Origin of the sequence: Janthinobacterium sp. FT14W (assembly GCF_009208755.1) — a bacterium.
GTDB classification, from domain to species: Bacteria; Pseudomonadota; Gammaproteobacteria; order Burkholderiales; family Burkholderiaceae_D; genus Janthinobacterium; species Janthinobacterium violaceinigrum.
The window spans coordinates 1-57,137 of the sequence record NZ_WFLL01000005.1 but is presented as its reverse complement, the minus strand read 5'-3'; the positions used below and the strand labels follow the sequence as shown (position 1 = coordinate 57,137).

Annotated in this window: 49 protein-coding genes and 1 pseudogene (1 of these 50 running past the window's edge); 33 read left to right on the top strand and 17 right to left on the bottom strand. The window is 66.1% G+C overall.

Annotation, left to right across the window (positions count from 1 at the left end; all coding sequences use genetic code 11):
- Nucleotides 1-1,279: the 5' portion of an MFS transporter gene (locus tag GCN74_RS05555; RefSeq protein ID WP_152255725.1), read on the bottom strand. Its footprint begins 239 nt before the window's first position; only the first 1,279 of its 1,518 coding nucleotides appear in the window; it begins with the start codon at nt 1,277-1,279; its stop codon lies off the left edge, out of view.
- 63 nt (nt 1,280-1,342) lie between these two features.
- On the opposite strand from GCN74_RS05555, the gene GCN74_RS05550 reads away from it, so the two are divergent.
- Nucleotides 1,343-2,239: a LysR family transcriptional regulator gene (locus GCN74_RS05550; RefSeq protein WP_226938874.1), complete on the top strand. Its 897-nt coding sequence runs from the start codon at nt 1,343-1,345 to the stop codon at nt 2,237-2,239.
- 2 nt (nt 2,240-2,241) lie between these two features.
- On the opposite strand, the gene GCN74_RS05545 is transcribed toward GCN74_RS05550, so the two are convergent.
- Complete coding sequence (locus GCN74_RS05545) at nt 2,242-2,811, bottom strand: helix-turn-helix domain-containing protein (RefSeq protein ID WP_152255724.1); 570 nt, start codon at nt 2,809-2,811, stop codon at nt 2,242-2,244.
- A 106-nt stretch (nt 2,812-2,917) separates the two neighbouring features.
- Here GCN74_RS05545 and GCN74_RS05540 point away from each other — a divergent pair, with 106 nt between their 5' ends.
- Nucleotides 2,918-3,448 carry a GNAT family N-acetyltransferase gene (locus GCN74_RS05540; protein WP_152255723.1) on the top strand — a complete coding sequence of 177 codons (531 nt, stop codon included), beginning with the start codon at nt 2,918-2,920 and terminating at the stop codon, nt 3,446-3,448.
- Nucleotides 3,449-3,461: 13 nt separating this feature from the next.
- On the opposite strand, the gene GCN74_RS05535 is transcribed toward GCN74_RS05540, so the two are convergent.
- From GCN74_RS05535 to GCN74_RS05520, 4 genes are all read right to left on the bottom strand, one after another.
- Nucleotides 3,462-4,646 carry a low temperature requirement protein A gene (locus tag GCN74_RS05535; protein WP_413541528.1) on the bottom strand — a complete coding sequence of 395 codons (1,185 nt, stop codon included), beginning with the start codon at nt 4,644-4,646 and terminating at the stop codon, nt 3,462-3,464.
- A 65-nt stretch (nt 4,647-4,711) separates the two neighbouring features.
- The gene (locus GCN74_RS05530; RefSeq protein WP_152255721.1) at nt 4,712-4,969 is read right to left on the bottom strand and encodes a hypothetical protein; all 258 of its coding nucleotides are present in this window, start codon (nt 4,967-4,969) and stop codon (nt 4,712-4,714) included.
- A gap of 127 nt (nt 4,970-5,096) precedes the next feature.
- On the bottom strand, nt 5,097-6,047 hold the full coding sequence (locus tag GCN74_RS05525; protein WP_152255720.1) for a 2-hydroxyacid dehydrogenase: 951 nt from the start codon (nt 6,045-6,047) through the stop codon (nt 5,097-5,099).
- Between the two features lie 127 nt (nt 6,048-6,174).
- Nucleotides 6,175-6,843, bottom strand: coding sequence for a hypothetical protein (locus GCN74_RS05520; RefSeq protein ID WP_152255719.1), 669 nt, complete (start codon nt 6,841-6,843; stop codon nt 6,175-6,177).
- 232 nt (nt 6,844-7,075) lie between these two features.
- Here GCN74_RS05520 and GCN74_RS05515 point away from each other — a divergent pair, with 232 nt between their 5' ends.
- From GCN74_RS05515 to GCN74_RS05475, 9 genes are all read left to right on the top strand, one after another.
- Entirely contained in the window at nt 7,076-9,295 is a 2,220-nt protein-coding gene (locus GCN74_RS05515; protein ID WP_152255718.1) for a TonB-dependent receptor, read from the top strand.
- Nucleotides 9,296-9,398: 103 nt separating this feature from the next.
- Nucleotides 9,399-10,274, top strand: coding sequence for a hypothetical protein (locus GCN74_RS05510; RefSeq protein ID WP_152255717.1), 876 nt, complete (start codon nt 9,399-9,401; stop codon nt 10,272-10,274).
- A gap of 68 nt (nt 10,275-10,342) precedes the next feature.
- A complete protein-coding gene (locus GCN74_RS05505) occupies nt 10,343-11,500 on the top strand; it encodes a sensor histidine kinase (protein ID WP_152255716.1) in 1,158 nt (385 codons plus the stop codon).
- A 128-nt stretch (nt 11,501-11,628) separates the two neighbouring features.
- Nucleotides 11,629-13,083: a circularly permuted type 2 ATP-grasp protein gene (locus tag GCN74_RS05500; RefSeq protein ID WP_152255715.1), complete on the top strand. Its 1,455-nt coding sequence runs from the start codon at nt 11,629-11,631 to the stop codon at nt 13,081-13,083.
- Nucleotides 13,077-14,021 carry an alpha-E domain-containing protein gene (locus tag GCN74_RS05495; RefSeq protein ID WP_152255714.1) on the top strand — a complete coding sequence of 315 codons (945 nt, stop codon included), beginning with the start codon at nt 13,077-13,079 and terminating at the stop codon, nt 14,019-14,021. The genes GCN74_RS05500 and GCN74_RS05495 overlap by 7 nt, the downstream gene beginning before the upstream one ends.
- Nucleotides 14,021-14,830 carry a transglutaminase family protein gene (locus tag GCN74_RS05490; RefSeq protein ID WP_152255713.1) on the top strand — a complete coding sequence of 270 codons (810 nt, stop codon included), beginning with the start codon at nt 14,021-14,023 and terminating at the stop codon, nt 14,828-14,830. Before GCN74_RS05495 ends, GCN74_RS05490 begins: the two co-directional genes overlap by 1 nt.
- A 92-nt stretch (nt 14,831-14,922) precedes the next feature.
- Nucleotides 14,923-15,801 (top strand): peptidase, encoded by an 879-nt coding sequence (locus GCN74_RS05485; protein WP_152255712.1) that lies wholly within the window; start codon nt 14,923-14,925, stop codon nt 15,799-15,801.
- A gap of 108 nt (nt 15,802-15,909) precedes the next feature.
- The gene (locus tag GCN74_RS29510) at nt 15,910-17,262 is read left to right on the top strand and encodes an alpha/beta hydrolase (RefSeq protein WP_152255711.1); all 1,353 of its coding nucleotides are present in this window, start codon (nt 15,910-15,912) and stop codon (nt 17,260-17,262) included.
- A gap of 103 nt (nt 17,263-17,365) precedes the next feature.
- Complete coding sequence (locus tag GCN74_RS05475; protein WP_034787417.1) at nt 17,366-17,791, top strand: Fur family transcriptional regulator; 426 nt, start codon at nt 17,366-17,368, stop codon at nt 17,789-17,791.
- A gap of 25 nt (nt 17,792-17,816) precedes the next feature.
- On the opposite strand, the gene GCN74_RS05470 is transcribed toward GCN74_RS05475, so the two are convergent.
- The 4 genes from GCN74_RS05470 to zigA are packed head-to-tail and all read right to left on the bottom strand — an operon-like array spanning nt 17,817 to nt 21,415.
- A complete protein-coding gene (locus tag GCN74_RS05470) occupies nt 17,817-18,335 on the bottom strand; it encodes a GNAT family N-acetyltransferase (RefSeq protein ID WP_152255710.1) in 519 nt (172 codons plus the stop codon).
- 44 nt (nt 18,336-18,379) lie between these two features.
- Nucleotides 18,380-19,168, bottom strand: a complete 789-nt coding sequence (locus GCN74_RS05465; protein ID WP_152255709.1) for a hypothetical protein — start codon at nt 19,166-19,168, stop codon at nt 18,380-18,382.
- Nucleotides 19,165-20,169: a CobW family GTP-binding protein gene (locus GCN74_RS05460; RefSeq protein WP_152255708.1), complete on the bottom strand. Its 1,005-nt coding sequence runs from the start codon at nt 20,167-20,169 to the stop codon at nt 19,165-19,167. Before GCN74_RS05460 ends, GCN74_RS05465 begins: the two co-directional genes overlap by 4 nt.
- 19 nt (nt 20,170-20,188) lie before the next feature.
- A complete protein-coding gene (gene zigA / locus GCN74_RS05455; RefSeq protein WP_152255707.1) occupies nt 20,189-21,415 on the bottom strand; it encodes a zinc metallochaperone GTPase ZigA in 1,227 nt (408 codons plus the stop codon).
- 83 nt (nt 21,416-21,498) lie between these two features.
- Between zigA and GCN74_RS05450 the strand changes: the two are divergent.
- The 8 genes and pseudogenes from GCN74_RS05450 to GCN74_RS05415 all read left to right on the top strand — a co-directional run.
- Nucleotides 21,499-22,041 (top strand): annotated as a pseudogene (locus GCN74_RS05450) (ATP-binding cassette domain-containing protein); the annotation flags it as partial.
- 220 nt (nt 22,042-22,261) lie between these two features.
- Nucleotides 22,262-23,452 (top strand): FtsX-like permease family protein, encoded by a 1,191-nt coding sequence (locus GCN74_RS05445; protein ID WP_152255706.1) that lies wholly within the window; start codon nt 22,262-22,264, stop codon nt 23,450-23,452.
- A gap of 10 nt (nt 23,453-23,462) precedes the next feature.
- The gene (locus GCN74_RS05440) at nt 23,463-23,930 is read left to right on the top strand and encodes a DUF3299 domain-containing protein (protein WP_152255705.1); all 468 of its coding nucleotides are present in this window, start codon (nt 23,463-23,465) and stop codon (nt 23,928-23,930) included.
- Entirely contained in the window at nt 23,927-24,385 is a 459-nt protein-coding gene (locus GCN74_RS05435) for a TlpA disulfide reductase family protein (protein WP_152255704.1), read from the top strand. The genes GCN74_RS05440 and GCN74_RS05435 overlap by 4 nt, the downstream gene beginning before the upstream one ends.
- A gap of 83 nt (nt 24,386-24,468) precedes the next feature.
- Entirely contained in the window at nt 24,469-26,571 is a 2,103-nt protein-coding gene (locus tag GCN74_RS05430) for a bifunctional 2',3'-cyclic-nucleotide 2'-phosphodiesterase/3'-nucleotidase (protein ID WP_152255703.1), read from the top strand.
- Between the two features lie 55 nt (nt 26,572-26,626).
- Nucleotides 26,627-27,319 carry a tetratricopeptide repeat protein gene (locus tag GCN74_RS05425; RefSeq protein ID WP_152255702.1) on the top strand — a complete coding sequence of 231 codons (693 nt, stop codon included), beginning with the start codon at nt 26,627-26,629 and terminating at the stop codon, nt 27,317-27,319.
- 128 nt (nt 27,320-27,447) lie between these two features.
- Complete coding sequence (locus GCN74_RS05420; RefSeq protein WP_152255701.1) at nt 27,448-27,711, top strand: hypothetical protein; 264 nt, start codon at nt 27,448-27,450, stop codon at nt 27,709-27,711.
- A gap of 268 nt (nt 27,712-27,979) precedes the next feature.
- A complete protein-coding gene (locus tag GCN74_RS05415; RefSeq protein WP_152255700.1) occupies nt 27,980-29,416 on the top strand; it encodes a catalase in 1,437 nt (478 codons plus the stop codon).
- 239 nt (nt 29,417-29,655) lie between these two features.
- Here GCN74_RS05415 and GCN74_RS05410 read toward each other — a convergent pair whose 3' ends face one another.
- Complete coding sequence (locus GCN74_RS05410; RefSeq protein ID WP_152255699.1) at nt 29,656-29,994, bottom strand: hypothetical protein; 339 nt, start codon at nt 29,992-29,994, stop codon at nt 29,656-29,658.
- Nucleotides 29,995-30,240: 246 nt separating this feature from the next.
- The gene (locus GCN74_RS05405; protein WP_152255832.1) at nt 30,241-31,419 is read right to left on the bottom strand and encodes a hypothetical protein; all 1,179 of its coding nucleotides are present in this window, start codon (nt 31,417-31,419) and stop codon (nt 30,241-30,243) included.
- A gap of 271 nt (nt 31,420-31,690) precedes the next feature.
- On the opposite strand from GCN74_RS05405, the gene GCN74_RS05400 reads away from it, so the two are divergent.
- From GCN74_RS05400 to GCN74_RS05390, 3 genes are read left to right on the top strand one after another with little or no spacing between them, the layout of a single operon-like run.
- A complete protein-coding gene (locus GCN74_RS05400) occupies nt 31,691-33,712 on the top strand; it encodes a serine protein kinase (RefSeq protein WP_152255698.1) in 2,022 nt (673 codons plus the stop codon).
- A 2-nt stretch (nt 33,713-33,714) separates the two neighbouring features.
- Nucleotides 33,715-34,983: a DUF444 family protein gene (locus GCN74_RS05395; protein WP_152255697.1), complete on the top strand. Its 1,269-nt coding sequence runs from the start codon at nt 33,715-33,717 to the stop codon at nt 34,981-34,983.
- Nucleotides 34,980-36,611: a SpoVR family protein gene (locus GCN74_RS05390; protein WP_226938873.1), complete on the top strand. Its 1,632-nt coding sequence runs from the start codon at nt 34,980-34,982 to the stop codon at nt 36,609-36,611. Before GCN74_RS05395 ends, GCN74_RS05390 begins: the two co-directional genes overlap by 4 nt.
- 219 nt (nt 36,612-36,830) lie before the next feature.
- Here the strand turns inward: GCN74_RS05390 and GCN74_RS05385 are convergent, their stop codons facing one another.
- The 3 genes from GCN74_RS05385 to GCN74_RS05370 are packed head-to-tail and all read right to left on the bottom strand — an operon-like array spanning nt 36,831 to nt 39,739.
- Nucleotides 36,831-37,079, bottom strand: coding sequence for a hypothetical protein (locus GCN74_RS05385; RefSeq protein WP_152255696.1), 249 nt, complete (start codon nt 37,077-37,079; stop codon nt 36,831-36,833).
- 6 nt (nt 37,080-37,085) lie between these two features.
- Nucleotides 37,086-38,435 (bottom strand): SDR family oxidoreductase, encoded by a 1,350-nt coding sequence (locus GCN74_RS29195; protein WP_226938872.1) that lies wholly within the window; start codon nt 38,433-38,435, stop codon nt 37,086-37,088.
- Nucleotides 38,435-39,739 (bottom strand): nucleotide sugar dehydrogenase, encoded by a 1,305-nt coding sequence (locus GCN74_RS05370; protein WP_152255695.1) that lies wholly within the window; start codon nt 39,737-39,739, stop codon nt 38,435-38,437. Before GCN74_RS05370 ends, GCN74_RS29195 begins: the two co-directional genes overlap by 1 nt.
- Before the next feature lie 219 nt (nt 39,740-39,958).
- Here GCN74_RS05370 and prsT point away from each other — a divergent pair, with 219 nt between their 5' ends.
- The 3 genes from prsT to GCN74_RS05355 are packed head-to-tail and all read left to right on the top strand — an operon-like array spanning nt 39,959 to nt 46,017.
- Nucleotides 39,959-42,742, top strand: a complete 2,784-nt coding sequence (prsT, locus tag GCN74_RS05365) for an XrtA/PEP-CTERM system TPR-repeat protein PrsT (protein ID WP_152255694.1) — start codon at nt 39,959-39,961, stop codon at nt 42,740-42,742.
- Between the two features lie 3 nt (nt 42,743-42,745).
- Complete coding sequence (locus GCN74_RS05360; RefSeq protein WP_152255693.1) at nt 42,746-45,250, top strand: hypothetical protein; 2,505 nt, start codon at nt 42,746-42,748, stop codon at nt 45,248-45,250.
- Nucleotides 45,247-46,017 (top strand): S1 family peptidase, encoded by a 771-nt coding sequence (locus GCN74_RS05355; RefSeq protein ID WP_152255692.1) that lies wholly within the window; start codon nt 45,247-45,249, stop codon nt 46,015-46,017. The genes GCN74_RS05360 and GCN74_RS05355 overlap by 4 nt, the downstream gene beginning before the upstream one ends.
- Before the next feature lie 4 nt (nt 46,018-46,021).
- Here the strand turns inward: GCN74_RS05355 and GCN74_RS05350 are convergent, their stop codons facing one another.
- Together GCN74_RS05350 and GCN74_RS05345 are read right to left on the bottom strand one after the other, a co-directional pair.
- Entirely contained in the window at nt 46,022-46,768 is a 747-nt protein-coding gene (locus GCN74_RS05350; RefSeq protein WP_152255691.1) for an N-acyl amino acid synthase FeeM domain-containing protein, read from the bottom strand.
- 199 nt (nt 46,769-46,967) lie between these two features.
- Nucleotides 46,968-47,591, bottom strand: a complete 624-nt coding sequence (locus GCN74_RS05345; protein WP_152255690.1) for an XrtA/PEP-CTERM system exopolysaccharide export protein — start codon at nt 47,589-47,591, stop codon at nt 46,968-46,970.
- A gap of 250 nt (nt 47,592-47,841) precedes the next feature.
- Here GCN74_RS05345 and GCN74_RS05340 point away from each other — a divergent pair, with 250 nt between their 5' ends.
- From GCN74_RS05340 to xrtA, 8 genes are all read left to right on the top strand, one after another.
- Entirely contained in the window at nt 47,842-49,371 is a 1,530-nt protein-coding gene (locus GCN74_RS05340) for an XrtA system polysaccharide chain length determinant (RefSeq protein ID WP_152255689.1), read from the top strand.
- 19 nt (nt 49,372-49,390) lie between these two features.
- Nucleotides 49,391-50,224, top strand: coding sequence for an XrtA-associated tyrosine autokinase (locus tag GCN74_RS05335; RefSeq protein WP_152255688.1), 834 nt, complete (start codon nt 49,391-49,393; stop codon nt 50,222-50,224).
- Nucleotides 50,208-51,737 carry a TIGR03016 family PEP-CTERM system-associated outer membrane protein gene (locus GCN74_RS05330; protein ID WP_152255687.1) on the top strand — a complete coding sequence of 510 codons (1,530 nt, stop codon included), beginning with the start codon at nt 50,208-50,210 and terminating at the stop codon, nt 51,735-51,737. The genes GCN74_RS05335 and GCN74_RS05330 overlap by 17 nt, the downstream gene beginning before the upstream one ends.
- A 12-nt stretch (nt 51,738-51,749) precedes the next feature.
- Nucleotides 51,750-52,901, top strand: coding sequence for a non-hydrolyzing UDP-N-acetylglucosamine 2-epimerase (wecB, locus tag GCN74_RS05325; protein WP_152255686.1), 1,152 nt, complete (start codon nt 51,750-51,752; stop codon nt 52,899-52,901).
- The gene (locus tag GCN74_RS05320; RefSeq protein WP_152255685.1) at nt 52,898-53,752 is read left to right on the top strand and encodes an XrtA system polysaccharide deacetylase; all 855 of its coding nucleotides are present in this window, start codon (nt 52,898-52,900) and stop codon (nt 53,750-53,752) included. Before wecB ends, GCN74_RS05320 begins: the two co-directional genes overlap by 4 nt.
- Entirely contained in the window at nt 53,752-54,876 is a 1,125-nt protein-coding gene (locus GCN74_RS05315; protein WP_152255830.1) for a FemAB family XrtA/PEP-CTERM system-associated protein, read from the top strand. The genes GCN74_RS05320 and GCN74_RS05315 overlap by 1 nt, the downstream gene beginning before the upstream one ends.
- 15 nt (nt 54,877-54,891) lie before the next feature.
- Nucleotides 54,892-56,181, top strand: a complete 1,290-nt coding sequence (locus GCN74_RS05310; RefSeq protein WP_152255684.1) for a TIGR03087 family PEP-CTERM/XrtA system glycosyltransferase — start codon at nt 54,892-54,894, stop codon at nt 56,179-56,181.
- The coding region (xrtA, locus tag GCN74_RS05305) for an exosortase A (RefSeq protein WP_152255683.1) at nt 56,178-57,137 on the top strand (960 nt) is incomplete at its 3' end. The genes GCN74_RS05310 and xrtA, both read left to right, overlap by 4 nt.

Below are 57,137 nucleotides of genomic sequence, written 5' to 3'. Positions count from 1 at the left end.
CGTGCAGCCACGCCAGTTTCTCGAACGAGGCGGCCGTGCGCATGGCCAGCACGGCCCCCAGCGCGCCCACGGCCAGCACGATGCCGACAAAGCGCGTGGTGGTGCTGATGCCGGACCCCATGCCCGTGCGTTCGCGGGGGATGCAGGCGAGGATGGCCTTTTGCGTGGTGCCGTTGAGTAATCCCGCCCCCGCGCCCGTGACGACCATGCCGGCCGCCACCAGGCCGTACTGCAAACTGGCGGCGGCCAGGGCCGTGGCCACGTTGCCCGCGGCGACGATCAGCAAGCCCGTCACCAGGATGCCGCGGTCGTCCAGATGGCGCATGGCGCGCGGCGCCAGGCGGGACAGCACCACCATGGCGACGGCAAACGGCAGCATGGCGCAGCCGGCCAGCACGGCGGAAAAGCCGAAGGCGTTCTGCAGGTACAGGGGCAGAAACGTCATCATCACCTGCGCGGCGGTGGCGTAGCCGAACATGCCCAGCACGGCGCCGACAAACACGCGGCGGCCGAACAGGGACAAATCGACCATGGGCGCCCGCTGGCGCCGTTCCGCCAGCACGAACACGGCCAGCAGCGCGGCGCCGGCCAGAAAGCGCAGCGTGGTGGCGCGGCTGGACCAGCCAGCCACGCTGGCGTCGATCAGGCCCCAGATGATGCAGAACAGGCCGGCCGAAAACAGCAGCGCGCCCAGCGGATCGAAACTGGCGTTCGACGCATCTTTTGATTCATCCACGTGCCTGCGCACCAGCCACATCAAGATGGCCACGACGGGCAGGTTCAGATAGAAAATCCAGCGCCAGTTGACGGCGCTCGTGATCAGGCCGCCCAGCAGGGGCGCCACCGTCATGGCCACGCCCATCGCCGCGCCCCACACGGACCAGGCGCGCGCCCTCTCCTTTTCCGCGTGAAACGTGTGGCCGATGACGGCCAAGGCGGAGGTCAGCAGCAGCGCCGCGCCCAGGCCCTTGACGGCGCGCGCCACGTTGAGCACGAACGGCGTCCACGCCAGGCCGCACAGCAGGGAGGCCAGCGCGAACACGGCCAGACCGCACAGCATGACCCTGCGCCGCCCCAGGCGGTCGGCGATGCTGCCGGCCGGCAGCAGGAACGAGGCGAACGCCAGCATGTAGGCGCTGACCACCCATTCCACGTCGACGAAGCTGGCGTTGAGCGAGCGGGCGATCGACGGCAGCGAGACGGCCACCACGTTGGTGTCGAGCATGATCAGCGCGCACACGCCCGAGCACGTATATAAGGTCCAGTCGGTATTTTTCATGCCTGTATTTTAAGCAGGCTTGTATTATTTCCTGTTATAAGGCAAGCGCCTTATAATTTACCCATGGTGAATACAGACAAAGCGATGGAATTGCGGCATTTCCGCTGCGTGCTGGCCGTCGCGCACAGCCTGCATTTCGCGCGGGCGGCCGCGGAACTGGGCATTTCGCCGCCCGCGCTGACCAAGCAGGTGCAGGAAACGGAAAGCTTGCTCGGCACGCGGCTGTTCCAGCGCAGCAAGCGCGCCGTGGCCCTGACGGCGGCCGGCGAGCTGTTCGTCATCGAAGCCGCGCGCGCGCTGGCGCAGCTGGCGCAGGCGCAGGAAGCGGCGCGGCGGGCGGGCCGGGGCGAACTGGGACGGCTGGAAATCGGCTACGTGGCTTCGGCCGCCTATGCGGGCGTGCTGCAGGACCAGTTTGCCCGCTTCCGCGCCAGCCACCCCGGCATCCATATCGGCGCGCGCGAATATGCGATGGATACCCTGCCCGGCCTGCTGGACCAGGGCCGCGTGGACCTGGCGTTCGTGCGCCCGCCCCTGCACTTGCCGGACGGACTGGACAGTGTGATCTTGCTGCGCGACCGCTTCGTGCTGGCCGTGCAGGCAGACAGCCCGCTGGCCCGCCTGGACGTGATCGGGCCCGCCGCGCTGGCGCAGCAAGCGTTCATCGTGCCGGAACAGGAATTGGGAACCCTGGAAGCGAGCCGGCGCGGCGGCTTTGCGGCGCAGGTGGTGTCGCGTCCGGGCAGCCTGCTGGCCGTGCTGACGGAAGTGTCGCTGGGCGCGGGTTGCGCCATCGTGCCCCACTCCGTGATGGCCAGCGTGCAATTGCCCGGCGTGGTATTCCGCGAACTGGAAGGCCCGCAGATCAGCTCGGAAATCGCCGTGGCCTTCCGCCGCCACGAACAGGCGCCCGCCGCGCGCGCCTTCATCGCCCAGCTGCGCGCGGCGGCGCTGGGTTAAAGTCAAGCGCTCTTCAATACCGCCACGGCGTAGGTGCAGTCGGCCGAGGTTTCATTCCTGAACACGCAGTCCGCCGGCGGCCCCAGCTCCAGGCAGTCGCCCTCGTCCAGCACGTGGCGGGTATCGCCTTCGATGAAGACGAGGCTGCCGCTGAGCGACCAGATCAGCTGGCGCCGCGCCACATAGGCGGCGGCCGGCATCGCCACCACGGCGCCCGGCGGCAAACTGATGTGCACGAGGTCGAGCAGCATGTCGGAAGCGGGCGACACGTGCCGCCGCACATAGCCGCTCTGCGGGTCCGTCCACACGGGCTGGTCCGCCTTGCGCAGCAAACGCCCTTCGCGCATCTCGGCGCGGGCGATCAGTTCGGACATGCTCAGGCCGAAGGCGCCCGACAGCCGCGCCAGCAAGGTGGCCGTGGGGCTGCAATCGCCCCGCTCCACCTTGTGCACCATCGCGCGCGACACGCCCGAACGGGCCGCCAGCTGCGTCAGCGACCAGCCCAGGCCCTCGCGCTCGAGGCGCACCCTGGCGCCGATGCGCCGATTCAGTTCGTCTGGTTTCGTGGACATATATTGTTGGATTTCATTCCCGCTTCCATTCGGATTTTATTGGACAAGGCGTGGGCGGCAATCTATGATTTGTCCATTATAGTAGACGCCTAGCAAGGAGAGCAACATGCAGATACGCGATGCCCGGACGGGCGACCTCGAAGGAATCACGGCCATCTACAACGATGCCGTCAGCCATACCCTGGCCATCTGGAATGAACGGACGGTCGACGTGGCCAACCGCGCCGCCTGGCTGGCGGACCGCGAAAAGGCCGGCTACCCCGTGCTCGTCGCCATCGACGGGGCGGGCGGCGTGGCCGGCTACGCTTCGTTCGGCGACTGGCGCGCCTTCGAGGGCTTCCGCCATACGGTCGAGCATTCCGTGTATGTGCACCCGGATTGTCGCGGCGCAGGCATCGGGCTGGCCCTGATGCAGGAATTGATCGCGCGGGCGCGCGGCATCGGCAAGCACGTGATGGTGGCCGGCATCGAGGCAGGGAATGGCGGCTCCATCGCCCTGCATAAAAAACTGGGATTCGTGGAAGTGGGCTTGCTGCCCCAGGTGGGCACCAAGTTCGGCGCCTGGCTGGACCTGGCGTTTTTGCAGCTGACGCTGGACGCGCGCAGCGATCCGGACGGCATTGCGCCGTCCAGATAAGCTTGCGCGGCAATCAGGGATCGATGTCCGGCGGCGGGCGGCGCAGCGCCATGTGTTCCCACACGGCCACGAGGACCAGCACGCAGCTGGTGATGCAGGCCAGGGTCAGCGGCGCGTACAGACGGCCGTACGCCATCGGGATCAGCGCCAGGATGATCAGGATGCCCAGCAGGTGCGACAGCGGCGGCGCGGCGCGGTCGCTGCTGACCCATTTGAACAGCGCATTGCCCAGCAGATACAGGATCGGACCGCCCAGCAAGGCGCTGATGCCGGCGAAGCTCGCCTCATCCGGATGCACGAGGGCCAGTTCGTCGGCCACGGCGCTGACGATCACCCCGCCCACGATCAGCACGTGGATGTAGGTGTAGGCCTTGCGGGCGATGCTGCCCGGGTCTTTCGAGTGGGCGATGCGGTGGTGGCCCGCCTCGGCGCCCGTGTCGAAATAAATCCACCACATGGCGATGCTGCCGACCAGCGCCGACAAAAAGCCCAGCCAGTTGCCTGGCGTCCATTCCAGTCCCGCGAACGTGGCGCCCGTCACCAGCAGCGATTCGCCCAGCGCGATGATGACGAACAGCGCGCAGCGCTCGGCCATGTGGCCGCCGTCGACATCCCAGTCGGCCGTCGACGAACTGCCCAGGCCCGGCACGCCAAAGCGCAGCCACGGGCCGGCCAGGTCGATCGCCAGGGCCAGGCCCCAGCAGAAAATGCGCTGGGATGGATCGGCCAGGCCGCCGGCAATCCAGAAGATGCCGGACAACACGGCCCACACGCTGATGCGCTGGAAATTGCGGCGGCGCGCCAGCGCTTCGTGGCGCACGGCCCACCAGGCGAACAGGGGGCGGCCCACCTGCATGGCCACGTAGGCGCCCGCGAAGCCCAGGCCCCGCGTGCCGAACGCTTCCGGTATCGAGGCGGACATGATCAGGCCGCCCAGCATCAGGACGAACAGGCTGATGCGCACGGGAATGCGCTCGGGGTCGAGCCAGTTGGTGATCCACGAAGTAAAAATCCACACCCACCAGACGGCCATCAGCAGCAGGCCCGTCTGCAGCCAGCCCAGGGCGCTCAGGTGCGCCAGCAAGCCGTGCGACAGTTGCGTCACGGCAAATACGAACACAAGGTCGAAGAACAGCTCGATCATGCCCACCTTGCCGCTGTCCTGTCCGCCGCGCTTGCGCAACAGCGATTTTGTCAATTCCATAGCTACTCTTTCATCATCAATCCTGGCCGTGCTGGCGGTGCTGCCCATGGGCTGGCGGCTCAGGCGCGTTGTAAACGCCACCACAAAAAACCGGCCAGCAAGGCTGGCACGGCAAAAATTACTGCAAAAATCGGTAGTTCCTCGGCGACGGAATAGCCGGCCGTCAGCACGCCCGCCGCCATGTTGACGCCGGCGCCCAGCAGCCACAGGGGAATGAACGCCAGGGCCGCCTGCGCCATCGCGCCCCTGCCCCGCCCCACCAGCAGGCACAGTGCCAGCAGCGCGAAGCCCGCGCCCATCACCAGTATCGTATGCATCGCCATTCCTTTCGCCAGAACATCATATAAAAATGCTATTTATAGGATGCTAACGCATTTTGCTGGCGCCAGAGGCGATTCGCTGAAGGTGGCATGCGCCTGGCCTCACATTGGCGATAAACTGGACCTAAACCACGGGGGTGGGCAAAGGCAGGCCGGCAAAGTGGGCGCGCAGATTATCCACGACCAACTGCCCCATCGCATGACGCGTTTCCACGGTCAGGCTGCCCACGTGCGGCGTCAGCACCACGTTCGGCAAGGCGCGCAAGGCGTCTGGTACGCGCGGTTCGTGCGCGAACACGTCGAGGCCGGCCGCGCCCAGATGGCCGTCCTGCAAGGCGGAAATCAGGGCGTCTTCATCGATCAGGGCGCCGCGGGCGATATTGATCAAGGTCCCCTGGGGGCCCAGCGCGTCGAGCACCGTGCGGTCGACGATCTTGCGCGTGGCGGGCGTGCCCGGCGCGCAGACGAACAGGTAATCGCTGTCCTGCGCCAGGGCCAGCAGCGATTCCGCGCGCGGCACGGCGGTGCCGGCAATGGCGCGGGGCTGGAAGTAGCGCACCTTGACGCCGAAGGCGGCCAGGCGCAGCGCGATGGCTTGCCCGATCTGGCCGAAACCGAAGATGCCGGCCGTCTTGCCGCGCAGGCTGGACGCGGGGGCGATGGCTTCGCGGCGTTCCCAGCCGCCATCGCGCACGAAACGGTCGAACGCCACGATGTGCCGGGCGCTGGCCAGCAGCAGGCCCAGCGCCACGTCGGCCACGTCGTCGGTGAGCACGTTCGGCGTGGTGGTGACGGCGATGCCGCGCGCGCGCGCTTCGTCGAGCGCCACGCCGTCGAGGCCAACGCCATTGACGGCGATGATTTCCAGCGCGGGCAGCAAGGCCATGTCGGCAGCATTCAAGCCCAGCGCGCCCGTCGTGACGACGGCGCGGATGGCCGGCGCCCGTTCGGCCAGCCAGGCATGGCGCTCGTCGGCCGGCACCTGCCACGCGTGATGGCAGGTGTAATGCCGTTCCAGCTGCGCGTTGACGGCAGCCGAGGGGCTGGGAGCGAGGATGAGGAGTTCGGGTAGCATGGGCGTCCTGGGTCGTGTCGACAAGATTTGCAGACGCAACTTAGCATATTTGGGACCCAGCCGGGGCTGGCCGCCCCATAATTGCCGTGAAAACTGTGTACTGCGCGCTGTGTACTGCGCGGAAACGTTATCCCGGGCAAGGCACACGTTTTACCTTGCCGCCCGTCCTGGACGGGTCGGCGCCCGCGCCCGGGTTCGCATCCATGCCATAGCAGGTGGCGCCGCCGGCGCTGACGATGCGCGTCACCGGCCGGCCGTCGGCCGACAGGTATTCTTCCACGCGGATGACGGGCCCGCCGCGGTAGGCGGAGGCGACCAGCTTCTGGAACGTGCTTTCGCTTTTGAGCTCGGCTGCGGCCAGCCACGGCTGTTCCTGCTTCCGTTCGCCGCGCAGGGCCTTGTCGGCGGCGCCCGCCGCCAGCCGGGCGCGCGTGCGCAAGTCCGTCGCGGCCGGCGCCGCCGATGGCGCGGGGGCTGCTTCCTCGGGAACGGTGATCGCTTGCGCCGCCACGGCAGGCAGGTCGGGAACGGCGGGCGGCGCACTGGCCCGCGCGCGGGGCATGGGGACAGGCATGGGCATCGGCAAGGGCATCGGCGGCGTCTGCGGCAGCGGCCGGGGCGGCATGAGCGTGAGGAAAGCCACTTCCGTGTATTGTTTGAGCTGCCGCGCCGGCAGCAGCAGGAAATACAGGCCCAGCGCATGCATGGCCAGGATCAGCGCGACGGCCGCGCCTTTCAGGCTCAAGCCGCGCTGCATGCGCCTGGAGGCGGACTGTAAGTGGCGATGCAACGACATGCGGTTTCCTGGAGGCGCCGGGCGCGATGGCCCATTTTAACGAAACTTGGTCATACGCATTAATAAATCCACAAGGTATCGCGTGTCGCGCCCTTTTCTGCCAGATTCCAGTACCTGGCGGGCCAGATGTTGTACAAATGGCGATATTTTTGCCACTTTCTCACGCTTTCCCACGCGCTGCGCTGCACTGGAATATAATGATAATCATTCTCATTAATATCCAAACAACACCATGCGCACCTTCCGCCTCGCCCCTACTCCTTTCGCCCTGGCCGCCTTCCTGCTGGCCAGCAGCACCGTCCACGCGCAAGCCACCTCCGCGGCGCCGGCCGGCGATGCGCAAACCATGCCCACGGTGGTCGTGAATGCATCGGCCGATGCGTCGGCGGAAGGCTTGTCGAAAGCCTATGCGGGCGGGCAAGTGGCGCGCGGCGGGCGCATGGGCATCCTCGGCTCCGTGGACATGATGGATACGCCGTTTGGCAACACCAGTTATACGCAGCAATTCATCGCCGACCAGCAGGCGCGCAGCGTGGGCGACTTGCTGCAAAGCGATGCGGCCGTGCGCATGTCTCGCGGTTATGGCAATTTCCAGGAAGTGTATGTGATCCGTGGTTTCGCGCTCGATTCCGATGACGTGGCGTACAACGGCCTGTATGGCGTGCTGCCCCGTCAATACGTGTCGCCGGAATTGCTTGAACGGGTGGAAGTCTTCCGTGGCGCCAGCACCTTCCTGAACGGCGCGGCGCCTGGCGGCAGCGGCATCGGCGGGGCCATCAACCTGATGCCCAAGCGCGCCGGCAACACGCCGCTGACGGAACTGACGGTGGGCGTGGAATCGGGCGGCCATGCCTATGCGGCCATCGACGTGGCGCGCCGTTTCGGCGAGCACCGGGAATTCGGCATGCGCGTGAATGCCGCCAAGCGCCAGGGAGAGACCAGCATCGGGCGCGAAGACCACGACGTGGGCATGTTCTCCGTTGGCCTCGACTATCGCGGCCGCAACTTCCGCCTGTCGGCCGACGCCGGCTACCAGAACTTCGACCTGACGGCGCCGCGCCCGTCCGTCAACATCGGCCGCGTGACCGCTCTGCCCGGCGCGCCGGACGCATCGAAGAATTTTGCCCAGCCATGGAGTTTCTCGAAGGAACACGATGTCTTTGGCACGGCGCGCGCCGAAGTCGACCTGGCCAGGGATGTGGTAGCGTGGGCCGCGTTTGGCAGCCGCTCGACGAAGGAATCGAACAGCCTGGCCGAACCGGCATTGACGTCAAGCAATGGCGACGCCAGCGTGTACCGTTTCGACAATGGCCGCAAGCAGGAAATCCGTACGGGCGAAGTGGGCGTTCGCGGCAAACTCGGCACGGGCGCCGTCCAGCATACCCTGGTAGCGAGCTGGTCCGGCCACTGGAATGAAGCGAAGAATGCCTACGCCATCAGCGATTACGCGGGCTTCCCGACGAATATCTACCGCCCCGTCGATGTGGCCATGCCGCCGACCCTGGCCGCCAATTCGGGCGGCGCGATGAGCGACCCAAGAGTCACGCAACGCACCATCCTCAGCAGCTTTGCCGTGGCAGACACCATGGCCTTCCTCGATGACAGCCTGCTGCTGACCGTGGGCGCGCGCCACCAGCAGATCAAGGATACGGGCTATGCCTACGGCACGGCCGTGCCGTCCGGCCCCACCTATGACAAGAGCGCCACCACGCCCGTGGCCGGCATAGTCTACAAGGCCGGCAAGCAAGTCTCGCTGTACGCCAACTATATCGAGGCGCTGGTCAAGGGCCCGGTGGCCAGCGGCACCTATTTCGACGGCACGACGGACCAGCTGGTGAGCAACCACGGCGAAGTCTTTGCACCGTACAAGTCCAGGCAAAAGGAGATCGGCATCAAGTATGACGCCGGCAAGCTGGGCATGAGCGCCGCCCTGTTCTCGACGGCCAAGCCCTTGCCGGCCATCGTCGGCACGCGCGCCACCCTGTCGGGCGAGCAGCGCAACCAGGGCCTGGAACTGTCCGTCTTCGGCACGCCGGTGGCAGGCGTGCGCCTGCTGGGCGGCCTGACCTGGCTCGATACGGAACAGCGCAAGACGGACAAGCCGCTCAATAACGGCAAGAACGCCATCGGCGCGCCAAAGATGCAGGCGAGCGTGGGCGGCGAATGGGACGTGCCGGGCACGCCTGGCTTGAGCCTGAACGCGCGCACCGTGTATACCTCGACGCAATACGCGGACCTGGCCAACACCAAGCAATTGCCATCCTGGACACGCGTGGATATCGGCGCCCGCTACCTGACGCAGCTGGCAGGCCGCGACGTGACCCTGCGCGCGCGTATCGACAACGTTGCCGACCGCAGCTACTGGGCCTCGGCCGTCTCCTCGTTCGATTCGGGCAGCTTGGTCCTGGCTGCGCCGCGCACCTTCGTCGTTTCCGGCAGCGTGGCGTTTTAAGCGCACCCGCCAGCCTGGCCGCAAAGCTGCTCCTTCCCCGGGGCAGCTTTTTTTTTCGCGTGCGCGCCTGTGCCAGCACGCGGGCTTGGGCGACAATGCCAACATGAAACTGTTCCCAGCCCTGCTAGTATTGCTCTGTACTTCCCCTTTTGCTGCTGCCCAGCAGCAAACCGCCTGCCCCTACGTGGCCTGGAAAAGCGGCTTCAAGGGCGATGCGCGGGCGCAAGCCACGTGCCTGCTGCGCCCCGTGAAGCTGTATGCGCGCCTGGGCGAGACCGCGCCGCTGCCCGACTTTCTTGCCGCCCGCATCGGCCAGCGCACGGATATCGCCCCGGCCCGCCTGCGCGCCTGGCTGGCGCAGCAATCGGTCAGCGAAGCGGACGTGGGCGGCGCCGTCGATGCACCCCTGTCGCGGGCCGTGGGCCGGCTGGCGGCGCCCATGGCCCGGTATTTCGTCATCCACGACACCAGCTACCCGAATTTCCTGCTCGACGCCATTCCAGCCCACATCAACGATGCCGGCTGGGATTTCAACGATTTCAATATACGTAACCCTGCGCTCGGTAGCGGGCCGAAAGGCCATGTCTACGTGAACCGCCTGGGCGGCTCCCTGCAAGTGCGCGACTTCGGCACGCCAGGCTACGCCAGCAAGCTGGAAAAGGACAAGCCGTCGCTGACGGGGCTGTTCCTGCACGTGGAACTGGTGCAGCCGCGCAACTCCGTGCCCGGCGGCGGCAAGGGCAACGACGGCCTGGCGCCCGATCCCGGCTTCACGCCCGCGCAATACGAGCGCCTGGCCCTGCTGTATATCGCCGCCAGCGTGCGCAGGGGCACGTGGCTGATCCCCGCCTTCCACGCCGTGCTCGATACGGGCTTTGCGAATGGTCATGATGACCCACAGAACTTTTCCCTGAGCGAGTGGTCAGCGGCGCTTTTCCGCCTGCATGCGGCCTTGCGGCAGGCCGATACTGGGCAATAAGGCGTTTCCCCGGCCGCGGATTAGGCGCATACTATCAGGAGCATAGCCATTCCTCTCAGGGAGTTCCGGTGAATATTGCCACTGATCGTCACACGGGTCGCCAGGCATACGCGCGCCATCCGCTGCAGCGCGCACAGCGCATCTTTGCCATGCGCGACGCCGTCCTCGGTGCATGGGAACAGCGCGTGCGCGCCAGCGTACGGGGCGCGGACCAGTTGCTCACGCCCATACTCATCAATACTTTGCCGGCCTTCTTCGACAACCTGGCCGAAGCCCTCACGCCGGGCCACCCGCGCGAAAACGCGGCCAGCAACAGCAACGTGCCCGCCGTGCATGGCAATGAACGGGCGCGCATGACCAATTACGGGCCGGAACAGGTGATCCAGGAATACCAGATCTTCCGCGACTGCTTTGCCGCCGTCGCGCATGAGGCCGGCATTACCCTGCGCAGCAAGGACTGGCAGGTGATCAACGAATCGATCGATTCGGGCATCCGCGAATCGATACGCGAGTTTACCAGCATGCACGAAGGCTTCCGGCGCAGCATCGCGGCCGGCCTGTCGCACGACATGCGCAACCCGCTGGCCGTGATCAGCACCAGCGCCCAGTTGCTGCTGCGGCCGGCGGAGCCGGAACGGGTGGCGGCGCTCGCGCACAAGATCACCGAACACAGCAAACGGCTCGATGGCATGATCGAGGAATTGCTCGATAGCCTCAGCTACCACCAGGGCCAGCGGCTGCCATTGGCGCTGAGCCGGTTCGACGTGCTGCCCCTGGTGCAGGCCGTGGCTGGCCAGGTCAACCTGCAGCGGCCCGGCAAATGCCATGTTCAAGGGCAATCCGTCACGGGCTGGTGGTGCGAGAACTCGCTGCGGCGCGCACTGGAAAACCTGCTGGGCAATGCCCTCAAGTACGGCGACGACGGCCCCATCGGCGTGCGCGTGGAAGCGACCCACGAACGCCTGTTCATTACCGTCCACAACGGCGGCCACGCCATCGCGCCGGAACAGGCCGAACGCATCTTCGACTACCTGCGCCGCGAGAACGACAGCCCCGCGCCCGGCTGGGGCATCGGCCTGCCCTTCGTGCAGAATGTGGCCGAAAGCCACGGCGGCAGCATCGCCGTCGACAGCGCGCCGGAAACGGGCACCAGCTTCATCTTCGACGTGCCCGTCGATTGCCGTCCCTTCGTCCAGCCCCCTGGCGCCCCCAACAGTGACAGCTAGCGCACCAAGTCGGTGCGACAGATGGCGCAACGCCACAAAAGTGGTCATATTTATACCGGTTCGCGCCTGCCCTGTTGGCACGCTTCCTGCTGAGCTATACCCGGACACGGCTCAAGGGACATCACAACATGGCAAATTTTTTCAATGAAATGACTGCAAATGACGTGGGTACGGACGGCAAGGTACGCGCACACTATCGTGAATTCAGCAACTGGCTGGCGCAGCAATCCCCCGAGATCATCGCCCGCAAGCGGGCCGAAGCCGACCTGACGTTCCGCCGGGTCGGCATCACGTTTGCCGTGTATGGCGACGATGCCGGCACGGAACGCCTGATCCCCTTCGATACCATCCCCCGCATCATCCCCGCCGCCGAATGGGCGCAGATGCAGACGGGCCTGGTGCAAAGGGTGCAAGCCTTGAACATGTTCATCCATGATATATATCATGAGCAAAACATCATCAAGGCGGGCATCATTCCGGCCGAGCAAATCTACAGGAATGCCCAGTACCGCCCGGAAATGCAGGGCATCGCCGTCGCTTCCGACATTTACGCCCACATCGCGGGCGTCGACATCGTGCGCGCGGGCCAGGGCGAATTCTACGTGCTGGAAGACAATTTAAGGGTGCCCTCCGGCGTGTCCTACATGCTGGAAGACCGCAAGATGATGATGCGCTTGTTCCCGGAACTGTTCGCCCGCAACCGCATCGCCCCCGTCGACCACTATCCGGACATGCTGCTCGACAACCTGCGCTCCGTCGCCCCCATGGGCGTGGATGACCCCACGGTCGTCGTCATGACGCCCGGCATGTACAACTCCGCCTACTTCGAGCACGCGTTCCTGGCCCAGCAGATGGGCGTGGAACTGGTGGAAGGCAAGGACTTGTTTGTCAACGACAACTCCGTGTACATGCGCACCACGCGGGGACCGAAGCGCGTGGACGTGATCTACCGCCGGGTCGACGACGATTTCCTCGACCCGCTGGCCTTCCGCTCCGATTCCTCCTTGGGCGTGCCGGGCCTGCTGTCCGTCTACCGCGCCGGACGGGTGACCTTGGCGAACGCCATCGGCACGGGCGTGGCCGACGACAAGTCCATCTACCCGTTCGTGCCCGACATGATCAAGTTCTACCTGTCGCAGGAACCGATCTTGAACAACGTGCCCACCTACCAGTGCCGCAAACCGGCCGACCTGTCCTACGTGCTGGCGAATCTGGCGAAACTGGTCGTCAAGGAAGTGCATGGCGCAGGCGGCTATGGCATGCTGGTGGGCCCCGCGTCCAGCCTGGCGCAGATCGAGGACTTCCGCCAGCGCCTGCTGGCCAATCCGGGCGGCTACATCGCCCAGCCGACACTCGCCCTGTCCGCCTGCCCCACGTATGTCGAGGCCGGCATTGCGCCGCGCCACATCGATCTGCGTCCGTTCGTGCTGTCCGGCAAGACGATTTCCATGGTGCCGGGCGGCCTGACCCGCGTGGCCCTCGGTGAAGGCTCGCTGGTGGTCAATTCCTCGCAAGGGGGCGGCACCAAGGATACCTGGGTGCTGGAACCCGCATCATCGGAATTAGGAGAAAAAACATGCTGAGCCGTACTGCCGATCATTTGTTCTGGATGGCCCGCTACACGGAGCGCGCGGAAAACACGGCGCGCATGCTGGACGTCAACATGCAAACGTCGATGCTGCCCCAGTCCGAGCAGGACGCGGAACAGGGCTGGCGCGCCACCCTGGGTATTTCCGAGCTGCAAAGCGCGTACGACCACAAATACGGCCGCTTCCACACGCGCGACGTGCTCGACTTCATGGTGCGCGACCCGAACAACCCGTCCTCCATCCTGGCCTGCCTGACGGGCGCGCGCGAAAACGCCCGCGCCGTGCGGGGCACCCTGACGACGGAAGTGTGGGAAATCCAGAACGCCACCTGGCTCGACATGCAGAAGCGCCTGAAAAGCAATCTGCTGGAAACGGACCCCAGCCAGTTCTTCGAATGGGTCAAGTACCGCTCGCACCTGTCGCGCGGCGTGACCCTGGGCACCATGCTGAAGGACGAAGCCATCCACTTCATCCGCCTGGGCACCTTCCTGGAGCGGGCCGACAACACGGCGCGCATCCTCGACGTGAAGTTCCACGGCGCGCGCGACACGTCGCAAGACGTCGCCCAGCGCGATTTCTACTACTGGGCAGCCCTGCTGCGCTCCGTTTCCGGCTTCGAAATCTACCGCAAGGTCTACCGCGACGTGATCACGCCGGCACGGGTGGCGGAATTGCTGATGCTGCGCGGCGACATGCCCAGGTCCCTGCTCGCCTGCATGGATGACGTGGTGGAAAATTTAAGACATATCCGCAACGACGTGTCGGCCGATACGGAGCGGTTTGCCGGCAAACTGCATGCGGAGCTGAAATTCGGCCATATCGACGACATCATGAAGGCGGGCTTGCACCATACCTTGACGCAATTTCTGGAAAATATCTATGACCTGGGCAACCGGGTCAGCCGCGACTTCCTCGTTCCCCTGGCGGCCTGATGCAGCTCACCATCCGCCACGCCACCCATTACGCCTACAGTGCGCCGCTGGCCTACACCATCCAGCAGCTGCACCTGACGCCGCGCAGCGAGCCGCAGCAGCGGGCCCTGTCCTGGCATATCGCCACGCCGGGCCGGTGCCACGCCTATACGGATGCCTACGGCAACCTGTCGCACATGCTGACGATCAATGGCAGCCATCAATCGCTGAGCCTGGTGGCGCACGGCGTAGTGGAAACCATCTACCCGCACAAGGGACGGCTGAACCTGGCCGATACCCTGTCGCCGTTGCTGTTTACCATGCCGACACCGCTGACCCAGGCCGATCCCGCCATCCTCGAGCTGACGGCCGCCAGCCTGCCGGACCGGCGGGTGACGGCGGGCACGGGCCACTTGCTGCGCCTGGCCGAGCACATCGTGGGCCACGTGGCGTATGAAAGCGGCGCCACCATGGTCACCACCACGGCCGGCGACGCGCTGGCCCTGGGGCGCGGCGTGTGCCAGGACCACGCCCATCTGTTCCTCGCCTGCTGCCACGCCTGGGGCATACCCGCCCGCTACGTGTCCGGCTATATCGATCCGGGCACGACGGGCCACGCGGCCAGCCACGCCTGGGTCGACGCGTGGGCGGAAGACACGGATTTCGCGGGCTGGGTCAGCATCGACGTCACGCATGCGCGGCTGATGACGGATGCGTATTGCCGCCTGGCCATCGGGCGCGACTACGATTCGGCCGCTCCCGTGCGCGGCGTGCGCCAGGGCGGCGGCACGGAAACCTTACGGGTCGAGGTGCAGATCGTGCCCGTGTAACAATGCCAGGAATGAGGCTGGCCGGGCCTTGCCAGCAGGTGGCGCGGTCCGGCTGGTGTAGAATGCACCCCCTTTTGACTTGATTTACGACGATGACTTATTGCATAGGCATGCGCCTGAACGAAGGCCTGGTCTTCCTGTCCGACTCCCGCACCAACGCCGGCGTGGATCAGGTGGGCACCTTCCGCAAGATGAGCGTGTTCGAGAACCCGGGCGACCGCATGCTGGTGCTGATGACGGCAGGCAATTTGTCGATCTCGCAGGCGATCCGCCAGATCGTGTCCGAACACGTGGATGCGGATGGCCGCAGCATCTGGAACGTGGCCAGCATGTACGATGCGGCCCGCATCGTGGGCGTAGCCGTGCGCACCGTGCACCAGCGCGAAGCAAAGGCGCTGGCCGACTGCGGCATCGATTTCAACGTCAGCATCATTTTAGGAGGCCAGATAGGCGCCGAGCGCTGCCGCTTGTTCCAGGTGTATTCGGCCGGCAATTTCATCGAATCGCACGATGAAAACACGTATTTCCAGATCGGCGAAGCCAAATACGGCAAGCCCATCATCGACCGCGTCATCAACCCGTTCACGCGCCTGGACGAAGCGGCCAAGTGCGCGCTGATCTCCATGGACTCCACCCTGCGCTCGAATATTTCCGTCGGCTTGCCGCTGGACTTGCTCGTCTACGAGACGGGCAGCCTGGCCGTCACGCGCTTCGTCACCATCGATGAAAAAAACCAGTATTTCCGCATGATCCGCGACACGTGGGGCGAGCAATTGAAACATGTGTTCGAGGGCATCGTCGATCCCGTGTGGAATGCGGCCCCGGAGACCACGACGAACGTGCTGTCATCGACCAATATGCACAGCAAGCCCGTGCGCGTGGCCATACCCGAACACGTGAGCCGCGGCGGCCTGACGGTAGCCCCCCTGCAATCCTTGGCGCAGCAGTTCAGCGACGACAAGCAGCATTGACCGTTGACAGGCCCGCTGCGCGGGATGCTGGACAAGTCGCTTTCCGCGTGCTTTTATGGCAATATGGGTTGACATTCAATCCAGATTGACCTGAAAGGCAGGTGGCGCATGGACTTGATCACTTCGGCCGTCGTGGCGGCCATCGAACATGGCGCGCCCGGCCATGCCCCGCAAGCCGTCGCCAGCCATTTTCAACGGCTCAAGCTGGCCATCGCCAAGTTCGACGGTGCCGCCGCCATCCTGGCCGCCATCGCCGCGCTGGAAGCGGCGCCCGCCGATCCCCAGCGGCAGCTGGCCCTGTCGGCCGCCCTGGCCGCGGCGAACGTGCCGGACGACATGGAAACCCTGTTTGCCGCGCAAGGCTTGCTCGATGCGCTGCAGCGGCCTGTCGCCCCGCTGCCCGACGTGGAAGCCGTGCCCGCGCCAGCCGATAAAGGCACGGTCGTGTCGAATTATGCCGTGGTGAAAGTGTATTTCGCCACCGACCGCCAGCGCGACGTGGGCAAGCCGGCGGCCCAGCGCTTCAGCGGCGAACGCAGCATCACGGGCGGCAATGGCAGCGGCGACGGGCCGCTCAGCTATGGCAGCTGCGACATCAGCATCCCCCGCGACCACCGCATGGGCCAGCTGGAATCGCCGTCGCTGTGGCGCCTGGAATTTCGCGACGACCCGGCCAAGCACGTGGTGCTGCTCGACGCCGAGGTGCAGGATCACGATAATTTCTTTGCAGCACTAAGAACCCAGGTCCGCGCCTCGGCCGGCAAGAGCGCATTTGTCTTCGTGCACGGCTATAACGTGAGTTTCGAGGATGCGGCGCGGCGCACGGGACAGATGGCCTACGACCTGGGCTTCGACGGCGCGCCCGCGTTCTACAGCTGGCCGTCGCGCGGCGACATCGCCGCCTACACCATCGATGAAAACAATATCGAGTGGAGCACGCCCCATATCACGGCTTTCCTGGCCGACTTTCTCGCCAGCACGGACGCGGCGCAAGTGTACCTGGTGGGCCACAGCATGGGCAGCCGCGGGCTGACGCGGGCCGTGGCCGGCTTGCTGGCCGCGCAGCCGCAGCTGGCGCAAAAGATCACGGAACTCATCCTGTCCGCGCCCGACATCGACGCCGCCGTCTTCAAGCACGATATCGCGCCGAAACTGGCCGGCGCGCGCAATCCCGTGACCCTGTATGCCTCGTCGCAGGACCTGGCCCTGGCCGCGTCGAAGGCCGTGCACGGCTACCCGCGCGCAGGCGACAGCGGCGCCGGCATGCTGATCGTGGCGGGCGTGGAAACCATCGACGCCACGGGCGTGGACACGAGCTTCATGAAGCATGCGTATTTCGCGGACCAGCGCTCCGCCCTGTCCGACATGTTCTACCTGATACGCAACCAGGCGCGCGCCGACCAGCGCTTTCTCGACCCCGTCGATACGGTGGCCGGCCGCTATTGGACGTTCAAACCATGACGCCGTTTCATACGGTGCGGCCCGCATGCTAAGATACGGCCCATAGGGTGGCAACGGGCACGGCGATGACGCCGCCAGCCGATCCCCCGCAAGCAGGCCTATCATGTTGACATCATCTTCTACACCGCAAGCCGAATCGCTGATCCGCAACACCAATGCCCGCGTCACCAAGACGCGCGTGAAGGTGCTCGACTTTTTAATGGCGCAAAGCCGTTCGCTGACCCACCATGAGATCCAGCAGGCGCTGTCGCAGGACAGCGATATCGATTCCGTCACCCTGTACCGGGTGCTGGAATGGCTGACGGAAAATGAACTGGTGCACCGCATCGCGGGTGCCGACCAGGTGTGGCGCTTCAGCGCGGGCGCGGGCCACCAGGCGCACGAGCACGCGCACTTCCAGTGCACGAAATGCGCAAACGTCACCTGTTTCAATGAAGTCAAGCTGCCGCCGCCCGTGCTCTTGCCGGAAGGCTTCAGCGGCGGCGAAGTCGATTACCTGATCAAGGGCCTGTGCCCGCGCTGCAAGTAATTTAGACAGGCATCGCCTGGCGACGTCACTTGAGCAGCAAGGCCAGGTGATGCTCGTCATAGAACAGCTCGCCCACGCGCATCGAACGCGGTTCCGTGCCATACGCGATAAATCCCAGCGATTCATACAGGCGCAAGGCGGCATTGTTTTCCGCATTCACGCTCAAGTGCACCTGCATGACGGCAGGGTCAGCCTCGGCCTGTTCGATGCAGGCGTTGACGAGACGCCGCGCCACGCCCTTGCCGCGATGCGCCACATCGACGAACACGCCCCACAGCAAGGCCTTGTGCCACAGCTGGCGCAGCGGTTCGCGCCGCAGCCCCGCAAACCCCACGAGACGTTCGCCGTCGAAAGCGCCAAACGCCCGCTGCAGGACGCCGCCGGCGATGCGCTGCGCATGCTCTTCCCGCGTGCGCGCCAGCTCATCCTCGCGCGACGCGGAAAACGAACTGGGCGAATCAAGAATGGCGCGCAGGCGCAGCGCGCAAAAGGCAGCGGTATCTGCTGGCGTCAGCAGGCGGATGACGATATCGGCTGGGGGCATGGTGGAATCCGGCAGTTTTTTTCCATTATACCCACGCCCCCGCCTCACGCACGCACGCGGCGCAAGCCCAGCAGGGTCCAGCCATACAGGGCCGCCATCAGCAGCACCATGGCCGCACCGAGCGCCGCCATCCAGCTTTCCGGCAGCGACCACGCGGGGTCCAGCTTGCCCGCGGCCATGCAGGCGGCCATGGCCACGCAGATGGCGACGATGGGCCAGCCCAGGCGGCGGCGGAACGCGCGCACGATTTCGATCTTGCCGGTGCGCATGACTTTCGCCGTGACCCAGCCATCGAAGGTATCGGTCACGCCCATGCCCACGGCAAACACCAGCCCCGTCAGCATGGCCGGCCCCATGCCGCCCAGCGCCACGGCCGCATAGCCCCAGGCGGCCGCCTGCAGGGCCGTGTCGAACACCAGCGCGAACAGCATGCCGACGAGGATGGCGCCCAGCGGCCCGGAAGCGCCCCGTAGCCAGCGCGGCAGCAGCCGGCCGCGCACCTGGGCCAGCTGCGCGCCGGCCAGCAAGCTGCGCGCATTCAGGGCCGCAATCAGCAGCAGCAAGGCGATGGGCAGCCATTCCAGCCAGCCGAACACGGCTTCGGACGGCGTGAATTGCGCCGACGCCAGGGCGGCCACGGCCACGATGGCCAGCACGCAGATGCCATGTCCCAGCGCAAACAGCGCACCCATCCACGGCGTCCAGCGCGGATGGACGGCCCGGCTGCGCAGGGTCAGGCCATCGACGGCGGCCAGGTGGTCCGGTTCCAGCCCATGCCGCATGCCGAGCAGAAAAATCAGCGCCAGGGCGGGCAAGCCCGCTTCCACGCTCATGCCGCCACCTCGAGCGCGCTGCCCGCCTTGGCCACGCAGCGGTCCAGGCCCCGGATCAGCATATCCTGCGGCAAGTCGCGGCCGATGAAGATGATCTTGCTGGCGCGCGTCTCGGCGTCGCGCCACGGCGCGCCCAGTTCCGAGCCCATCAGCATGTGCACGCCCTGGAAGACGGCGCGGCATGGCACGTCGGCCACGTACAAGATACCCTTGTAGCGCATCAGCTGGGTGCCGAACAGCTGCACCACGGCATCGAGAAAATTCTCCACCTGCAGCAGATCAAGGGGCTGGGACTGGTGGTAGACGAACGATTGCACGCCGTCGCCATGGCGGTGGCCCAGTTCCCCCAGGAAATCAGGCTCCAGCTCGACGATGGCGTTCAAATTGAAACCGCGGATGTTCAGGATGTCGCGCAAGGGCACGTTGCCGAAGCGCACTTTCTGTATGCTGGCGCGGCCATTGATGGCGACCAGCCGCTGGCGCAGGGCGGCCAGCGCATCCTTGTCGACCAGGTCCGTCTTCGACAGCAGGATGCGGTCGGCAAAGCCCACCTGTTCCTGCGCTTCCCTGTGCGCCGTCAATTGCTGCTGTGCATGGCGCGCATCGACCACCGTCAGGATGGCGTCGAGCATGTAGAACTCGCTGACGGACGGCTCCGCAAAGAAGGTTTGCGCCACGGGCCCGGGCGCGGCCAGGCCCGTCGTTTCGACGATCACGTGGTCGAAGGCGACTGCCCCGGTTGCGCGCCTGGCGTGCAGCTGGCCCAGGATGCGGATCAGGTCGCCGCGCACGCTGCAGCAGATGCAGCCATTGTTCATTTCCACGATCTGCTCGTCGCTGTCCTGCACCAGCAAGCCATGGTCGATGCTGTCGGCGGCGAATTCGTTTTCAATCACGGCAATGCGCACGCCGTGGTCGCCCTGCAATATACGCTTGAGCAAGGTGGTTTTCCCGCTGCCGAGAAAACCCGTGATGATGGTGACGGGGATCAGTTCTGTCATATTGCTTTCCTATCGATGGTTAATCTTCCAGTTCTTCCATGCGTTGCCACTGGGGGAACGGGTCGGGCAGCTTGCGCCAGGCGGCCATGCCCTGGCGCGTTTCCGTATAGTTCAATTGACATTTCTTCAAGTCCGCCTCGATGGCGGCCTGGTCCATGTCCTGGCCGATGAAGACGATTTCCTGGTAGCGGTCGCCATATGGCTCGCTCCAGCCCGCCTTCATTTCCGCCAGCGAGGCCGCGTCCGTGGGCCAGCGCTCTTTCGGCACGGACGCCCACCACAGGCCCACGGGTTCGATATTCATCAGCTTGCCCGCGCCGGACAGGCTGGCCACCCACTCGGGGCGGCTGGCCAGCCAGAAGTATCCCTTGCTGCGCACCACGCCCGGTATCGGCTGGGCAATGTAATCGTGCAGGCGCTGCGCGTGGAACGGTTCTTTCGACCGGTAGACGAAGCTGCCGATGCCATAGGTTTCCGTTTCCGGCGTGTGCACGCCCGCCAGTTCCTGGGCCCAGCCCGGCATGCTGGCCGCCTGTTCCAGGTTGAACAGATGCGTGCCCAGAATGGCGTCCAGCGGCACGACGGACTGGTTCGTCTCGATGATACGCGCGCCGGGATTCAAGGCCTTGATGACGGCCAGCACGCGCAGGCGATGGGCCGCATCGACCATGTCCACCTTGTTGAGGACGATGACATTGGCAAATTCGATCTGTTCCGTGAGTAAATTGGCCAGCTGGCGGTCGTCGCCCTCGCCCGCCGTTTCGCCCCGCTGCTCGAGGCTGTCTTCGCTGTGGAAATCGTCGAGCAGGTTGGCGCAGTCGACCACGGTGACCATGCAGTCGATGCGCGCCACGTCGTTCAGGCTGTCGCCGTGCTCATCCTCGAAGTCGAAGGTGGCGGCCACGGGCATCGGTTCGCCCACGCCCGTCGATTCGATCAGCAGGTAGTCGAAGCGGTCTTCCGCGGCCAGGCGCCGCACTTCCAGCAACAGATCGTCGCGCAGGGTGCAGCAGATGCAGCCGTTGGACATTTCCACCAGTTTTTCTTCCGTGCGCGACAGGGCCGCGCCGGCCGCCTCGGCGCTGTCCTGCACCAGCGAGGCGTCGATATTGACTTCGCTCATGTCGTTGACGATGACGGCCACGCGCTTGCCTTCGCGGTTGCGCAGTATGTGGTTGAGCAAGGTGGTCTTGCCGGCGCCGAGAAATCCGGACAGGACGGTAACGGGGAGTTTGCGCTGGGTCATGAGTATCTTTCGGATGGGGACGATGAAAGTTGATAAATAGGCTGGCAAATGCGGTTGCAAATGAGCTGGCAAATGCGGCTGCAATGCGCGGCGGCATTTTAAATGCAAGTCGATTGCGTTTGAATTATAATGCAGCTCACTTGCATTTGTGCGGCAATCTTTGCCCGCCGGCCAGCTTTCCGAAAGACTCCATGCTCAACCTCGATTCACTGACCTACGGCTATGACAGCGCCCGCCCCGTGCTGGACATCGCCGCCTTTCACTTGCCCATCGGACAGCACGCGCTGCTGCTGGGGCCGTCCGGCTCCGGCAAATCGACCTTGCTGCATTTGCTGGCCGGCATCCTGGCGCCCCAGGCCGGCCGCCTCGAAGTGGCGGGCACGTCCCTGCCCGGCCTGACGCCGCGCCAGCGCGACAGCTGGCGCGGCCGCGCCATCGGCTTGCTGCCCCAGCAACTGGCGCTGGTGCCCAGCTTGAACGTGCTGGATAATGTCTTGCTGCCCGCCTACGCCAGCGACCAGCGGCCCGATCCGGCCCGCGCCGCCAGCCTGCTGGGCCAGCTGGGCCTGGCCGACAAGCTCGATGCCTACCCATACGCCTTGAGCGGCGGCCAGCGGCAGCGGGCCGCCATCGCGCGCGCCGTCGTCATGCGCCCGCAACTGATCCTGGCCGACGAACCGACGGCCAACCTCGACGACGACGCCTGCGCCACCGTCGTGCAGCTGCTGGCCCGGCAAGCGGCGCAAGCGGGCGCCTCGCTGGTGATCGCCAGCCACGACGCCAGGGTGCTGGCCGCCTTGCCGGACGCAGCCGTGCTGCGCCTGCCGCGCGCCGGGGGGGGGCGGCATGAACGCGGCCACCCTGGCCTGGCGCGCGCTGCGCCACAAGCCGCTGGCCTCCAGCCTGAACCTGCTGCTGATCGCCATCGGCATCGCCATGATGACCTTCATACTCGCCGTCTCCGTCCAGCTGGAAGAGCATGCGGAACGCGATGCGCAGGGCATCGACCTGGTGGTGGGCGCGAAAGGTTCCCCACTGCAATTGATCCTGTCGTCCGTGTATCACGCCGATATTCCGACCGGCAATATCCCGGACTCGGCACTGGCGGCCCTGGCCGCCCAGCCGCTGGTGAAATCCGCAATTCCGCTTGCGCTGGGCGACAATTTCCACGGCTTCCGCATCGTCGGCAGCACCACGGCCCTGCTGGGCTATTACGGCGCGCACCTGGCGCAAGGGGCGCTATTCGCGCAGCCGATGCAAGCCGTGTTCGGCGCCCGCGCCGCGCGCGAGACGGGCGCGACACTGGGCGCCCGCTTCGCGGGATCGCACGGTCTGGCGGCGGGCGGCGAACTGCACGCGCATGCGCCGTACACGGTGACGGGCATTTTGGCGCCCACGGGCACGGTGCTGGACAGGCTGATCCTCACGCCCGTCGCCTCCGTGTGGCAGGTGCATGAATCGGACCCCGATGAACAGCCGGCAACGGCCCCCGAGCGCGAACTGACGGCCGTGCTGGTGCAATATGCATCGCCGCTGGCGGCCGTCAGCCTGCCCCGCTGGGTGAATGGCCAGCCGCGCCTGCAGGCGGCCCAGCCCGCGTTCGAGGCGGCGCGGCTGTTCAATCTGCTGGGCGTGGGCATCGATGTGCTGCGGGCCATCGCCGCCGGCGTGCTGCTGGTGGCGGCCCTGTCGCTGTTCGTGGCCCTATACGGCGCGCTGGAAGAGCGCAAGACCGACCTGGCCATCCTGCGCACCCTGGGCGCCTCGCCCGCCACACTGCTGCGCCTGCTGCTGGCGCAAGGCTTGCTGCTGTCGCTGGCGGGCGCGGCGCTGGGCTGGCTGCTGGGCCATGGCGGCGTGGCGCTGCTGCAGTGGAGCATGGAGGACGAACAGCAACTGAACCTGCAGGCGTGGCGCGTCGTCGCCGGCGAAGCGTGGCTGCCCGTGATCGCCGCCGGCGTGGGCTTGCTGGCCGCCGCCCTTCCCGCGCTGCGCGCCTACCGCACCGATATCGCCGCCACCCTGGCGCGCCCCTGAGGAGAGAGCCATGCTGAAAATCATTGTTCTAAGCGCCTGCCTGCTGCTGGCCGGCATTGCCGCAGCGGCACCGGCCGATGAACCGCCGTCGTTCTTCGCCCCGTTGACGGACTTGCCCGGCGTGGTGCCGTGGAAACTGCTGGGCCAGGCCACCACCGTGAAGGCAAAAAAGGGCCGCATGGTGCCGAAATACACGCCGGAAATCAGCGCGCTCGACAATACTGACGTGAAAGTGCAAGGCTTCATGATGCCGCTGGAAGCGGGCCAGAAGCAGAAACATTTCCTGCTCACCGTCACCTCGGCCAGCTGTCCCTACTGCCTGCCCGCCGGTCCGGAAGGCGTGGTGGAAGTCAAGAGCCGCATACCCGTGAAATTCAGCTACGCGCCCTTCATCGTGCAGGGCAAGCTGAAAGTGCTGGCCAGCGACCCCATGGGCCTGTATTACCGCATGACGGACGCCGCCGTGGTGGCGCAATGACACGCTGGCCCGCATTACTGCTGCTGGCGTTCGCCTGCCAGGCGCACGCCGCGCCGCTGCACTTCGACCTGCCCCGCCTCGATGGCGGCGGCCAGCTCAGGCTGAACCAGTTCCACGGCCAGGCCGTCGTGCTGAACTTCTGGGCCAGCAACTGCCTGCCCTGCATCCAGGAGTTGCCCGTCTTGCATGCCTACGCCTCCAGCCAGCCCCGGCAACACCTGATCGGCATCGCCATCGATACGCGCCCGGCCGCGCAAGCGTACCTGCGGCGTCACCCGGCCAGCTATCCGCAAGCCTGGTCCGGACCCGCCTTGCTGCCCACTTTTGGCAATAAAATCAATGGCTTGCCGTACACAGTGATTGTGAATTCTCAACATCAGATCTGCACGCGGCGCCTGGGGGCCGTCGATGCGGCGTGGCTGGCCACGGCCGTGGCCGCCTGCAGCGGCCCTTGAATCCATGCGCCTTGCACGGCTGTCATCGCGCCGTCATATGGCGGCGTTACAGTCGCGTCCTTTGAATCTCTCCGAGGGCGGTAATGAAAACAAATTGGGTCATGCTGGCAGCGCTGGCAAGTGCAGGTCTCGTCGGTTGCAACGGCAGTTCGAATACCCCGGCCACACCGGCCATTCCCGAAGGCACGACGGTCACCGTCGCATTGCTGGAAACCACGGACATCCACTCGAACGTCCTCAGTTATAACTACTATGCGCTGGCCGAAGACACGAGCCTGGGCCTGGAACGCACGTCGACCCTGATCCAGGCGGCGCGCGCGGAAAATCCGAACAATGTGCTGCTCGACGATGGCGACGTCATCCAGGGCACCCTGCTGGCAGACCTGCAGGCCGTGGCCGCGCCCGTGCCATGTTCCGGCAGCTTGGCCGTGCACAAGGCCATGAACGCGCTGAAATACGATGCGGGCGGCATGGGCAACCACGAATTCAACTATGGCCTCGCTTACCTGAGCCAGATCACCAACACGGATTTCGGCATTCCCGGCGTGGCCAAGCCGACGGGCACCTGCGGCGCGCCCGCCTTCCCATCCGTGCTGAGCAATGTCGTCGGCGTGTCCAGCGGCAAGCCCATCTTCCAGCCCTACACCGTGCTGCCCCGCGATTTCGCCGCCACGGCGCCCGATGGCAGCAAGCTGACCGTGAAGATCAATGTGGGCGTGCTGAGCTTTGTGCCGCCGCAGATCCTCGAATGGGACCAGAAAGTACTCGCTGGCAAGGTCAGCGTGACGGGCGTGCAGGAAGCGGCGAAACAGTATGTGCCGGAATTGCGCAGCAAGGGCGCCGACCTCGTCGTGGCCCTGTCGCATGGCGGCCTGGACACCAGCACCTACAGCCCGAAGATGGAAAACGGCAGCTACCACCTGACCAGCACGGGCATCGATGCGCTGATGATCGGCCATTCGCACTTGATTTTCCCGAAAGGCAAGGAAGAAGGCGCAGCCGCCCTGGACGCCTCGTTTGCCGCCTTCCCCGCCAGCGCGAAGATCGACGCCGTCAACGGTTTCGTCAATGGCGTACCCACCGTCATGGCGCAAAGCTGGGGCCGCCGTCTGGGCATCATCAAGCTGACCATGGCTTATCAGGGCGGCAAGTGGGTGGTGCAGCCGGCCAAGACGACGGTGGAATCGCGCGGCTTCAAGTACACGGATGGCAAGACCCTCGTGAAAGCCGACCCGGCCATCGCACCGCTGGTGGCCACCGAGCATGCAGCCACCATCGCCTACGCCAAGCAGCCGCTGGGCATCAGCACGGATTTCGAGATGTCCGCCTATTTTGCCCTGGTGGGCGACGTCAGCGCCATCCAGCTGGTCAATCAGGCGCAGCTCGACTACGTGAAGAACTTCATCGCCACCAGCACGGATGCCACCTTGTCGAGCTACAAGAACATCCCCGTCATCTCGTGCAGCGCGCCGTTCAAGGCCGGCCGCAACGGGCCATCGGACTTCACGGACGTGGCCGCTGGCGCGACGCCGGCCGCTCCCGTCGGCTTGCAGGTGCGCAATCCGGGCGATCTGTATTTATATAGCAATAACAACCTGCAAGCCGTGAAGATCAAGGGTTCGGACTTGAAGGCATGGCTGGAAACGTCGGCCAAGCAATTTGCCCAGATCGACCCGGCCAGCAGCGCCGAGCAGGACCTGGTGCCGTCGTATGGCACGATCTACAACTATGACGTGTTCTACGCGGAAAACAATGCGCTCACGTACCAGATCGACGTGACGAAACCGGCGGGCAGCCGCATCGTCAACCTCACGTACAAGGGCGCGGCGGTGGCCGATGGCGATGACTTCATCGTGGCCACCAACGACTACCGCGCCGGCGGCGGCGGCGCCGTGCCTGGCATTGACGGCAGCAAGACCATCATCAAGTCGCCCGATGCGAACCAGGCCGTGGTCAGCAACTACCTGGCGTCGCTGAGCACCAAGGGCGGCAAGGTGACCCTGGCAGCCAATGGCAGCGCGCGCAGCTGGAGCTTCGTCAAGACGGCCACGGCTGGTCCCGTGATCCTGCGCTCGGCGCCGGGCCACCTGGCGCTGGCGCAAGGCAGCGGCATTGCCAACGTGGCGGCCGAAGGCGGCCTCGACGCCAGCGGCTTCGCCAAGTACCGCATCGACCTGAGCAAATAAGGTCCATGGGCCGGAACGGCAGTTGTTCCGGCCCCCGCAATGAAAGGTGATCAAGATGAAACACGCACTCTCCCTGCCTGCCGTCGTGCTCGCTGCCGCCCTGGCCGCCTGCCAGGCCTCGCCGCCGCCCACGCCGGCCGAGATCGAAGCCGTCGCCATGCATGCGCGCCAGGCGGGCGACCACCTGGCCGAGCGCAAGGTGCGCAGCTGGGCCAGCAAGGACATGCCGGTCGCCGAGCGGGAACTGGCGCTGATTTACCAGGCCCGACCCGAACGCCGCGCCGATGCGCTGGCCCTGTTCGAACAGGCGGCCCGCGCGGGCGACACGGAAGCGGCATTCGAGCTGGGCCAGATGCGGCGCGCGGCAACGCCGGAGCAGGCGTGGCTGTGGTACCGGCAAGCGGCCCAGCAAGGCCATGCGAAGGCGGCCCTGATGCTGGGCTTGCTGGCGGCGAATGGCGAAGGCGTGCCGCAAGATCCCGTGATTGCCGCGCACTGGCTGGAAAAGTCCAGCGAGCTGGGCAACCCACATGCCATGTTCCTGCTGTACAACGCCTACCGCGAAGGCCGCGGCGTGCCGCGCGACTTGGCCAAGGGACATGAGCTGCTGGAAGAAGCGGCCCACCACGAATATCCGCCCGCCATCCAGGAACTGGCGATGACGGTGCAGGCCGGCGACGCGCTGCGCGCGGGCCACCTGATGAAGGAAGCGACGGAACACCGGCACAATAACTGGAACAAGTTTTAAGCCAGGTCAAGGCTGGCCCATATTTCTGAGTGGAATGCTTGCTGGAGACATAAGCTTGCCTGGCAGGGACATGTGTTCGTGCGTAATTTCATCGCGAGGCAGGCATGGCAGATCACCGGATGGGCCCCATGAAAAAGAGCGACTTGCAGTTCCGCTATCCGGACGGCCCCGCGGCCGGCGACGACCCGGCGCAGCGCAACATCCCCGACAGCGTCCTGCTGAACCGTCACGAATGGTATGAAGTGCTGTACAGTTGCAACAGCTGGTCGGGCGGCAGCCTGGCCACGGCCTTGAATTGCCAGCGGCTGATCCAGCGCCACTTGCCCGCCGAGATACGCGGCCATGCCGCCGTGCTGACCTGGCTGCGGGCGAACTGGGCCAAATATCGCTGATACATGTCGGCAATGTGCCGGAAAATACCGCTACGCGTTGCGCTGGGTCAATCGTGTTGGACTGGACATTGCCGAGGGGCTATGATGGGCACGCCGCTTCCCCATACGCGGCGGGGCTGTTACCGGCCTCGAAATGGCACACTGTACTTGCTTTTTAGAAATTTGTTACTCTGGACCAGCCTCGGTGAGCGCGTCGCAATGCTCAGCCCAGCCAGTGTTTGGGTAGGCCCTGGCTCGTCCGTTGACCTCCCTATAAAGAAAGAGTCCAATGAAAAAGCTGACCACTGCCTTTGGCGCGCCTGTAGTCGACAACCAGAACATCCAGACGGCAGGCCCCCGCGGCCCTGCCCTGCTGCAAGATGTATGGTTCCTGGAAAAGCTGGCCCACTTCGACCGCGAAGTCATCCCCGAACGCCGCATGCACGCCAAGGGTTCCGGCGCGTATGGCACGTTTACCGTCACGCACGACATCACGCGCTACACGCGGGCGAAGATTTTTGGCGCCGTGGGCAAGCAAACCCCCATGTTCGCGCGCTTTTCCACGGTGGCGGGCGAACGGGGCGCGGCGGACGCGGAACGCGACATCCGCGGCTTCGCCCTGAAGTTCTACACGGAAGAAGGCAACTGGGACCTGGTCGGCAACAATACGCCCGTCTTCTTCATGCGCGACCCGCTCAAGTTTCCCGATCTGAACCACGCGATCAAGCGCGATCCCCGCACGGGCTTGCGCAGCGCTAACAGCAACTGGGATTTCTGGACCTCGCTGCCCGAAGCGCTGCACCAGGTGACGGTGGTGATGAGCGACCGGGGCTTGCCGCGCAGCTTCCGCCACATGCACGGTTTCGGCAGCCATACGTTCAGCTTCCTGAATGCGCAAAACGAGCGTTTCTGGGTCAAGTTCACGTTTAAGACCCAGCAAGGCATTCAAAACCTGACGGATGCCGAAGCCGAGGAACTGGTGGGCAAGGACCGCGAAAGCTCGCACCGCGACCTGTACGAAAGCATCGAAAACAAGGATTTCCCCCGCTGGACCCTGTACGTGCAGATCATGCCGGAAAAAGAGGCAGGCACGTATCACCTCAACCCCTTCGACCTGTCGAAAGTGTGGCCGCACGGCGACTATCCGCTGATCGAGGTGGGCGTGCTGGAACTGAACCGCAATGCGGACAATCACTTTGCCGAAGTGGAGCAAGCGGCCTTCAACCCGGCCAATGTGGTGCCCGGCATCAGCTTTTCGCCGGACAAAATGCTGCAGGGCCGGCTGTTTTCGTATGGTGACGCGCAACGCTACCGCCTCGGTGTCAACCACAGCCATATCCCCGTCAATGCGCCGAAATGCCCGTTCCACAGCTATCACCGCGACGGCCAGATGCGCGTGGATGGCAACCAGGGCGGAACCTTGGGCTATGAGCCGAACAGCGCGCAGGAATGGGCCGAGCAGCCCGATTTCCGCGAACCGCCATTGAGCATCGAAGGCGCGGCCGACCACTGGAACCACCGCGTCGACGAGGATTACTATTCGCAGCCGCGCGCCCTGTTCCGCCTGATGACCCCGGCGCAGCAGCAAGCCTTGTTCGACAACACGGCGCGCGCCATTTCGGGTGCCTCGGAGCAAGTCAAGCAACGCCACATCGGCAACTGCACCCTGTGCGACCCCGCTTATGGCGCGGGCGTGGCCGAAGCGATCGGCCGCCTGAGCAAATAAGGCACGCCGGCAAGGCCAGCGGCTTGGCAAGGAGGGCAGGAAGGTTCAGGAGGGCCGCCAATGCATCGGGCCCTCCGCCGCAACGGCCCGCGGGATGAGCACCCGCCGCATCAAAATCCGCCACGCGACAGGCGATCCTAGCGCGCCGACGCACAACGCACGACCTGCCTGTCTGCCCGCCCACTGCCTCGCCGGCGGGCAGGCAGGTGGCGTAACGGCAAGCCCGCCGCGCCAGCGCGCTACCAGCGCTGGATGTCGATCTGGCCCGTGATGCTCGTTTCCACCGGATAGCCTTCGACCTGCAAGGGCACGCGCCGCTTGACGGACGAGTCGCGCAGATACACGACGAGCGCTTCCTTGCCGACGGCGTTGCGTCCCAGGCTCACGCCTTCCACGCCGTCGATGGCCATCAGCGCCCGCTCATTGCGCCGCTTGGCCGCTTCCAGCCGGCCCTGGGGCACGGCATGCGCGTACCCTGCGCCGGCAGCGCCCTGGCCAAGGGTCTGGTCAGGCAAATACGGCATGGCGGCATCTTCGAAGATGGCATATGGCGATTGTGCAAATTTACTGTTTGACATGACACACCCTCCTGATGCATTCCATGATACACCGGGCCATCCGGCGTCGCCGCGCGCTTCGCCGGGCAAGCAGGCGGCCGCCCCGGCCAGCAGCCTGCCCCGGCCAGCAGCCTGCCCCGGCAGAAGACGCGCCGAAAGACGCGCCAGACGATGCTCGCAGCCGGCACAGGCCCTTGATCATCATCGTGCAAAAGACAGCGTTATGCAAGGCGGCGTGACGCCGCCCGCTTGCTTCTGACCACGTGCTCAGGTGTACAAATTGATGTCGAGCGCCACCACCACGCGCCGCATCTGGTTGGCAAACGTGATGTTGCCGCCACCGGCAAACAGCAGGCCCACGGGATTGCGCTGCTGGTTCCAGGTCCAGATGGACGAGCCGGAATCGCCGCCCGCGCTGAACGGCCCGCCGAGTCCCGTGATGGCGATCTGGTCCTGGAACAGCGCGATCCTGCCGCCGCCGTAATTGACGTTGATGGTGGCGCCCAGTCCCGTGATGCGGCCCTGCGTCAATTGCGTCGTGCGTCCGGATTTGCCGACCAGCATGCCCAGCGCGGGCGCCACCAGCGCATTGCTGATGCGGAAATAGGCAGGCACGCCGCCGCTCAGGTAGACCAGTTCGGGCCGCACCCGGTCAGGCCAGGCCCAGCCGGTGGCGCAGTCGACAAAGTTGACGCCGCCGCTGAAATTGATGGGCACGAAACGCTCCAGCACGGCCACCTGGTCTTGCGGGCAGCGGCCGCCGTCGATGGGGCCAGGCTGCACGATGCAATCGTTGAACACGCCGCCGTTGGAATTGGCCAGCACGTGATTATTGCTCAGGATCATCAAGCGGCTGTTGCGCGGCGCGCTGCGCCCCACGGCCAGGCAGCCGATGGTGCCGGCCGTGATGCGGAAATGCCCGACCGACACCCCGCCCGGCGCCGGGCGCAAACGGAAACGGTGCGGCTGCGCGTCGATCACGCCCGTGACGACGATGTTGACGGGCACCTTGTCGCTGGCCACGGCGCGCACGCCCATGGCGCCCACGATGGCGGCCTTGGCGCGGTCGACGGAGGTGGGTTCGGCCACGTACAGGGTCAGGGCCGGCAAGCCCGGCTCGCCGGACGAGCTGTCGCTGGCGCCCTCGCCCAGGCCGATGGACACGCCCTGGATATTGCCGCCGTCGCTGAAGGCATCGGCCGCGCGCACGCCACCCGCCTGGGAAATATTTTGGCGCATGCCGTCCTCGATGCTGCGCTTGATTTCCAGCAATTCCATGCTGACGCCGCTCAGGGCGTCGGGCACGTCCGAAATGGACGCGCTCTCGGCCGCATTGTCGTCGTCGCCTGGGACGGAAAATTGGCCGACGGCCTCTTCATCGTCCGCGCTTTGCCCCCTGCCGCTGCTGCCAGGCGGGGCGCTGAAACCATTTTCATTGCCTATCATCATGTTCTCCTCGTGGGTCGCTGCAAGCTTCCAGTGTGGGCGGGCCGCGCCGGCCGGTATTGATCTGGATTCAACTACCTGGTGTACGGTTGGGTAGCGCCATCAGGGGGGGGTGGAGAAGACAAAAATAGTTCCCTCGTCAAGGTTGAGCGAGATCAGGCGTGCGGGCAGAGGCGGCGCCGTATACTTGGCCGATACGCTGGAACTGGGCCTGCTTTACGGCAGCAACGGCAGCAATGGTATGGATGGGGAAACAATGACGAGCCCTGGTATGACAGGCCAATCCGACGACAACGCGCCTGCGGCAGCGGTGCCTGCGGCCGAGCGGGGGAGCCACGACGCAGAGGAAGCTGGCGGCCCGAACGCCGCCCGGCATGCTGGGTTCGTGCATGGCATGGCGGCCTGGGCGGAAAAACACCGCATCAGCCCCTGGCGTGGCAGTTTTGCCGACTTCCTCGAGCAGATCTTGCCGGGCCGGGCGGCCCTGCTGGCGCGCAGCGCGCACCAGTACCTGTGGGACATGATGCGCTGGAACGGCCACACCGATGACAGCGGGCGCTTCCGCTGCCGTTTGTTCGACGACGAGCTGTTCGGCATCGACGAGGCGATCGACCGGGTTGCCGCCTACTTCAAGGCGGCCGCGGCCGGTTCCGAGGTGGGCCGGCGCATGTTGCTGTTGCTGGGCCCGCCGTCAGGCGGCAAGTCGACCATGGTGATCCTGCTCAAGCGGGGCCTGGAAGAATACAGCCACAGCAGCGAAGGCGCGCTGTACGGCATTGCCGGCTGTCCCGTGCACGAATCGCCGCTGCACCTGGTGCCGCACAGCATGCGCGCCGACTTTCGCGCCAGCTATGGCGCCGAGCTGCATGGCGCCCTGTGTCCCCACTGCCGCGCCCGCCTGGAAGAACAGTACGGGGGCGACTTCCTGCGCATGCCCGTCGAGCGCATCCATTTATCCGAGGCGGGCCGCTGCGGCATCGGCACGTATGCTCCGCACGACCCCACCACGGCCGACCTGGCCGACCTGGTGGGCTCCGTCGACCTGTCGAAGGTGGCGCAGTACGGCGACGAAGGCGATCCACGCGCCTGGTCGTGGTCCGGCGCCGTGTATGCGGCCAGCCGCGGCATGCTGGAAATGATCGAGATCCTCAAGGTCAAGCGGGAATTCCTCTACCTGCTGCTGACCCTGACGCAGGAAAAGAATGTCAAGGTCTCGCGCTTCCCCTTGATTTACCTCGATGAAACCATCCTCGCGCACACGAATCTGGCCGAGTTTCGCAAATTCCTGCAAGAAAGCGAGAACGAGGCGCTGCTCGACCGCATGGTCATCGTGCAAGTACCGTATACCCTCAATTACCGCGAGGAAGCGCGCATCTACCGCAAGCTGATCCAGGCGGCCGCGCCCGCCTTCCGCGATGTGCACCTCGACCCGCATGTGCTGCATGCGGCAGCCGTGTTTGCCATCCTCAGCCGCTTGCCTGAAGCGGACGACAAGGAAGCCGAACTGGTCAAGAAGCTGCGCATCTACGCGGACGAGGACGTCGACGACCTGCAGCCTGCCGACATCCGCCGCATGCGCGAGCGCGACAAGGCGCCGGACGAGGGCCTGTCGGGCGTGTCTCCCCGTTTCGTCATCAATGCCCTGTCGCACGCCATCATTTCCGCCCAGCGCAACAGCCTTTCCACCATGGACGTGCTGCTGGCCCTGAAGGATGGCATCGAGAATGATGCGCGCATCGAGCCGCGGCGCAAGCGCAAGTGGGTCGATTACCTGGTGCTCACGCGCAAGGATTTCTATAACCGCTGGGTCAAGGCCGACGTGCACAAGGCCTTGTTCGTTTCATTCGAGCAAGAAGCACAAGACTTGTTGAACAAATACCTCGATGAAGTCGAAGCCATGCTGGACAACCGCCAGATCCGCGATCCCATCACCAGCGAAGAGCGCCGTCCCGACGAGCGCTTCCTGCGCGCCGTGGAAGAAAAAATCCATATCAGCGACTCGGGCAAGCAGTCGTTCCGGCAAGAAGTGGTACGCAAGGCCATGAGCGCCTTCAAGCGGGGCGAAGCGTTCGGCCTGGCCAGCCATGCGCAGCTGCACGACGCCATCCAGCAATACCTGTTCGAGCAGCGGCGCGACGTGCTCCGCCTGGTAGGCTCGGCAAAGCGCCCCGATGACGATGTGCGGGCCAGGATCTCGGCCGTCGAGCAGCGCCTGGTCGACGAATATGGCTATGACGCCCATAGCGCGCGCGAAGCGCTCAACTACGTGACCACCTTGCTGGCGCAGGAATAGCCATGTCCGCCACCACGTCACCAGGCAGCGGCAACCACGATGGCGGCCCGGCGCGCGACGGCGCCACGGGCACGGCAGGCGCCGCAGGCGGGGCAGCCCTGGCCTCGGCCGCACCGGCCCTGGCCCAGCCGTGGTATGCACTGTTCTCGCGCGGCGCGCGCGACTGGCTGCGCCACAACCAGAAGGTGCGCGACGCCGTGCAGGCGCACTTGCCCGAGCTGATCGCCACGCCCGACCTGATCGGCGGGCCGCAGCAGCGCACGGTGCACGTGCCCATGCGCCTGCTCGAACATGCGCGTTTCCGCCTGGCGCCCGCGCGCAACAGCGTGGGCGCGGGCCAGGGGGACGGCCAGCCCGGCGATATCCTGCGCCCGGCGCGCCCCGCCACCACGGACGGGGCCGGGACGCAAGGCGAAGGCGGCAATGGCGAGGGGACGGTGCGCCTGCTGCTGGAATTCCCCATCGACGACATCCTCGACTGGCTGTGGGAGGCCTTCGCCCTGCCCCACCTGACGCCGCGCCACCTGGGCGCGATCGACGAGGTACGGCTCGTGCGTAGCGGCCTGGACCGGCATGGCGCCCGTTCGCGCCTGGACCGGCGACGCACCGTCAAGGAAGCCATCAAGCGGCGCGCGGTGCAAGTGCAGCCCGTGCCCTTCACCAACGAGGACTTGCGCTACCGCCAGGTGCAGCCGCAGCCCCGGCCCAGCGCGAATGCCGTCGTATTTTTCGTGCTGGACGTGTCGGCCAGCATGGCGCAGGCCGAGCGCAAGCTGGCCAAGTCCTTTTTTTTCTTTGCCTTGCAAGGCTTGCGCCGCAGGTATGCGCGCGTGGAAACGCGCTTTATCGCGCATACGACGCGGGCCTGGGAGTTCTCCGAAGCCGAGTTCTTCCAGGTCAACGGCATGGGCGGCACCATGGCTTCCACGGCCTTTTGCCTGAGCCGCGACCTGCTGAAAGCACACTATGCGCCGGGCCGCTACAACGCCTACCTGTTCTATGCTTCCGACGGCGAGAATTTCAGCGAAGACCGTGGGCCGGCCAGCTTGGCCCTGGGCGAACTGGCCGCCTTGCTCAACTATATGGGCTATGTGGAAACCTTGCCCGGCGTGCCGCGCAGCCTGGAAACGGAGATGCACAGCCTGTTTGCCGAACAGGAACGGCGCGGCTTGCCCTTGCACAGCAGCCTGCTCAGCAAGGCCGACGACGTGTGGGCGGCCATCCGCACCTTTTTCCAGCACGAGGCGGCCGACGCGGAGGAAACTCCATGACGCGGGCCGGCCCCCAATCCGCCCCGCAGCCGGATGCGGGGCCAGGCCTGGCGGCACGGCCCGCCCTCCTCGACGGCAAGGCAGAGACAACAGACAACATGGCAACAGGCATTGCAGGCACGCCGGGCATGCCAGATACGCCAGAGCCTGCGGGCCTGGACGGCTACGCGGCGCGCATCGAAGCGCTGGCGCGGCAACTGGGCCTGGAATTTGCCCCCGTCGAGTTCGAACTGGTGCCCGACAGCTTCATGGCCGAAATCGCCATTTATGGCTTGCCCGTGCGCATGCGTCACTGGTCGTTCGGCGTGCGCTACATCCACCAGCTCGTGCATCAAAAAATGGGTAACTCGCATATGTTCGAAGTCATGTTCCCCGGCGACCCTTGCCATGCCTACATGGCCGAACACAATTCCGTGGCGGAAAATACCCTCGTCACGGCGCATGTGCTGGGCCATGCCGACTTTGCCAGCCGCAATGCCCTGTTCCTCCGCTTCGGCGCCATGGCGGGCCAGCACATCCTGGAACAGAGCGCGGCACGGGCGCAGCGCCTTGAAGCGGCGCTGCAACGCCACGGACAGGAGGCGGTCGAGGCCGTGCTCGACGCCGCACTGGCGCTGGAACAGCACGTGGACATCCACGCCGAGCTGCACCGCCCGCCCTATGCGGCGGCACGGGAGCCAGCCGGTACAGCGGATACGCAGGACGCCTCGGCAGACGATCGTTTCGCGCGGCGCTACCGGCGCCTGCCGGGCGAAGCGGCCGCGCTGGCGGCGCACGCGGCGGCCAGGGCGCGGCTGGCGCAGCGCCCGCTCCTGCCGCCGCAAGCCGAGTACGACTTGCTGTGGTTCATCGCTCGATACGGGCCGGAACTGGCCGACTGGGAACGCGACATTTTCCTGGCCGTGCGCGAAGAGTCGTTTTACTTCTATCCCGTGTACGCCTGCCAGATCATGAATGAAGGCTGGGCCTCGTACTGGCATGCGCGGCTGCTGCGCGAAGCCCGTTTCCTGCCGCCCGCACTGTATCTGTCCGCCATCAAGTCGCATTCGGACGTGGTGCGTCCCTACGCGGGCGAGCACCAACAGGCGCTGGCCGTCAATCCCTATCACCTGGGTTTTTGCATGTGGGAACACATCATCGAGCGCGAAGGATTGGCGCGGGCGCGCCAGATTTGCCGCGACGACGATGACTTCAGTTTCATACGCAACTATCTGGACGGGGAACTGGCCGACCGCCTGGGCCTGTTCGTGCATGAAAGCCGCCGCGACGGCGAAACGCGATTGGCCAACCGCGACTTGCGGGCCATCCGCGAAGCCATCCTGGCACCCAAATACAACTATGGCGCGCCCTGCATCGCCGTCACCCTGCTCAACGACGACGGCAGCCTGGTGCTGCGCCACGACCACCAGCGCGATGGGCGCGGCCTGGACCTGGAGCGGGCGGAACAGGTGCTCGCGTATATCGCCCGCGTCTGGCGCCGCCCCGTTACCCTGCATACGGCCGATTTCCGCAGCACGCCCCGGGTTCTGCGCAGCAAGACCGACGGCGTCCCCGAACCGCCCGCGCCGACAGTGCCGCCAGCGTCACCAGCGTCACCGACGCCGGCAGGGGCGCCCGGGCAGCACTGAGCGGCAAGCGACGGGGCGCATGCCTATCGCACAAGCGCCTGGCGCCGGCAATGGACACATGTTGCGCGCGCCGCCGGTGCGCGTAACTCGGGCGCGACCAGCCGCTACCCGCTACCCGCTAGCCGCTAGCCGCTATTTGCTATCCGCTAGGCCGCTAAGCCGCTAGGCCGCCAGCCACGACCCTGCACCTGACCGGCTTGTGGTCCGCGCCTGAACAGCTTATGGTTCGCGCCTGAACAGCTTGTAGAGCTTGTAGTTCGGCTTGAGCAGCCTGTCGCCCGCGGTTGATCCGCTTATCGTCATGCCAGGCCGGCTGATCCTTGCAATGGGCGGCTGATCCTCAAGTTCGGCTGGCTGATCGTCGTGCTTGGCCGGGCTGTCTTCACGCGTTGCCAACTTGTCTTCGCGCCGGGCAAGCTTTTGCCTTTTGCCTTTTGCCTCTTGCAAATTACAAATTGCAAATTGCAAATAGCCTTACGCCTGGCCAGTCTGCGCCACATACCAGGCGATGGTCTGGCGCAAGCCTTGCGCCAGGTCGTGCGTGGGCGCATAGCCGAGCAAGCGGGCCGCCTTGGCGATGTCGGCCTGCGAATGGCGCACGTCGCCGGCGCGAAACTCGCCGTAGCGGGGCGCCAGCGGCACGTGCTGCGGACGGGCCGCCAGCAGCATCTGCTGCATGGTGGCGTGCAGCTGCGTCAGGCTGGTGCGGGCGTTGACGGCCACGTTGTAGACCTGGTTGACGGCCGCCGGGTCGGCACGCGTGGCAGCCAGGATATTGGCTTGCACGGCATTGTGCACAAAGCAGAAGTCGCGGCTGGTGGCGCCGTCGCCGTGGATATCCACGGCCTGATTGTCCAGCATGGCGGCGATCCAGCGGGGAATGACGGCCGCGTAGGCGCCCAGCGGGTCTTGCCGCGGACCGAAGACATTAAAGTAGCGCAACCCCACCGACTGCATGGCATAGCAGCGCGCGTACACTTGCGCATACAGTTCATTGACATATTTACTCAAGGCATACGGCGACAGGGGCGCGCCGATGTGCTGCTCCACCTTCGGCAAGGCCGGATGGTCGCCGTAGGTGGCGCTGGACGCCGCATACACGAAGCGCTGCACGCCCGCCTCGCGGGCAGCGGCCAGCATGTTCAGGAAGCCGCTGACATTGACGGCGTGGCACAGCAATGGGTCTTCCAGCGAACGCGAGACGGAACCGAGCGCCGCCTGGTGCAGCACATAGTCGACGGGGCCACCGGCATCGGTGCTGCCATCGGTGCTGCCTTTCGCCCCATAGCTGTCACTGCCGCCACGGCCTGCAATGGCGCTGTCACCAGCACCCTTGCTGTTTCCCGCATTATTACTGGCATCATTGCTTGCAATGGTGCCATTGCAGGCATCGCCGCCCGTATTTCCACGATTTCCATCGCTTGCACTGCCCGCAGCCACGCCCGCGCCGCCAGCCGCGAAGGTATCCGCGGCACTGGCAACACCGGCCGCGCTCCCCGCCCCGCCGCACGCGCGCGCGCACGCCTGCGGGTCGCGTATATCGGCGTCGATGAAGGTGAAGCGCCGCCACGCCAGTTCGCCCACGCTGGCGCGCACCTGTTCCAGGTTATGCCGGTGGCCCGTCATGAAGTTGTCCAGGCCCCGCACTTCCTGCCCCAGCGTCAAGAGGGTTTCCAGCAGGTGCGAACCGATGAAGCCGGCCACGCCTGTCACCAGCCAGCGCCGCGGTTCGCTGGCCAGCTGCGCGCACGCTTGCGCGTAGGCGCCGGCAGCCGGATCGCCAGGCGCCGGATATGCAGCCGGACCGCAAGCATCGGCCGCCATCACAGCCGCCACACGTGCAAGCCGCCGTCTTCCAGCGGGCGGGGGTCGAAATGCGATTTGATGTCGATGAAGCAGCCATTGTCCAGCACCTTGCTCTGGAAGTCGGCCAGCGGACGGGCCAGCAGGGCCTGGTGCGAGACGGCGCTGACGATGGCCTCGGCCCGCGGCAGCTGTTCCCAGCTTTCCAGCGATAAACCGTACTCTTCCAGCGCTTCGCGGCCGTCGGCGACGGGGTCGTGCACGTGCACCTGCACGCCGTAGGACTGCAGTTCGTGGATCATGTCGACCACCTTGGAATTGCGCAAGTCCGGGCAATTTTCCTTGAAGGTCAGGCCCAGCACGTTCACGTGCGCGCCCTTCAGTTTGAAGCCGGCGCGCACCATTTCCTTGATGGTCTTTTCCGCCACGAACTTGGCCATGCCGTCGTTGATGCGGCGCCCGGCCAGGATCACGTGCGGGTGGTAGCCCAGCATTTCCGCCTTGTGCGTCAAATAATAGGGGTCGACGCCGATGCAGTGGCCGCCCACCAGGCCGGGCCGGAACGGCAGGAAATTCCATTTCGTGCCCGCCGCCTGCAGCACTTCCAGCGTGTCGATGCCGATGCGGTCGAAGATGATGGCCAGCTCGTTCATCAGCGCGATGTTCAGGTCCCGCTGCGTGTTTTCGATCACCTTGGCCGCCTCGGCCACGCGGATGCTGGATGCCCGGTGTACGCCGGCCTCGACCACGCCTTCGTACAGGGCCGCCACCTTGTCCAGGGTGGCGGCGTCGTCGCCCGAGACCACCTTGCGGATGCTGTGCAAGGTATGCGCCTTGTCGCCGGGGTTGATGCGCTCGGGCGAAAAGCCCACATGGAAGTCGTCCTTCCAGCGCAGACCCGAATGCTGCTCGAGGATGGGGATGCAGATTTCCTCGGTGGCGCCCGGATACACGGTGGACTCGTAGATGACGGTGGCGCCGCGCCGCATGTGGCGGCCGACGGCCGCGCTGGCGCCGGCCAGGGCCGAGAAGTCGGGATTGTGCGCGCTGTCGACGGGCGTGGGCACGGCCACGACGATGAAATCGGCCAGCTGCAGCTCGGCGGGATCGCAGCCGACGCTCAGCCATTGCGCGGCGCGCAGCTGTTCCGTGCTCACTTCGCCCGTGGGATCGACATGGCTGCGGTAGCTTTCCACCTTGCGGGCCGACAAGTCAAAGCCGATCGTGCGCTGGCGCATGCCAAACGCCACGGCCAGCTGCAAGCCCACATAGCCGAGCCCCACCACCGCCACCACGTCCGTCCTGCTCTCCACCTTGCTGTCCATATGCGTGTGCTCCGAATGGTTGCGGCCCCAGCAGCGCCGTCCAGGAAATTCTACGATTGCAGGTCCGGCCATTCTTGAGCGGAAACAAGAAACACGGGGCGGCGGCCAGCGCGCAGGGCGCCAATCGGCGGCTTGTTGAGCGCAATCAAGGAGAGCGGCGGCCATCTTTTTAAGCTAGGCCATGCCCATTCCCCATGCACGCCGCTACCGGAGACTTCCATGGCCCGTTCCCTGCCCCGTCCTTTCCCCGGCCTGCCTGCCGCCGCGCTGTGCTGCACCCTGCTGCTGCCCCTGCTGACGGCTTGCCACGGCACGCAAAGCAGCGAATCGCTGCTGGCCGACGCGCAGCAGTACCGTCAGAAAGGCGAGGCGCGGGCCGCCATCATCCAGCTGAAGAATTTGCTGCAGAAGGAACCGGACAACGCGGCGGCGCGCTTGCTGCTGGGCAGCATCTATATCGACACGGGCGAAGCGCTGTCGGCCGAGAAAGAATTGCGCAGGGCCAAAACGCTGGGCCTGTCGGCCCAGCAAGTGATGCCCCTGCTGGGCAAGTCCTGGCTGATGCTGGGCCAGTTCGACAAGGTGCTGGCCGAAGTGCCGGACGATGCGGCGCAGCCCCCCGCCGTGCTGGCCCTGCGCGGCGACGCCCTGCTGGCCCTGGGCCGCCAGGACGAAGCGCGCGCCGTGTTTGCGCGCCTGCTGGAAGCCCATCCGGAGCAGGTCGAGGCCTTGCTGGGTCTGGCGCGGCTGGCGGCGCTGGAGCAGCAGCTGCCGGCGGCCCATCTGCTGCTGGCGCAAGCGTTGAAAAGCGCGCCCGCCAACCTCGACGCCATACGCCTGCAGGGCGACCTGCTGCGCCTGCAAGGCAAGAACGGGCCGGCGCGCCTCGCCTACATGCAGATCCTCAAGATAAAACCGGACAATACCCAGGCGCATATCGACCTGGCCAACCTCGATATCGCGGAAAACCGCTACGCGGAAGCGGGCGCCCAGCTGGCCACGGCCCGCAAGACGGCGCCCAACAGCCTGGGCCTGCTGCAAGCGCAGGCGCTGCTCGATTTTCGCCAGGGCAAGAACAAGGCGGCCTTGCAAGCCTTGCAGCTGGTGCTCAAGGCGGCGCCCGAGCACATGCCGTCGATCCTGCTGGCCGGCGCCGTGCAACTGGCGCTGGGCTCGCCGCAACTGGCGCAAGCCTATCTGCAGCGCTTCCTCGCCGTGTATCCCCAGCACCTGTACGCCGTCAAGATGATGGCTTCGATCGAACTGATGCGGGGCAAGACCGACGCGGCCATCGCCCTGCTGCAACCGATGCTGGCCGCCTTTCCCGAAGACGTGGAATTGCTGTCGCTGGCGGGCGAGGCGCACTTGCGCGCGCGCCAGTACGACAAGGCGACGGCGTATTTCGAAAAAGCCAGCACCCTGGCACCGGACACGGCCCGGCTGCATGCGGCACTGGGCATCAGCCGCCTGGGCCAGGGCGAGAACAGCCGCGCCATCAACGAGCTGGAACGGGCCAGCATGCTCGACAAAAACACGCCGCAGGCGGGCACCATGCTGGTGATGACCTTGCTGCGCAACAAGCAGAACGACAAGGCCCTGGCTGCCGTCAAGACGATGGAACAGCAGCAGAAAGGCACGAATCCCCTGCTGCTGAACCTGAAAGGTGGCGTCTACCTGGCCTTGCGCGACTTGCCGGCCGCGCGCGCCAGCTTCGAGCAGGCGCTGGGCATGGACCCCGTGTATTTGCCCGCGCTGAACAACCTGGCGCAGATCGACCTGGCGGAGAAAAAGCCAGAACAAGCGCGGCAGCGCTTCGAGCGGGCGCTGGCGAAGGCGCCAAAAAATGCCGACCTGTGTGCGGCGCTGGCCAAGCTGGCCGCATCGCAGGGCAAGACGGACGAGGCGCGGCGCTGGCTCGAGCGGGCCCACCGCGACAATCCCGACGCCGTGGGGCCGGCTCTGCTGCTCAGCAATTTTTACCTGAAGACGGGGGCGCCCGACAAGGCGCTGGAACTGGCGCGCAGCCTGCAGACGGGCCATCCGGGCGACGCCGATGCGCTGGCCCTGCGCGCCCAGGTGGAATACAGCGCGGGCCAGGCGCAGGCGGCGCTCGACAGCTACAACAAGCTGGCCGGCATCCAGAATGGCTCGGCGCCTTTGCAGATGCGCATCGCCAGCCTGCACCTGGCGCTGGGCGACCACCATAACGCGCTGCAAGCCGTCAAGCGGGCGCAGGCGCTCGATCCGGGCCTGCTGGAAGCGCGCGTGATCGAAGTGGCCATGCTGCTGAACCTGAATCGCCAGCGCGAGGCGCTGGCCGTGGCGCGCCAGGTACAGGAACGGCAGCCGAAGCTGGCGGCCGGCTACAAGCTTGAAGGCGACGTGCTGATGGAGCAAAAGCTGCCGCAGCAAGCCGTCAAGCTGTACCGGCACGCGTTCGGGATCAGCCCCATCGGCCCCTTGCAGGTGCAGCTGTACCGGGCCTTGCAGGCGGCGGGACAGGCGCGCGACGCCGATGCGGGCATGGCGGCCTGGCTGCAGGCGCATCCGGAAGACTTGAGCACGCGCACTTACCTGGCCGGCACGATGCTGGCAGCCAAGCAATACCGCGACGCCATCGGGCACTTCCAGTACATCGTTGCCAAGGACACCAGTAATGTGGTGGCGCTGAACGACCTGGCCTGGGCCTATCAGCAGGAAAAGGACCCGCGCGCGCAGGCCACGGCCGAGCAGGCGCTCAAGCTGGCGCCCGGCAATCCCTCCGTGCTCGACACCCTGGGCTGGATCGTGCTGGAGCAAGGCGACGTCAAGCGCGCCACGGCCCTGCTGCGCCAGGCGGCGGTGCTGGCGCCGGCGTCGCCCGAAGTGCTGTACCACCTGGGCGCCGCCCTGGCGAAGTCAGGCGACAAGGGCGGCGCGCGCAAGCAGCTGGAACAATTGCTGGCCGCCAACAAAGACTTTCCGCAGCGGGCCGCAGCGCAAGCCTTGCTGACCCAGCTCTAGGCCATGGCGGCGCACGCGGCCCTGCCCGGCCTGGCGGCGCGGCTGCTGGCCCTGCTGGCGGGCGGCGCCTGCGCGCTGGCCTTGCGCCATTACCCGCTGGGCCACGGCTGGCCCGGCCTGCTGTTTGCCATCCTGCTGCCCGCCTATTTCCTGCTGCTGTGCTGGCGTCCCGCCTGCTGGCTGTTCTGCGTGCCCGCCTTGCTGCCCGTGCTGGACCTGGCGCCGTGGACGGGCTGGTTCTTTCTCGAAGAGATCGACGTGCTGCTGTTGCTGACGGTGGCTTGCGGTTACTGGCGCCTGGGCGCGGTTGCGCAGCCCGCCGCGGCACGGCTGTCGCCCGCCGCCCGCGCCTGCCTGCTGCTGTGCAGCCTGGCCTGGCTGATCGCCGTGCTGCGCGGCGTGCTGCCGCTGGCGCCGCTGGACGCGAATGCCTGGGATAATTATCTGAGCCCGTACAACAGCTTGCGGCTGGGCAAAGCCTGGGCCTGGAGCATGCTGCTGCTGCCGCTGCTGCTGCGCGACGCAGATGCGCCCGCCCTGCGCCGCTACGCGCTGCCGGGCATGCTGGCGGGACTGGCCATGGTGTCGCTGTTCGCGCTGTGGGAGCGGGCCGCGTTTCCCGGCCTGCTGAACCTGTCCAGCGACTACCGCATCACGGCGCCGTTTTCCGCCATGCACACGGGCGGGGCCGCGCTCGACGGCTACCTGGCCCTGAGCCTGCCGTTTGCGGGACTGTGGCTGGCGCGCGCCCGCAGCCGCTGGCAGGCGATGCTGGCCTTGCTGCTGCTGGCACTGGCCCTGCACGCGGCCTTCGCTACCTTTTCGCGGGGCCTGTACCTGGCATTGGCCGCGGCCGTGCTGCTGGCGTTTTGGCAAACCCTGCGGATGGCGCCCGGCGCGCCGCGGCGCCCAGCCGGCCGGCTGCCTGTCCGAAAACTCTTGCTGAGGCTGTTGCTGGCCGGCCTGGGCACCGGCCTGCTCGTGTATATGTTTACCGTGGCTGGCTACCGGGGCTTGCTGGCCGCCGTGGTCCTGTTCGCGGCCAGTTTCGTGCTGGCCGCGCGCCCCCTGCCGTGGCGCCTGGCACCGGCCAGCCTGCTGTGCGCACTGTGCCTGCAGGGCTTGCTGGCCAGCTGGTGGCCGGACGGGAGCAGCCTGCAAGGCACGGGCTGGCTGAAAGGCCCGTATTTCCTGTTCCTGCTGGCCGCCGCGCTGCTGGCATGCGCCCTGTGGCCGGACAAGGCCAGTGGCAAAGGCCCGGGCAGGCTGGGCCTGGCGATGGTGGCGTGGGCCATGCTGGCGTGCAATCTCGTCTGGATAGGCTGGCACTGGGCCGGCCCCCCAGCCCTGCTGCCGGCCGGCCTGGTCGTGCTGCTGGCCATGCTAATGCTGAGCAACGCTCGCGTGCAGGCGCCGCTGTGGCGGCTGGACCGGGCCAGTCTCAGCATCGCGGGCGCGGCCGGCATCCTGCTGCTGCTGGCCATCCCCGTCTCGGCCAGCTATTACGCCACCGAACGTTTCGCCACCACCGCCTTCGACATGCAGGGCCGCTTGCGCCATTGGCGGCAGGTGCTGGCCATGCAGCCAGCGGACTGGGGCGACCGCCTGTTCGGCATGGGCATGGGCAGTTTTCCCGCCACGTATTACTGGCACAATCCGGGGCGCGAGGTGCCGGCCAGCATCACGTATGCCGAAGAAGACGGCAGTCCCGGGAATTCGGTCACCCCCGGCAACCGCTACGTGCGCCTGGCCAGTCCCGGCTACAGCGCCGGCTATGGCGAACTGCTGCGGCTGCTGCAACGCCTGCCCGTGCAGCCCGCCACGCGCTACACGCTGGAACTCGATGCGCGCCGGACGGGCCCCATGCCCGTGCTGCAGGTGCGCCTGTGCCAGCGGCAATTGCTGTATGCACAAGCTTGCGTGAATATCCCGCTGCGCCTGCACCCTGCGCCGACTGGCAGTCCCGTGGGGGCCTGGCAGCACTGGCAGCACTACGAGGTGCCGTTCGACAGCGCCTGGCTGGGCGGCGGTTCCTGGCTGCTGCGCCCGCCCGTGCAGCTGGAACTGGCGGCCAGCGGCACGGCCACCTCATCCGTGGTCGAAGTCGACAATCTGAGCCTGCGCGCGCCCGGCGGCGAGGAACTGATCGCCAATGGACGCTTTACGCAGGCAAACAATTACTGGTTTTTCAGCAGCGACCACCATCACTTGCCGTGGCATATCAAGAGCCTGGCGCTGCATCTGCTGGTGGAAACGGGCTGGTGCGGCGCCCTGTCGATGCTGGGCCTGCTGGCCCTGGCGGGCCTGCGCCTGCAGGGCAGGGCCGCGCGGGGCGACCAGGGCGCACTGGCTTGCGCCGCCGCCCTGCTGGGTTTTCTCGTCGTGGGCCTGTTCGACAGCCTGCTCGACGTGCCGCGCATCGCCCTGCTGTGCTACCTGATGCTGCTGTGCGCGCTGCTGCAGCCCGTCCGCTCTCCTCCTTCTGCCCTTGAAAGTGCACCCCCATGAAAGCCTTGTCTTCCGCCCTGCTGTCCTGCCTGGTGCTGGCCCTGGCCGGCGCCCCCTGCCGCGCCGACGGCACCCTGGCGCAAACCATCGCGCGCGTGAAACCGTCCATCGTCGGCGTGGGCAGCCTGCAAAAGACGCGCACGCCGCCCATGAATTTCATCGGCACGGGTTTCGTGGCGGGCGACGGCTTGAGCGTGCTCACTTGCGCCCATGTGATCCAGAAACTGCTCGACGCCAATCCGGACGAAGTGATCGGCATCCTCACGGGCCAGGGCGAGGTGGCGCAATTTCGCCCCGCCAAAGTCCAGGCGCTGGACACGGAACACGACCTGGCCTTGCTGCGCCTGGCAGGCGCGCCGCTGCCCGCCCTGGCGCTGGGCGACGCGGCCACCGTGCGCGAAGGCCAGGCCATGGCCTTCACGGGTTTTCCCCTGGGCACCTTGCTGGGCTTGCACCACGTGACGCACCGCGCCACCGTGTCGTCGCTGACGCCGGTGGTCATGCCCAGTGAAAACGCGCAGCGCCTGGACCCGCGGCGCCTGGCGCAGCTGCAAAAGGCCCCGTACACCGTGTTCCAGCTGGACGCGACGGCGTATCCGGGCAGCAGCGGCAGCCCCCTGTTCGATCCCGAGACCGGTCTCGTCTACGGCATCGTCAACATGGTGTACGTCAAAGGCCTGAAAGAGGCGGCCATCAGCGCGCCCAGCGGCATCACGTATGCGATACCGGGCAGCCACATGCAGGCGATCTTGCTGAAAAACAAATGAGTTGTCAGTTGCGCCCCTGCCTCAGCCGGTCCGTAATGCCAGGCTCATCCCATGTCGGAAAAAAAAAGGGGTAAAACGACCGTTCACCCCCATGCTGTTCCATCAGGCCGCCGTATTTGCGGATCTGGGCCCCCATGTAATCGAGGTCCAGCCGCAGCAGCACGGCCGGCGCCCCCACGCGCGTGCACTCTCGCTCGCCGCCGAAGTCCTTGAAACCCAGCATGCGCTTGTAAAACACCACGTGACGGGGGTTGACTTCGATCACGTAATCAGTAAAGCCGTGAATATTATGGGCATAGATATAAGAAATATGAATCAGCGCCGCAAACACGCGCTTGCTGACGCCCTTGTCGATGGCCAGGCGCGACGGTTCGCACAGGCGCCGGCCCTCTTCGCGCAGCACGTCGAGCTTGTCGCGGAAGTTTTCATCGGCGGGCAAGCCCGTCTCGTCATTATCCAGGCACAGGGTCATGGTGCCCACCGTGCTGCCGGCCGTTTCCGCAAACAGGGTGATTTTATTGAGCGCATGCGCAATGCCGGGGTCGACGGCATAACCGCGCCAGCCATACATCTTGCGGATCAGCAGACTCGCCGCTTCGCGCCGGCCACGCGAATTGGCCATGCGGATATGAAAGCGTTGCAGGTCGAGTTCGTGCTCCATGGCGGGATCGATCTGCCCCTCGCCCACCACCAGGTCGCTGAAATTGCCCGGCGTATCGAAGGAAATAATGGGTTCATCGTCAAAGCTCATCTTGTCCTCACGTTCATCGGCCGCCGTCGAGACGGACTGAAGCCAATGCCTTGTGACAAGATAAAAACTGGAGAAGTTCCCACGCCAGGCAAAAAAAACAGAAGAAATAGCCTATTTAATAGCAAAATTACACGCTAAAATTTGCCTGCAAGTACAAAATGACAAACAAAAATGCTGTTTTGACAGGACTATTGCCGATTTAGAAAAAACTCTCCGGTATCAACAGTACATCGCCAGGCCGCATCATGACGTTGGCGGAAATGTCGCCATTCTTGAGCAGGTCGTCCAGGCGCACGCCCAGCTGCTGCTGGCTGCCTTCGCGCATGCGGATGATGCTGGCCTTGTTGCCGGCGGCAAAGTCCGTGACGCCGCCCACGGCGATGAGCACGTCCATCAGCGACATGCCCAGCCGGTACGGCAGCGCCTGCGGCTTGGCCGCCTCGCCGATCACCCGGATCTGCTCGCTGTACGGCCCAGAGAAATTGGTGACGATGACCGTCACCACGGGCTGCTGGATGAACTTGCCCAACGCTTGCTCGATGTCGCGCGCCAGCTGGGTCGACGTCTTGCCGCTCGCCTCCAGGTCTTCCACCAGCGGCGTGGTGATCTTGCCGTCCGGCCGCACGGCCACCGTCAGCGACACTTCCGGGTTGCGCCACACGATGATGTTGACGGAATCGCCCGGGCCGATCAGGTAGTCGTGCATGGGCGCGCTGTCGTCGGCGGGCGCCGGCGGATGGGGCGCGCGGCAGGCGCCCAGCAGGCTGGCGGCGCCCGCCAGGACCAGCGCGCGACAGACAAATGCACGGCGAAACGGATTCATGCGGAGCCTCTTCGGGTCGATGGCGCGTCCAGGGCCGGCCCCGCAGAACCAGCCTGAGCCGCGAACTTCCTATGATTATTAAAACCCGGCAAGTCAACCTTGAGGCGTATCAAGAAGCAATCATCTTGGGAAATCTTGCTCGACAGGGGTCCTATACTTTGCTTACTCAACAGGCTAGCATTTTTTGCAAGACGCCTGTCCGCGCCGCCAAGCCCTCTGCCGTGCAGCACCGTCACTTGAAGGAAGCGACATGGAAGAATTGATACAGCAACTGCTTTCCGGCCTGAAAGGCATCTGGAAATACCGCTGGCATGCGGTGCTGGTGGCGTGGCTGGTGGCAATCGGCGGCTTCATCCGGGTGATTACCCTGCCGGACGACTTCCAGACGTCGGCGCGCGTGTTTGTCGATACGCAAACCATCCTCAAGCCGCTGATGGCCGGCATGACCAGCGTGCCGAATACGGAACAGCAGGTGGCCATCATGAGCCGCACCCTGCTCAGCCGCCCGAACGTGGAGCGCGTCATGCGCATGGTCGACCTGGACCTGGACTCGAAGACCGTGCGCGAGCACGAGGCCCAGCTCGATGACCTGATGAGCCGCATCAAGATCACGGGCACCAACGCCTACGACATCTACACCATCAGCTACAGCGGCCGCGACCCGAAGCTGGTGCGCGACGTGGTGCAAAGCCTGCTGACCATCTTTGTCGAAGGCAGCTTCCAGGGTAAAAAGGGCGACTCGCAGAAGGCCGTGCAGTTCATCGACGAGCAGATCAAGAATTACGAGGACAAACTGAGCGCGGCGGAAAACCTGGTGAAGGAATTCAAGATCCGCAACAACCTGCTGCTGCCGCGCCAGGGCATCGACTATGGCAGCCAGCTGCTGATGTCGTCCGATAGCCTGAACAATGCCAAGCTGGAACTGGTCGAGGCGGAGCAGGCGCGCAAGGCCATCCAGAGCCAGATCGAGGGCGACGAGCCCGTGCTGGACCTGGAACCGAACGCGTCGTCCATCACGAATCCCGAACTCGACGAGCGCATCGCCTCCCTCAACAAGAACCTCGACAGCCTGCGCATGCAATTTACGGAATTGCATCCTGACATCATCGCCTCGAAGCGCCTCATTGCCCAGCTGGAGGAGCGCAAGATCGAGGAAAGCAAGCTGAAGACGGCGGCCGGCGACCCGGGCAAGAATTACAGCCCCATGCTGCAGCAACTGAAGGTGGCGCTGACGGATGCGGACGCCAAGGTGGCCGCCATCCGCGCCCGCGTGCAGGAATACAACGCGCGCAACGAGCGCCTGCTGGCGCAAAGCAATGCCGTGCCCGAGGTGGAATCGCAGCTGGCGCAGCTGAACCGCGACTACATCATCAACAAGGAAAACTATGAAAAGCTGATCGGCCGGCGCGAAGCGGCCAAGCTGTCGGGCAAACTGAGCTCCACCACGGAGATGATGGCCTTCAAGATCATCGATCCCCCCACGGTGCAATATGCGCCCGTGGGCCCGAACCGCCCGCTGCTGTTCAGCGCGGCGCTGGGCGCGGCCCTGGTGGCCGGCATCGCCACGGCCCTGCTGATCAGCCAGGTGCGCCCCACCTTCCTCAGCCCCGCCGAACTGCGCGATGCCACGGGCTTGAACGTGCTGGGCACGGTATCGATGAACTGGACGGCGCTGCAGCAGGTGCGCCGCCGCCGCGCCCGCTATGGCTTTGGCGCCTGCCTGGGCAGCCTGTTCGTGCTGTACGGCGGGGTCATGACGGCCGCGCTGCTGAAATTCTAGCGCCACCACGGGAGCGACGATGAGCACCAAGGACAGCGGCAGGCAGGAACCCACCATCCTGGGCGTGGCCGAGGCCGGCGTGCCGTACGGCGCGGACCATGCGCCCCCCCAGGCCGAGGCACTGAATCCCCGCTACCGGAGCTTGAACCTGGCCCGGCTGGCGGAACAAGGCATGCTCACGCAGGATGGCGGGCGCAGCTCGGTGGCCGAGGATTTCCGCATCATCAAGCGCCCCCTGCTGCGCCAGGCGCGCGCCAGCGGCGCCGAAGCCATCCGCCACGGCAACCTGATCGTCGTCACCAGCGCCATGCCCGGCGAAGGCAAGACGTATTGCGCCATCAACCTGGCCATGAGCATCGCCATGGAAATGGATATCACGGTGCTGCTGGTCGACGCCGACGTGGCGCGCCCGTCCGTGCTGAAGGTGCTGGGCCTGCCGCCCGAGCCGGGGCTGATGGACGTGCTGCTGGACCCGCAACTGGCCATGGCGGACGTGATCCTGAAAACCAACGTGGCCAACCTGAGCATCCTGCCCGCCGGGCGCAGCAACAAGCATGCGACGGAACTGCTGGCCAGCCGGGCCATGAGCCGGTTGCTGGCCGAAATTGCCAGCCGCTATGCGGACCGCGTCGTCGTCTTCGACTCGCCGCCCCTGCTGATCACCAGCGAGGCGCACGCGCTGGTGGGACAGATGGGGCAAGTGGTGATGGTGGTCGAAGCGGAAACGACGACCCAGCACGCCGTCAAGGAAGCGCTGCGCCAGATCGAAGCGTGCGAACACATTCATTTGATCTACAACAAGACCAAATCGTTCCCCGGCAGCGACTACTACGGTTATGGCTATTACGATTAGCCGCCGCGCGCCGCGATCCGCCCCCTTGCTGCTGTCCCTGCTGCTGCCCGCGCCCGCCGGCGCCGTCGACTGGCTGGTGGTGCCGTCGCTGCGCCTGCGCGAAAGCTACACGGACAATGCCATGCTGGCGCCGCAGGCGCAGGCCAGGTCCGACTTCATCACGGAAATCGCGCCCGCCCTGGCCCTGATCGGCAGCGGCCCCCGGCTGCAGGTGCACCTCGACTACAACTGGCGCAAGTTCCACTACCTGCACCGGCCCGACACGGACACCCACCAGCTGCAGGCGTCCGCCGAGGCGGAACTGCTCAAGGACTGGTTGCACGTCGAGGCACGCGCCGGCGTCAGCCGCCAGAATGTCTCGCCGTTCGGGCCGCAGATCATCGACGGACTGCCCGGCAGCGGCAACGAGAGCAGCGTGCGCACCACCATGCTGAGCCCCTACCTGCGCCACCGTTTCCGCGCCCTGGGCACGGCCGAACTGCGCTACACGCGCAGCACGGTGGCCAGCGGCGGCGACCTGCTGGCCATGCACAGCGACGAAGTGCAGATGCTGCTGAGCGGCGAACCACGCGGCAACGGCTGGAGCTGGAACGCCAGCTACGACAGGCGCAACACGCTAAACAGCAAGCTGGCGCCGGAGCGCATGCAGCGCAGCAGCGTGGGCCTGCGCTACCCGTTCAGCAGCAAATGGGCGGCCACGGCCAGCGCGGGCACGGAAAAGGAAGGCTATGCCAGCAGCACGGGCAAGGCGCCGCAAGGGCGCTTCTGGTCCGTGGGCGGCGTCTGGACGCCGTCGCCGCGCACCAGCGTGGCCTTCAGCACGGGGCGGCGCTTCTTCGGCCAGACCTACAGCCTCGACGCCCATTTCCTGCAGCGCCATACGAACTGGTCGCTCAACTACAGCGAAAACATCACCACCATGCCCGCCCAGTACCTGCGCCTGGGCAATGCCGACGCGGCCAACCTGCTGGACCAGCTGTGGCGCGGCATCTTTCCCAACGCCATGCAGCGCCGCCTGCGCATCGACGCCTTCCTGCGCTATGCGAACGGGCTGGGCCCGGAACTGGGCGCCATCAATTACTTCAGCAACCGCTATTTCCTGCAAAAGCAGCTGAGCCTGACGGCGGCCCGCGCCACGGCGAAAAGCACGGTGATCTTGGCCGTCAATGCCGTCGACCGCACGGCGCAGACGTCCAGCGGCATCGACAGCGGCCTGCTGCCCGGCGTGGACTTCGGCAGCGAAGACCGCACGCGCCAGCTGGGCAGCAACGCGGGCTGGAGCTGGCAGGCGTCGTCGCGCACCAGCGTGAACGTCAATGCCGGCTACGCCAGCGTGCGCTCGCTGAGCGCCCCGCGGCGCGACAACAACGTCACCGTCACGGCTGGCCTCAGCCGCACCCTGCAGCCGAAGATAACGGCCAGCATCGACCTGCGGCGCACCCAGCACAGCAGCACCCGGGGCGGCGGCTACCGCGAGAACGGCGTCAGCGCCACGCTCAACATGCAGTTTTAAGGAGGATGCAGCATGCCCATCTTGCCGCCAGCAACGCCCGCGCACCTGCTGTGCGTGGTGGCCGCGCGCCCCAACCTGATGAAGATGGCGCCCATCCTGGCCGCCCTGGCCCGCCAGGCGCCCGCCGTGCGCACGACCTTGTTACACACTGGGCAACATTACGACACGGCCATGAACGGCCAGCTGTTTGCCGACCTGGACCTGCGCGCGCCCGACATCGCCCTCGACGTCGGCTCCGGCAACCACGCGCAGCAGACGGCCGAGATCATGCGCCGCTTCGACGCCGTGCTGGACGCCCATCCGCCGCTGGCGCCCGATTGCGTCCTGGTGGTGGGCGACGTCAATTCCACGCTGGCGTGCGCGCTGGTGGCGGCCAAGCGGGCCATCCCCGTGATCCACGTCGAGGCGGGCTTGCGCAGCGGCGACCGGCGCATGCCCGAGGAAATCAACCGCGTGCTGACGGATCAATTATCAAGCCTGCTGCTGACCAGCGAGGAAGGCGCGCGCGCCAACCTGCTGCGCGAAGGCATCGCCTCCGAGCGCATCCATTTCACGGGCAACGTCATGATCGACAGCCTGCGGCAGCAATTGCCGCGCGCCGCCGCGCCCGCCGCCACCTTGCGCGCCCACGGCCATGCCTGTCCGCCCGCGTATGGCCTGGTGACCCTGCACCGGCCGTCGAACGTGGATGACAAGGTGCAACTGGAAGCGCTGCTGCGGGCGCTGGGACAACTGGCGCAACAGTTGCCGCTGCTGTTTCCCGTCCACCCGCGCACGGCTGCCGGCCTGCGCCTGGCGGGCCTGGAAGCCTTGCTGGCGCAGCCGGGCATCGTCTGCCTGCCGCCGCTGGGCTACCTGGAAATGCTGGGTCTGATGCAAGGGGCGCGCCTGGTGCTGACGGATTCGGGCGGCATCCAGGAAGAAAGCACGGCCCTGGGCGTGCCTTGCCTGACCCTGCGCGCCAATACGGAGCGGCCCGTCACCGTCAGCGATGGCACGAATACGCTGGCCGGCACGGACCCGGCCGTCATCCTGGCGCTGGCGCGCGCCACCCTGACAACGGGCGGCAAGCGGGGCCGCCTGCCCGCGCTGTGGGACGGCCACGCGGCCACGCGCATCGCCGCCGCCATCGCCGCCTGGCTGGCGCGCGGGGGCACGCCATGACGGCGCCGCCCGCGCTGTTGCGCAACGCGCTGACCATCGACGTGGAAGACTATTTCCAGGTTTCCGCGTTTGCGCCGCACATCGCGCGCGCCGACTGGCCCCGCCTGGAATGCCGGGTCGAGGCGAATATCGAGCGCATCCTGCTGCTGCTCGAGCAGCGGCGCATCCACGCCACCTTCTTTACCCTGGGCTGGATCGCCGAACGCTACCCGGCCATGCTGCGCCGCGTGGCCGACGCGGGCCACGAGGTGGCCAGCCACGGCTATGCGCACCTGCGCGCCTGCGACCAGTCGGCCGCGCAATTCGCCGACGACGTACGCCGCAGCAAGACCATCCTGGAACAGCTGACGGGGCTGCCCGTGCACGGCTACCGGGCGCCCAGTTTTTCCATCGGCGCGGCCAACCTGTGGGCCTTCGACGTGCTGCAGGAAACGGGCTACCGCTACAGTTCCAGCATCTACCCGATCCGCCACGACCACTATGGCATGCCAGGCGCGCCCCGCTTTGCCTGGCGTCCGCGGGGGCCGCTGGGCGTGCTGGAATTGCCCGTCAGCACAGTGCGCCTGCACGGGCGCAACGTGCCGGCCGGCGGCGGCGGCTATTTTCGCCTGATGCCGTATGCACTGTCGCGCTGGCTTTTGCGGCGCATCAATTCGCGCGACGGGCAAGCTGGCATATTCTATTTTCATCCTTGGGAACTCGATCCCGGCCAGCCCCGCACATCCGGCCTCAGCGCAAAGACGCGCTTTCGCCACTACCTGAACCTGGGGCGCATGGAAGCGCGGCTGGCCCGGCTGACGCGCGACTTCGCCTGGGACCGCATGGACCGTATTTTTCTGGAAAGCACATGATGCACGAGGCCAGCCTTCCCTTCGACCTCCCGGCGCCAGCGCCCGGCAGCATGCCGCGCGCAAGCGCCATTGCCGTGCACTCGCTGCAGGGGCACGAACATGCGCGCTGGGATGCCTTTGTCGATGCTTGCCCCGAGGCCACCTTCTTTCACCGCGCCGGCTGGCAAACCATCATGGAACAGGGTTTCCGGCACGACAGCCATTTCCTGTACGCGGAACAGGAAGGGCGCATTGCCGGCGTGCTGCCGCTGGCCCATGTGCGCAGCCGCCTGTTCGGCGCCTCCCTCGTCTCGCTGCCGTTTTGCGTGTACGGCGGCATCGCCGGCGGCAGCGGGGCCGTCCGGCTGGCCCTCGACGAAGCGGCGCAGGCGCTGGCCCGGCGCCTGGGCGTGGGGCACCTGGAATACCGCTGGCGCGAGGAGACAGACGATGCCCACGAAGATGCGCCGGACAAGGCGTCGGCCGGCTGGCTGCGCAAGCCCCTGTACGCGACCTTCCGCCGCCCCCTGCATGCCGATGCCGAACAGAATCTGCTGGCCATTCCCCGCAAGCAGCGCGCCGTCGTGCGCAAGGCCATGGCGGCCGGCCTGCACAGCGCCATCGACCATGACCTCGAACGCTTCTACCCGATCTACGCGGCCAGCGTGCACCGGCTGGGCACGCCCGTCTTCGCACGCCGCCATTTTTCCCTGCTGCGTACCGTGTTCGGCGCCGACTGCGAGATCCTCACCGTGTACCACGGCCAGCAGGCGCAAGCGAGCGTGCTGCAGTTCTATTTCCGCGATGAAGTGCTGCCCTATTACGGGGGCGGCAGCGTGCTGGCGCGCAGCACGGGCGCCAACGACTTCATGTACTGGGAAGCGATGCGCCGCGCCTGCGCGCGCGGCTGCCGCCTGTTCGATTTCGGCCGCAGCAAGCTGGGCACGGGGGCCTGCGACTTCAAGAAGAACTGGGGTTTCACGCCGCAGCCGTTGCCGTATGCCTACCGTCTCGTGCGCGCCAAGGCGCTGCCGGAAGTCAACCCGCTCAATCCCAGATATGCGCTGTTCATCCGCGCCTGGCGCCGCCTGCCGCTGCCGCTGGCCAACCTGCTGGGGCCGCACATCGTGCGGCAACTGGGCTAAGCATCCGGACACATCATGCGCGAACTGCTCTTCCTCGCCCACCGCCTGCCGTATCCGCCCAACAAGGGCGACAAGATACGCTCGTGGCACATGCTGCAGTACCTGAGCCGGCATTTCCACGTCCACCTGGGCTGCTTCATCGACGATGACGACGACTGGCAGCACGCGAAAACCGTGGCCGCCCTGTGCGCCAGCACGCGCTTCATCGGCCTGGGGCGCAGCATGGCCCGCTGGCGCGCCATGCAGGCGCTGCTGTCGCGGCAAGCCATGAGCGTGCACTACTACCGCGATGCGCGCCTGCTGCAATGGGTCGACGGCTTGCTGTCGAGCGGCAAGGTGCGCCATGCGCTGGCCTTTTCCGGGCCCATGGCGCAATACATCGACGGCAGCGCCGGCCGCTGCCTGCACCGCGTGATCGATTTCGTCGACGTCGATTCCGACAAGTGGCGCCAGTACGGCGACAGCAAGCCGTGGCCCATGTCGCTGCTGTACCGGCGCGAGGCGCAACTGCTGCTGCAGTACGAGCGCCATATCGCCCAGCAGTTCACGGCCTCCAGCTTCGTCTCGCCCGCCGAAGCGGCCCTGTTCCGCCAGTGCGCGCCCATGGCGCGGCGCAAGACGGGCCACGTGAATAACGGCGTGGACACGGCGTATTTCGCACCCATGCCAGCCCAGCCCGCCGTGTATGCGCCCGGCGTGCAGGCGCTGGTATTTACGGGGGCCATGGATTACTGGCCCAATGTCGATGCCGTGCAATGGTTCGTGCGCCACGTGTGGCCCACCCTGCGGCGCCAGTTTCCCCAGCTGCAGTTCTATATCGTCGGCAACGCGCCCGTGCCTGCCGTGACGGCGCTGGCCAGGGTGGCGGGCGTGGTGGTGACGGGCAAGGTGCCCGACATCCGGCCTTACCTGGCCGGCGCGGCGCTGGCCGTGGCGCCCTTGCGCATCGCCCGCGGCGTGCAGAACAAGGTACTGGAAGCGATGGCGATGGGCAAGATCGTGCTGGCCACGCCGCAGGCGCTGGAAGGCATCGCCGCGCAGCCGGGCCTGGAACTGCTGCTGGCGCGCGACGACGCCGAATTCATCCACCATGCCGCACGCGTGCTGCACCATGCCCAGGGCGGCGCGGCCGAAGGCAGCGGCGCGGCCATCGGCGCGGCCGCGCGCCAGCTGGTGTTGCAGGAGTACGACTGGGAACGCAACCTGCGCGGCCTGGGCGCCATGCTGGGCCTGCCTGCCGAAGCCGATGCGGGTGGCAGCGGCGCTGCGGCAGCGCCGCTGCCCGTGCGGGAGCCATCCACATGAGCCTGCAACTCGACAGCATCGCCCCCTTGCCGGACGCAGCCTTCCTGCCGTACGGCCATGGACCGCATCAGGCCGCACGGGCCTTGCTGCTGCTGGCCCTGGCCGCCGTCGTGCTGCTGTACCACGCCACCTTCTGGTCGATGCTGGAGCTGTGGTCCCGCTCGCAAACGTTCGCGCATGGTTTCCTGATCGTGCCCATCAGCTGCTGGCTGGCCTGGCGCCAGCGCGCCCGCCTCGCCGCGCTGGCGCCCCAGCCGGCGTGGCAGGGCTTGCTGCTGCTGGCCACGCTGGGCCTGGGCTGGCTGCTGGCCGACGCCGCCAACGTGCCCGTGGTGAAACAGTATGCGGCCACGGCCATGCTGCCCGCCTGCGTGCTGGCCATCCTGGGCTGGCCGGCCGTGCGCCTGCTGGCCTTCCCCCTCGCCTACCTGTTTCTCGCCGTGCCATTTGGCGAAGTCTTCCTGGAACCGCTGATCGACTTCACGGCCGCCTTCACGGTCACCGCGCTGCAATGGACGGGCGTGCCCGTGTTTCGTGATGGCAGCAATTTCTCGCTGCCCACAGGCAACTGGTCGGTGGTGGAGGCATGCAGCGGCTTGCGCTACCTGATCGCCGCGCTGGCCCTGGGCGCCCTGTACGCCCACGTGAACGTGCACAGCACGGGGCGGCGCCTGGCCGTCATGGCCGCCGCCCTGGTCGTGCCCATCGTGGCCAATGGCGTGCGCGCCTACCTGATCGTGATGCTGGGCCACCTGAGCAACATGCGCCTGGCCGTGGGCGTCGATCACCTGATCTATGGCTGGCTGTTCTTCGGCGTGGTGGCGCTGCTGCTGTTCTGGCTGGCCGCGCGCTGGCGCGAATTGCCGCCGGCGCGCGCCGCTCTCTCCCTGTCCACCCTGCCCGTGCGGCCCGGCGCCGGCACGGCCGGCACGCGCGCCGTCGTGCGCGCCAGCGTG

Bases quoted from the DNA above. Each gene is read 5' to 3' on its own strand.
- GCN74_RS05490 (WP_152255713.1), top strand. From the start codon at position 14,021: ATGCAGCTCACCATCCGCCACGCCACCCATTACGCCTACAGTGCGCCG.
- GCN74_RS05335 (WP_152255688.1), top strand. From the start codon at position 49,391: ATGAGCACCAAGGACAGCGGCAGGCAGGAACCCACCATCCTGGGCGTG.
- GCN74_RS05475 (WP_034787417.1), top strand. From the start codon at position 17,366: ATGTTGACATCATCTTCTACACCGCAAGCCGAATCGCTGATCCGCAAC.
- GCN74_RS05495 (WP_152255714.1), top strand. From the start codon at position 13,077: ATGCTGAGCCGTACTGCCGATCATTTGTTCTGGATGGCCCGCTACACG.
- GCN74_RS05550 (WP_226938874.1), top strand. From the start codon at position 1,343: ATGGTGAATACAGACAAAGCGATGGAATTGCGGCATTTCCGCTGCGTG.
- GCN74_RS05340 (WP_152255689.1), top strand. From the start codon at position 47,842: ATGGAAGAATTGATACAGCAACTGCTTTCCGGCCTGAAAGGCATCTGG.
- GCN74_RS05330 (WP_152255687.1), top strand. From the start codon at position 50,208: ATGGCTATTACGATTAGCCGCCGCGCGCCGCGATCCGCCCCCTTGCTG.
- GCN74_RS05445 (WP_152255706.1), top strand. From the start codon at position 22,262: ATGAACGCGGCCACCCTGGCCTGGCGCGCGCTGCGCCACAAGCCGCTG.
- GCN74_RS05410 (WP_152255699.1), bottom strand. From the start codon at position 29,994: ATGTCAAACAGTAAATTTGCACAATCGCCATATGCCATCTTCGAAGAT.
- GCN74_RS05485 (WP_152255712.1), top strand. From the start codon at position 14,923: ATGACTTATTGCATAGGCATGCGCCTGAACGAAGGCCTGGTCTTCCTG.
- GCN74_RS29195 (WP_226938872.1), bottom strand. From the start codon at position 38,435: ATGGCGGCCGATGCTTGCGGTCCGGCTGCATATCCGGCGCCTGGCGAT.
- GCN74_RS05460 (WP_152255708.1), bottom strand. From the start codon at position 20,169: ATGACAGAACTGATCCCCGTCACCATCATCACGGGTTTTCTCGGCAGC.
- GCN74_RS05320 (WP_152255685.1), top strand. From the start codon at position 52,898: ATGACGGCGCCGCCCGCGCTGTTGCGCAACGCGCTGACCATCGACGTG.
- GCN74_RS05540 (WP_152255723.1), top strand. From the start codon at position 2,918: ATGCAGATACGCGATGCCCGGACGGGCGACCTCGAAGGAATCACGGCC.
- GCN74_RS05315 (WP_152255830.1), top strand. From the start codon at position 53,752: ATGCACGAGGCCAGCCTTCCCTTCGACCTCCCGGCGCCAGCGCCCGGC.
- GCN74_RS05390 (WP_226938873.1), top strand. From the start codon at position 34,980: ATGACGCGGGCCGGCCCCCAATCCGCCCCGCAGCCGGATGCGGGGCCA.
- GCN74_RS05530 (WP_152255721.1), bottom strand. From the start codon at position 4,969: ATGCATACGATACTGGTGATGGGCGCGGGCTTCGCGCTGCTGGCACTG.
- GCN74_RS05360 (WP_152255693.1), top strand. From the start codon at position 42,746: ATGGCGGCGCACGCGGCCCTGCCCGGCCTGGCGGCGCGGCTGCTGGCC.
- zigA (WP_152255707.1), bottom strand. From the start codon at position 21,415: ATGACCCAGCGCAAACTCCCCGTTACCGTCCTGTCCGGATTTCTCGGC.
- GCN74_RS05310 (WP_152255684.1), top strand. From the start codon at position 54,892: ATGCGCGAACTGCTCTTCCTCGCCCACCGCCTGCCGTATCCGCCCAAC.
- GCN74_RS05500 (WP_152255715.1), top strand. From the start codon at position 11,629: ATGGCAAATTTTTTCAATGAAATGACTGCAAATGACGTGGGTACGGAC.
- GCN74_RS05395 (WP_152255697.1), top strand. From the start codon at position 33,715: ATGTCCGCCACCACGTCACCAGGCAGCGGCAACCACGATGGCGGCCCG.
- GCN74_RS05355 (WP_152255692.1), top strand. From the start codon at position 45,247: ATGAAAGCCTTGTCTTCCGCCCTGCTGTCCTGCCTGGTGCTGGCCCTG.
- GCN74_RS05425 (WP_152255702.1), top strand. From the start codon at position 26,627: ATGAAACACGCACTCTCCCTGCCTGCCGTCGTGCTCGCTGCCGCCCTG.
- GCN74_RS05525 (WP_152255720.1), bottom strand. From the start codon at position 6,047: ATGCTACCCGAACTCCTCATCCTCGCTCCCAGCCCCTCGGCTGCCGTC.
- GCN74_RS05520 (WP_152255719.1), bottom strand. From the start codon at position 6,843: ATGTCGTTGCATCGCCACTTACAGTCCGCCTCCAGGCGCATGCAGCGC.
- GCN74_RS05435 (WP_152255704.1), top strand. From the start codon at position 23,927: ATGACACGCTGGCCCGCATTACTGCTGCTGGCGTTCGCCTGCCAGGCG.
- GCN74_RS05515 (WP_152255718.1), top strand. From the start codon at position 7,076: ATGCGCACCTTCCGCCTCGCCCCTACTCCTTTCGCCCTGGCCGCCTTC.
- prsT (WP_152255694.1), top strand. From the start codon at position 39,959: ATGGCCCGTTCCCTGCCCCGTCCTTTCCCCGGCCTGCCTGCCGCCGCG.
- GCN74_RS05420 (WP_152255701.1), top strand. From the start codon at position 27,448: ATGAAAAAGAGCGACTTGCAGTTCCGCTATCCGGACGGCCCCGCGGCC.
- GCN74_RS05510 (WP_152255717.1), top strand. From the start codon at position 9,399: ATGAAACTGTTCCCAGCCCTGCTAGTATTGCTCTGTACTTCCCCTTTT.
- GCN74_RS05470 (WP_152255710.1), bottom strand. From the start codon at position 18,335: ATGCCCCCAGCCGATATCGTCATCCGCCTGCTGACGCCAGCAGATACC.
- GCN74_RS05465 (WP_152255709.1), bottom strand. From the start codon at position 19,168: ATGAGCGTGGAAGCGGGCTTGCCCGCCCTGGCGCTGATTTTTCTGCTC.
- GCN74_RS05400 (WP_152255698.1), top strand. From the start codon at position 31,691: ATGACAGGCCAATCCGACGACAACGCGCCTGCGGCAGCGGTGCCTGCG.
- GCN74_RS05405 (WP_152255832.1), bottom strand. From the start codon at position 31,419: ATGATAGGCAATGAAAATGGTTTCAGCGCCCCGCCTGGCAGCAGCGGC.
- GCN74_RS29510 (WP_152255711.1), top strand. From the start codon at position 15,910: ATGGACTTGATCACTTCGGCCGTCGTGGCGGCCATCGAACATGGCGCG.
- wecB (WP_152255686.1), top strand. From the start codon at position 51,750: ATGCCCATCTTGCCGCCAGCAACGCCCGCGCACCTGCTGTGCGTGGTG.
- GCN74_RS05545 (WP_152255724.1), bottom strand. From the start codon at position 2,811: ATGTCCACGAAACCAGACGAACTGAATCGGCGCATCGGCGCCAGGGTG.
- GCN74_RS05370 (WP_152255695.1), bottom strand. From the start codon at position 39,739: ATGGACAGCAAGGTGGAGAGCAGGACGGACGTGGTGGCGGTGGTGGGG.
- GCN74_RS05350 (WP_152255691.1), bottom strand. From the start codon at position 46,768: ATGAGCTTTGACGATGAACCCATTATTTCCTTCGATACGCCGGGCAAT.
- GCN74_RS05440 (WP_152255705.1), top strand. From the start codon at position 23,463: ATGCTGAAAATCATTGTTCTAAGCGCCTGCCTGCTGCTGGCCGGCATT.
- GCN74_RS05430 (WP_152255703.1), top strand. From the start codon at position 24,469: ATGAAAACAAATTGGGTCATGCTGGCAGCGCTGGCAAGTGCAGGTCTC.
- GCN74_RS05345 (WP_152255690.1), bottom strand. From the start codon at position 47,591: ATGAATCCGTTTCGCCGTGCATTTGTCTGTCGCGCGCTGGTCCTGGCG.
- GCN74_RS05415 (WP_152255700.1), top strand. From the start codon at position 27,980: ATGAAAAAGCTGACCACTGCCTTTGGCGCGCCTGTAGTCGACAACCAG.